This window comes from Nonlabens antarcticus (assembly GCF_015356755.1).
Lineage (GTDB): Bacteria > Bacteroidota > Bacteroidia > Flavobacteriales > Flavobacteriaceae > Nonlabens > Nonlabens antarcticus.
The window spans coordinates 288,356-346,026 of the sequence record NZ_JADFCO010000063.1; the positions used below are offsets into that span (position 1 = coordinate 288,356).

Here is a 57,671-nt window from a genome sequence, read left to right on the forward strand (position 1 = left end):
GTTTTGCGCGGACTGACAGGCTTACCGTTCTTCAACGGCACAAGCTTCTCGTCTCACTACTTCATTATTTCAGTTATCATTAAAGTAAGACCCAAAGGATTTAACTCTAATCATTTTGCGCGGACTGAGAGGCTCGAACTCCCGACAGCTGGTTTTGGAAACCAGTGCTCTACCAACTGAACTAAGTCCGCATTCCTATTTTATGCAGTTTTATCTGCTGTAAGTATGCTTTCGCGAAAGCGAAAACTTTACGTATTCCCCAACAATGGGAAAGTATCCTATCTAAAATTCATCAGATAGGATACTTACTTTAGTTGGAAATATTAATCTAATATCTCAGTCACCTGACCTGCTCCTACTGTTCTACCACCCTCACGGATTGCAAAACGAAGACCTAGGTTCAATGCGATAGGCTGGATAAGATCAACAGTAATTGTCAAGTTATCTCCAGGCATTACCATCTCAACACCATCTGGAAGCATAATGTTTCCAGTTACATCAGTGGTACGTACGTAAAACTGTGGACGGTAGTTATTATGGAATGGAGTGTGACGTCCACCTTCTTCTTTTTTCAAGATATAAACCTCAGCTTTGAATTTAGCGTGTGGAGTTACAGATCCTGGCTTAGTAATAACCATACCACGAGAGATTTGAGATTTCTCAATACCTCTCAAAAGGATACCTGCATTATCTCCAGCCTCACCTCTATCAAGAATCTGACGGAACATTTCAATACCTGTAATAGTAGAAGTCAATTTTTGAGCTCCCATACCGATGATCTCAACAGGATCTCCAGTGTTTGCCACACCAGTCTCAATACGACCAGTTGCAACAGTACCACGACCTGTAATAGAGAATACATCCTCGATAGGCATCAAGAAAGGCTTATCTACCTCACGTGTAGGCTCCTCGATCCATGTGTCAACAGATTCCATCAATTCAAGAACTGAATCCACCCATTTTTGCTCACCATTCAATGCACCTAGTGCAGATCCAGATATAACAGGACCATTGTCACCATCATATTCATAGAAATTCAATAGATCACGAACTTCCATGTCTACTAATTCAAGTAACTCCTCATCATCTACCATGTCAACCTTATTAAGGAAAACAACGATACGTGGAATACCTACCTGACGTCCTAGAAGGATGTGCTCGCGCGTTTGTGGCATTGGACCATCAGTTGCAGCAACAACAAGAATAGCACCGTCCATTTGGGCAGCACCAGTTACCATGTTCTTTACGTAATCTGCGTGACCAGGACAATCTACGTGTGCGTAGTGTCTGTTTTTAGTTTGATACTCAACGTGTGAAGAGTTGATCGTGATACCACGTTCTTTTTCTTCTGGAGCATTGTCAATTTGATCAAAACTTGTTGCCTTAGAGTAACCAGCATCTGCAAGTACTTTAGTGATTGCAGCAGTAAGAGTTGTCTTACCGTGGTCAACGTGACCAATAGTTCCTACATTAAGGTGAGGTTTCGAACGATCGTACGTTTCTTTAGCCATAATTATAATCTTAGTTTATATTAGTGTTTCAATTAAAAACTGAGACGGAAATAAAACCAAATCAGCTTATACTATCTAGGGTCTCCCGGAGAGACCTTATTCTTTATTTAGAGCCAATGATGAGATTTGAACTCATGACCTCTTCCTTACCAAGGAAACGCTCTACCCCTGAGCTACACCGGCTTATGGTGTTATCGCTTTCGCGAAAGCGAAATAGCCGAGGGCTTTTTTATCACTAAAACACACATAGCATTTAAGTGAGATTCCCGCCCTAGCGGAAAATATTTGAGCGAGAGACCGGGTTCGAACCGGCGACATTCAGCTTGGAAGGCTGACGCTCTACCAACTGAGCTACTCTCGCAATTACCATCATAATGACGGTCTTAATTAAATGTGGGGAGAGCAGGATTCGAACCTGCGAAGACGTAGTCAGCGGAGTTACAGTCCGCCCTCGTTGGCCGCTTGAGTATCTCCCCTCAATCTAATTATTTCAATTTTTCAAAAAACTTAAGAGCCGATGGAGGGACTCGAACCCACGACCTGCTGATTACAAATCAGCTGCTCTAGCCAGCTGAGCTACATCGGCTTATGTGAGATTTAAAGCGCCACACGCTCCCATTATTTCTAACGGACTGCAAATGTAAGCCTATTTTTTAATTAGCAAAAAATAATTGAAGAAAAATATTTAGCTCAAGGTTATATTTTTTTTAATCTACATGTAAAAGCCCTCCTATTTCTAGATAATGTTATATCGTTATTTATTTCTGGGATGAGCTTTACGATGAATATCCTTTAATGCTTGCATGCTAGTATGCGTATAAACCTGGGTACTTGCAAGACTCGTGTGTCCCAGCAATTCTTTCACCGCATTTAAATCTGCACCCTGATCCAGTAAATGAGTAGCAAACGTATGCCTCAATATATGTGGACTCACCTTTACTTTGAGACTGACTTGTTTAAAATAATCAGTAACGACTCTATAAATTAATGACGCATAGACTGGATTACCTGAATCGGTTATAAAAAAATGATTTTCATTATCGGTTGTTAGCGGGTTTCTTAAATTTAGGTAATCGGTTAGTATTTGAGTAGAAGATTTCAATAGTGGAACGATTCGTTCTTTATTCCGTTTTCCTAAAATCTTTACTCGATCCTGAGAAATTTGTACCGCATCAAGGGTCAGTCCCATCAATTCTGCACGGCGCATTCCTGTAACATACAATAATTCAATCATGGCTCTATTCCTAACCTCTGCAAACGAATCTTCATTATAAGGCTGATTGAACAGGTCGCTTAGTTCTTTTTGAGAAAATGGAACTTGTACTTTTTTGGCGATTTTCAAGCTTTTGTGCAATACCATCATATTAGAATCTAAGTGGTTCTGTGCTCTCAAGTATTTATAATAAGATTTGAGCGATGACATTTTGCGATTGATGGTCCTACTTGTCAGCGCTGCATCCATCAATTCTGACATCCACTGCCGCACCATGGAGTAATTAGCGTCTTTCAGATCCACTTCATGTTCCTTAATGAATTCCTGGAATTGCTCAAGATCTCTTATATAAGAACTAGAGGTATGAGCACTATAGTGCTTCTCAGATTCTAGGTATTTTTTAAATTCAGGCAGTTTCATCAAAAAAGCGCATAAAAAAAACGATCCGATAAATTTAGTGATTTATCGGATCGTCAGTATTACTATTAGGCAAAGAACTATAGGTTCTCCGCATCTCTTAAGTGCTGGATGTATTCAGCTTTAATTTTTTGTGCGCGATTTGCAACAGATGGTTTAGTGAACTGCTGTCTTCTGCGTAGTTCACGCATTTTTCCTGTACGATCAAACTTGCGTTTAAAGCGTTTCAGGGCTCTGTCGATATTTTCTCCGTCTTTAACTGGTATAATTAACATAGTATCATCACCTCCTCTCTTTGGGATGGCAAAAATACGTTATTAATTGATATCCTAAACTATTAATTGATTTTTTACTAGGGTCTTTTTAAAAGTCTGGCTCACTAAAGGTAAATGGTAAGCCAGACTTTATAAGAGTGGTTCCTCGAACTACTTAGCAGCTGGCTTATAATCCTTGCCGTCAAGTGTCATTTTTGCAATGATCTCACGCATGATTTCACTGGTTCCACCACCTATAGGACCTAATCTACTATCTCGAGACATTCTTGCTAATGGGTATTCTTCAATATATCCATAACCACCTAAAAATTGAAGACAACCGTAAATTACTTCGTCTGAAATTTTAGTAGATAGCAACTTTGCCATGCTCGCCTCTTTTACTGGGTAAAGACCTTTGTCAAGTTCCTCCGCAATAGAATAATTAAAATTCTTTGCCATTTCAACCTCGCTCATCATATCTGCAAGTTTGTGACGTAGTGCTTGAAATTTATCCAAAGACTTACCGAATGCCGTACGGTCCTTCATATATCCCACCGTATATTCTAAAGCATATTCTGCACGTGCATGACCATTTATAGCCATAATCAATCGCTCTAGTGCAAAGTGTTGCATGATATAAGGGAAGCCTTTTCCTTCTTCTCCCATCAAATTTTCTACTGGAATGCGTACATCATTAAATCCTATCTCTCCAGTATCACTAGCTCTCCATCCTAATTTATTCAATTTAGTAGCGCTTATTCCTGGAGTTTCACGATCCATAACAAATATGGAAATACCACGACCTTTAGCGTCGGGATCTGTTTTTGCAGCAATAACTAAGTAGTCAGAATAAACACCATTTGTAATAAAGGTCTTTGAACCATTGATCACATAATGATCACCATCTTTTACAGCTGTTGTTCTCATTCCAGCAACATCACTCCCACCGAATGGCTCTGTAATACACAGGCATCCTATTTTATCACCAACTAGTGTAGGCACTAGGTATTCTTGTTTTATTCTCTCATCACCTTCTTTCAATAAGTGTTGAGCTCCTAAAAATGCCTGAACCCACATTGCAGCAGCAAAGCCACCAGAATTTATACGTTGCATTTCTTCCAGAAAAATAACAGTATAGAAAAAATCAAGGTCTAATCCTCCATACTCTTCAGGATAATACAACCCGAAGTAGCCCATATCGCCCATTTTCTTAAAAATGTCACGATCTATTTGGCCAGTTTCTTCCCATCTTTCAATGTGAGGCACTGCTTCTTTTTTGAGAAATTCTCTAAAACTTTGTCGGAACGCGTTATGTTCTTCCGTGAAATATTTTGAATACATAGAAAGTACTTATAGTTTTTTTATTAATTCAATGTCAAATATAGCTGAATTAGCGATAATTTTTCCTGAGGAAACCTAGAGGTTAACAACACCTTATCCCAACTTTTAAAACCATCACGCAACGTGCGCTGCTCTATCAGCTCATCAATGAGGTAGTCGTTAAAATAAGGAATGGTTGACAACTCATCCCGAGTTGACGTATTTAATTTATGCTTTTTAAAGCCTTGTGGCGGTTTTATAAAAAAGTGTTTCTTCACTTCCAGCATTGTAGAGTCTGTGATTCCATACACATCCAGTACTTGCTCCATGGCGATAAAGCCGTTCAATTTGATGCGTTCCTCTAGAATCCTTCCAGATAATGCGGGACCTATTCCATAGACCTCTTTCAATTGTTCACGACTAGCGGTATTAATATTACTAATAACAATCTTCCGGTCTTTATAGCTTGTATAAGATTTTGATTTCGTTTTTGGGTTATTAACCCAGGCAGGAAACTTAAAATAGGGTGAGATACTATCTAGCCACTGTTTACTTACCTCAGTCACTTGCTGGAATTGTGCTGGAGAATTGATAAATGTTCCGCTTTCGCGAAAGCGGTTTAACCGTAACAACTCTTCTTCATTCAATCCTATTTGATAGGCACGATAATCATTGATATAGTTAGGATTGAAGGGATAGATCGTGTCCTTCTTGCGATAGGCAATGCGTTTGAGCGAGTCGATTTTTTCCTGATATTCAGAAACGTCAGTTAGAAGCAATCGATCATCAGGAATTGTTGAGGCATAATAACGCAATCCACAAACTATCACTAACAATAGCATTAAAAGCAAAATCCCTCTTTGTTGTCGTTTGTCGAACAAAAAGAGGGATTTTAAATTTTTCATTTGGTGATTTTAAGCATCTGTCTTGAGTCCTAGTTCACCAGCTTTTAATTTTTTCCAGTACACATTCAGATCTTCACGCACCTCTTTTGACATCAACAACAACCCTATAATATTAGGGAATGACATCGCAAGAATCATCATGTCTGAAAAGTCCAGTACCGCTCCCAATGAAACAGAGGAACCTATCACAACAAATACCAGGAATAATATTTTGTATGCCACCTCAACCGTTTTGCTTCTACCAAAAAGGTACGTCCAGGCGCGCATCCCATAATAAGACCAGCTGATCATAGTACTGAAAGCAAAAAGGAATACCGCTCCTGCAAGTACATAAGGGAACCAAGAAATAACACTACCAAAAGCATCAGAGGTTAATTGTGCACCCGCAATTCCTTCTACCTCGTGCATCCCTGTAAAGATCAAAACTAACGCTGTAAGTGTACAAACTACAACGGTGTCGATAAATGGCTCTAACAATGCAACAAAACCTTCTGATGGTGGATGGTGTGTTTTTGCAACACTGTGTGCAATAGCTGCTGATCCTACACCGGCTTCATTTGAGAAAGCTGCTCTCTGGAAACCTACAATTAGAACTCCTATAATTCCACCTTTTATAGCAGATGGGCTGAATGCACCATCGATAATGGCATTGAATGCTGGCCCGATGTTTTCAATATTAATAACAATAACGGCTAGCGCTGCAAGAACATAAACACTGGCCATAAATGGTACTACTTTTTCAGTAACCTTTGCGATACTGCGTATTCCACCTATGATAACAACTCCTACTAGAACAGCTGTCACAATCCCGAACCAGAACCCTTGTCCTTCCAAGAAGCTAAATTGTGTTTCTAAACCTGCAAAAGCTTGATTTGACTGAAACATATTTCCACCACCGAAGGAAGCTCCTATACAAAGTATAGCAAACATCACCGCTAGTACTTTTCCTAATCCTTTTTTATTTTGTTTAGCGAGACCGTATCGCAAGTAATTCATAGGACCTCCATAAACGGAACCATCTGCAGCGATAAATCTATATTTTACACCTAGCGTACATTCTACAAATTTTGAAGACATTCCTAAAAGACCTGCAAGGATCATCCAGAAGGTTGCCCCTGCACCACCCAGTGAAATAGCTACCGCGACACTGGCAATGTTTCCTAAGCCTACGGTTCCAGAAACTGCTGTTGCTAGCGCCTGAAAGTGTGTTACCTGACCTGGTGCAGATGGGTCATCAAACTTACCTTTTGCAAGGTCGATCGAGTGCTTAAATCCTCTAAAGTTGATAAAGCCCATACGGATCGTAAAGAACAATGCTCCCAATACTAACCATACCACGATAAAAGGAATTCCCTTTTGTTGTACGTCTCCATTAGGATGCAACAATGGAACTTTCTCACTGTACTCTACTCTTGCAAAAAGGTGAGCTCCAGTTTCTACTACATCTCCTCCTACTTCACCGTTATAGATAACATCACCTTCTTGTAATTCTTTACCTCTACTTTCTAAGTGAGTAAAAACTCCCGTGGATGGCGAATTAATGGTTACGTCCTGGCCTCCCGCAACAGAAATAATTGCAATAGGATCACCTACCATTACCTTTTCACCATTAGGCTTTAACCATGATTTTAAGCTATACTTATTAAGATCGCCCGCTTCCCAGCCTGGAATAGATATATTTTTACCTTCCGCATATACTACGGGATCATAAATTCCCGTGGCTGTAAAGGGATCCCAGAAAAGGATATTTCCCATTGCAGCTACTGCAGGAACTGCGGCTCCATTTAAAATTTCTGTAATGTGCTCTGCCTTAATTTTGTAAACTCCGGCTGCTGTATTGCCCTGAGAGTCTATTACTTCAACAGTGTAATCAATTCCCTCGCTTAAACCTACAGCCTTGTTTTCTGAAAGAGGCGTTGATTGATTGGACCATTTGTAAGTGTAGGGTGCAACTCCACCAGTGACCGTTACCTCAATAACACCGTCATTAATTTCTGATGTTGGATTGGAAGTTTCAGCTTGTAGTTCTAGTTCTTGTGCTTGTGTAAAATTTGCGATCAGTAGAAAGCTGAAAAATAGAAGTATTTTATTCATTTTGAATTATCAGATAGAATTAAGCCAGCAAGATGCATAAAAATCTCGCTTTATAAAAGTTTTGTTAAGAAATAGTAAAGATCCTTTCAATGTATTCTATAAGATTTTTGTAGTTGTGCTATCTGATTTGAGTTTCCAACTACAATAATCTTTGACCCGGGTACGATAGCGGTATCTGGGCTAGGGTTCACTACATATTCACCATCAGGAGACTTGTAACCTATTATGGTACAACCCGTTTCTTGTCTCAGGTTTAAATCAATCATGGAGCGATTTTCCTTATCATCAAACATCTGTTCAAAAGAAATCTGCTCTAAATTTACCCCATCTTCACCTCCATAATTTAAATTATCCCAGAATTCAATTAAATCTGGGCTAACTACTAGAGAGGCCATGTGTTGTCCACCTATTTGATCAGGTAATATGACATTGTCTGCCCCAGCGAGCTTCAGTTTTTTATAACTAGTATCCTCGCTTGCTCTAGAAATGATCTTTAATCCTTTGTTGAGTTGTCGGGCACTTAATACCACAAAGAGATTATCGGCATCATCTGGTAATGCTGTTATAAGTACAGACGCCTTTTCAATTTTTGCTCGCTGTAATATTTCATCTTCATTAGCATTCCCGTGAACAAAATATTTATGATCTAATGGACTGTTGTCAATGACTTCTTGTTGCTTTTCAATAATCACAAAATCACGCTTGAAATCCTGAAGTCTAATTACCGCCTGACGACCATTCCTCCCATAACCGCATACAATAATATGATTTTCCATAGTCTTTAAATATTTTAATTGGGCTCGCTGTCGTCGAGCTGAAACAGAGTTTTTAAAAAGAAGGTATTCTGAAATGACCGATACTGAGTAACCTAATATAATTACACTTGTAAGAAGTAAAAATATTGTAAACAGTTTTGACTCAGGGCTGGCAGTTCCTAATTCTCTAAAACCAACTGTAGTGATGGTGATCACCGTCATATACAGAGAGTCGACCCATGAAAGTTCTAAAATAAACCTATAGCCTAAACATCCTACCAATAGAATCAGTACCAATAAACTTATGGCAATTGTTATTTTATTACGCATTATGGGGCATTAAAGATCAAAAACAGAACTGCGTTTCACGTGAACGAGATCTTTCAGACGCAGCCAAAAAGCCATAACTATATATATCGCAAATCCAGCACCTAGCGTCGCAAATGTGAAATAAATAAAGGTAATTCTGACATGTTTTGCTCGCATACCTAAACGATCTGCAAGACGTGTGGATACATAGAACCCGTACTTCTCTAAATAATGTCTTAATTCGTTCACTATGCTCATGGTTCAAATTTACGTAAGTTGAATCAATCGTTAACTATGAAGGACTGCGCATCAAGTGAATTCCAATATCACAGTTCAAACAAGCGTTTTTATCGCAATAATTAGGTTTGAGCTCTAGAACCGCTTGGGATTCCAATGCGTTTTTTAACCCTATCAATTTATGAAACTGATTTGTTATCGTGTTTTTTTCCATTTTAATACCACGCATCAGCAGCAGTAACTCCTCTATATTTTGCTTGCCTTGATATTTTGCATATGCAAACCTGACTGGCACAACACAGTTAATAATCAAAAGGTCGATAAATTCGGAAGTCAAATACTTCTCTCGCTTTTCAGTGATTTTATCAAACAAGTGGCGTTCATCCCAGTAATTAGCTGCCTTTATTTGAAATAATTTCATGATTTTTTCCCTGGAGTCAGCCATTAGGATTTCCGCAAACAAAAGTGGATTTCTTTGATAGAGCATCGCTAACTGTGATAATCGTACCGTAGGATAATTTGCCGGCCGCAACCTGAAAAATTTAAGCTTGGTAAGGATAGGGTCGAGTTGGTATTTCGCTTTCGCAAAAGCGTATTCTTTTTTAAGATTCTGAAAATATCTATCTTCATGAATGGTATCTAGCAAGCCAGATTGTCCCATCAACACAGACTCTAACTGAAACGCATCATGAGCCAATTTACGCAACACAGATTGATTCATACTGGTTGCGATCTGCTCAAAAGCATCTGCATTTACCTTAGTGCCGAAACTTCTCATCAACATCTGAAAAAAGGTAGCTTCCCAATCGTTATTGTTCACATCAAGGCTCGACATTATACGGTCATAACGCTTTTCTAGCCGCTGGATAAAAACTTTTTCTAACCACATATCTCTTAGAAAAGTATCGATGTTTGCTATGCTCTTTTCGCAATTAATAAACTGATTATTCTTGTGGGCAAATAGACTGGTGTAAGAAATAATGAGCTCGTCAGACACGTATTTAGCGACCTCTAGAACCGGGATGTCAATCTCACTGCGACGCGTGATTTCTGCATCGTGTTTCCATACCACATGCAAGATGACATTATCATAGGCAGGATCGTCATCATGTCCATGACGATACCAGTCACTAGCGCGCAAGTGCATCTCTACATTTCCAGCCCAGGCTTGACCAGCAATCTCTACCCTACAATTAAAGAAGTCAGGCCCAGAGTGGTGGTTGTGTGTTCCTAAAGATTTAATCACCACCGATTGACCAGCGGTAGTTTTAAGATCCAGACCATTTAACTTCTTGAATTTCCAGAGGTAATGGATAAAATCTTCCTGCATGGTATTAAGTTACCTGCTAATGTAAGTGATTCTGGATTAGTGATTTGCTATCTGTTCTTGATCTAGTGGTTTATCCACTACTTCAATCGAAAGCGAAATCGTTAATTAATTTTTAAGATGCGAATTCTTAGGTGGTATTTGTAAAGTGGTTTTGGTTATCCTTGTAGTTAGGGGAAATTTGAACAAACAATAGATATTAAGGTTTTACAACGGACAACAATAGTAAAAACTCCCTTCCCATCACCTAAACATGTATTTGCTAAATTTCTTCCGGCTTTTCCGAGTCATTAAATATAATGGTGAAAATCACTCGCCACTTATGCTCACAGCAGGGAATATAGAATGTTATATTTTCAGGTCTACTAAATAGATAAGCAAATCACATTCAGAATACGTTGAGGGTAGGTAAAACTCCCAAATATTGCCAGTTCCATGAGATATTGAAACGAGTTCAGCATGACAAATCATTAGCAATGTTTGATACTTAGGATTTAAAACGGCAATCAGAATTTGAGCAGCAAAAGCAAAGTAAACAATCGGCAATTACTCTTCTAGCCATCCTTTTGATGCCATCCATTCATCGTTGAAGAATTTCCCAACATAACGACTCCCGTGATCGTGGTATAAAATGACAACGACATCATCTTTAGTAAATGGCTGTTCCTCATGAATTTGCAACAATCCTTTAATGGCAGCTCCAGCACTATTTCCTAGAAACATTCCTTCTTCTTTAGCAAGCCTACGCGTGTAGACTGCTGCGTCCTTATCAGTTACTTTAGTAAAGCCATCGATAACTTCAAATCTCACATTTAATGGTAGGATATCCTCACCTATTCCTTCGGTTACGTAGGGATAGATTTCCTTTTCGTCAAATATTCCGGTTTCATGGTATTTCTTGAAAACCGATCCATAGGTATCGATTCCCCATATCTTCACATCGGGATTCTTACCTTTTAGATACGTTCCTACTCCAGATATAGTACCACCGGTTCCCACTCCTACTACAAAGTGCGTCACTTTTCCATCGGTTTGCTCCCAGATTTCTGGTCCAGTACTCATATAATGTGCCTTACAATTGGAAGGGTTGTCATACTGATTTACATACCAGGAATTGGGTATTTCCTCACTCAATCGCTTGCTGGTAGAATAATAAGATTGCGGGTCGTCTGGGGCAACGTCTGTAGGACAAACATGAACCTCAGCACCCACGGCACGCAATATGTCCATTTTTTCTTTAGACTGCTTATCGCTCAATACACAAATAAGCTTGTATCCTTTGATAATGGCAGCAAGCGCAAGTCCCATTCCTGTATTTCCACTGGTTCCTTCAATGATGGTGCCGCCTGGTTTAAGACGACCATCTGCTTCTGCATCTTCAATCATCATGAGTCCCATGCGATCTTTTGTACTATTTCCCGGGTTGAAAGTCTCGTATTTGGCCAGTACCAAACAAGGCAGGTCTTCAACAAGTTTATTCATCTTAATCATAGGAGTGTTTCCTATGGTTCCCAATATATTTTCAACGTAATCCATGATCTTTTTTTGCGCTGCAAATTTAGGATTTTGCCTGAAGTATACCACGGTATTCCCATCGGTTATTTTCATGACTGGTATTGAGGGGATTCCGCTTTCGCGAAAGCGGTCTGTTCCAACTAAAAGAAATGAATTCTTAAAGCCTATTCAAAACGCATCGCTTTTACCGGAGAGATCCGGCTGACGATATAGGTAGGGATAATTAAAACGATTAAACAAATGGTAAACGTACCTAAATTGAGCAATAGAACATGCCACCAGGAAATAAAAACAGGTGCTTCACTTACATAATAAGTAGCGGGATCAAGAGTTAATGGCGCAAAGAAATATTGCAGCCCGACTAGCCCTAATCCTATCGCATTACCCCAGAACAAACCTTTTAAAATGAGACTCATCGCATTGTATAAAAAGACTTTACGCACCATCCAGTCTGTCGCACCCAGGGACTTGAGAACGCCTATCATATTAGTACGGTCTAAGATTAAAACCAGTAATGCCGTAATCATATTGATAACACCCACCAGTAATATAATACCAATAATACCATAGATATTTCCATCTAAAAGAGCCAGCCAGTCAAAAATTGTGGGATACTGCTCTTTAATAGTTCTAGCCTCCAACATTTGCGGGACATTTAGGAAAACTTCTTTTCCTACTTCATCAATCTGGGCAAAATCACCAATAAAGACCTCAAACTTCCCAACTTCATCGTCTTCCCATTTATTGATCTTCTGAATGTTGCGAATGTCTCCCAAAATGAATTTTGTATCGTATTCCTCGAGGCCGCTATCATAGATCCCGACCACGGTAAATGCCCTAGCGAGTGGTTCTTCATTTTCCTTCATGAAATAGGTGGGTGCTTTATCACCCACTTTTAAACCTAACCTGCGAGAGATATCATCAGAAATCAAAATATCCTTAGAGGTTGACTCTTGAGAAACATCAGGCAATTCACCCTCGACTAAAAACTCCTTGAAGCTTTCCCAGCGGTAATCGGTGCCCACTCCTTTTAGTATGACACCTTCAAAATCTGTTGCCGTACGGATCATAGCTCCTTTTGTAGCAACAGCTTGAACGTGAGAAACCTCTGGAACCGACTTGAAATCAGGGTAAAAATCCTGGTTTATGGAGATAGGTTTGACGGTAGTAATGGAGTTATTGCGATCAAATAGTGAAATTGTTACATCTCCATTGAATGCGCTGACCTTCTCCCTAATCTTTTTTTGTAGGCCCACGCCGGTCGCAATGGCGATGATCATTACAACCATACCTATCGCAATTGCTGCCGTGGCAATTTTTATTATCGGTGCGCTTACGCTATTTTTATAAGCCGTACTATTTTGTACGCGCTGTGCTATGAAATACTCTAGATTCAACCTTTATTCTTCTATGTTCAAATATACCATAATCCTTATGGCTTTTATGGTATCGTCCTGCGATGCCAGTGTCAATCAAAAAAATAAAATTAATTCTAAAACGGGTGAAACCACCACCATTCCTATAGCGGTTGATAGCTCTCAATTTGTGAGGCCAGTTCAAAATATGTCTACCACAGCCGCAGATCAAGTTAGCAGCTGGATAGGACAACTAAAAGGAAAGCGTGTTGCTGTAGTGGGCAATCAAACGAGTATAGTCAATTCATTAAATAAAGAGCAACGTCGCACTTGGGATCAGGCAGAAAAGATAAAATATGTACATCTAGTGGATACTTTAGTTTCATTAGGCGTTGATGTAAAAAAAGTTTTTGCTCCAGAACACGGTTTTAGAGGCAATGCAGATGCGGGTACCGCAATAGCTGATGGCACTGATAAAAGAACTGGATTGCCCATAATATCTTTATACGGAAATAACAAAAAACCCACAGCTGAACAATTAGCAGATGTCGACGTTATTCTTTTTGACATTCAGGATGTAGGTGCTCGATTCTACACCTACATATCAACACTACATTATGTAATGGAAGCCGCTGCTGATAGTAAGAAAACGGTGATCATCCTGGATAGACCTAATCCCAATGGACATTACATTGATGGACCCATACTTGATTCACAACACAAGAGTTTTGTGGGAATGCATCCAGTACCTGTCGTTCATGGGATGACAATGGGTGAATATGCACAAATGATCAATGGAGAAAAGTGGTTGCCCTATGGAAAACAAGCTAAGATAAATGTGATTAAATTGAAAAATTACACTCACGACACACCTTATACTTTACCCATCCCACCGTCTCCCAACTTGCCCAATGCGCAAGCAGTCAACCTCTATCCCAGCCTTTGCTTTTTTGAGGGCGCTGATGTGAGTGTAGGTCGCGGTACTAATATGCAGTTCCAGGTGTATGGCTCGCCATCGCTCGCAAAATATCGAGATTTCTCATTTACTCCTACTCCAGGCTATGGTTCTAAAAGACCGCCTTTTAATGGTAAGAAATGCTTTGGGGTTGATCTGCGGGAATATCCAAAATTGGATAAATTACAGTTGGATTTTTTAGTAGACGCTTACGCGAAAGCGCCTTATAAAGAAACCTTTTTCAATTCCTTTTTCACTAATCTAGCCGGCACAAAAAACCTGCAAGCTCAAATCGAAAAAGGTATGAGTGCCGCTGCAATTTCACAAACCTGGCAACAAGGTTTGAAAGAGTATGACAAAATGAGACAGCCTTATTTATTATATGAATAGTAAATCTATTGCCATGAAATCCATTTTTGAAGAACTTGAGTATCTCAAATTACGAGAACGCCTAAAAACGATTACCCCATCGAACAACGCTCAATGGGGTGTAATGAGTGCTGCTCAAATGATGAAACATTGTCAATACCCCCTCCAGGTTGCCATGGGTAAAGAGAAAATAGTAATTAAATCCAACTGGCTGGTTAAGATTCTATTCAAGAAGATGATGTATAGTTCTAAACCATACCGCAAAAATGGACCTACTCTTTCTACATTTAAAGTAGAAGATAGTCGCGATTTTGCAAGCGAAAAAGAAAAACTTGATCTATGGATTCAAGAATTGTGGTACGATCGCAATAATGAAAACCGACGCAGTCATCCTGTTTTTGGCGAGTTTACTAAGGAGCAATGGGGAGTACTTCAGTGGAAACATCTGGATCATCATTTTAAACAATTCGGAGTGTAGAAGTTCAGCTTCCTTTATTCCCGACTTATAACAATTATCAATTCCTTTCATCTACCTCTTTTATGAGATAAATAAGCGTACCCTTTGTGGTTAGTTTCAGTATCATCTGCGTTTCATTTAATTTACAAACATTGTAAATTTCAGGAGTAATTTCATCGGCACCTAATATCAGTTCAGTTCTGGTATCGTCTATACCCCAAAGTTTTACATCTTGAATTCCAAAAATATTGAAGTCCATTCTACCATCTGCCAATAAAGTAAGGACGAGTGAGCTCAACAAAGTTTCAGTAAGCTCTGGATTTTCATTGTCAGGTGAAACTTTCACTTCTCTGGCAACCCAGCGACCAAGAATCAAATCTTTTGAAAATTTAATTTTCTCACATCGATCTGTTATTAAAAACGAATACTCCTTTTGCGGACTCAGACCGTCTTGCCTTTTAAACATTAGGTCAAAATCACGAGTTGACAGGACAGCACTGCGTGTCTTCATCAACGTAAATTTGTCTTTATTGTCTAGTGTGATCGTATCGTTTTGAAAACGATAGTTTCCATCTTGAGCTACCGATAGCATAGTAGCAGAATAAGTAGAGTCTGCGCGCAGTTCTATGTAATATGATTTGAATACCTGGTTCATGGCAATCATATCATCCTCAAGCATTATTTTGGAGGCTTTTGACTTGATTACTTTTGCAAAAGACCAATTTCCTAGATAGTCCTGGGCATGAGAGCTAGCACCTATAAAAATCAACATTGCTAGGTAACAATATTGTTTCACGTATGGAAGATATTTGATGCTACTCATTCAGCATTTTCCACAACTGATCTTTGAGTTGCTGTAAGTTATATTGATTGATAGAAGAAATAAACATGTAAGGTGCACCATCAAAAGCCCCTTCATTATCTAAATGTTCTTTCAACTCAGTCATGAGTTCATCGTCCAGCATATCTGATTTAGTAATCGCGACAAATCGCTCCTTATCCAGCATTTCTGGATTGTACTTGCGCAATTCGTTCAATAGAATTTGATATTCCGCAGCAATATCTTTGGCATCTGCTGGCACCATAAAGAGCAATGTAGAATTGCGTTCAATGTGACGCAAGAATCGGTGACCTATTCCTTTGCCTTCTGCTGCACCTTCAATGATTCCAGGAATATCAGCAATTACAAAAGTTTGAAAATCACGATATTCCACAATTCCTAAATTTGGTTTTAGGGTCGTAAATTCATAGTTGGCTATTTTAGGTTTAGCCGCTGTCAAAACAGATAACAAAGTTGATTTACCAGCATTGGGAAATCCTACCAATCCTACATCGGCCAGGATTTTGAGTTCAAAAGTGACCTCTAATGCGATTCCATCCGTTCCGGGTTGAGCATAACGAGGCGTTTGCCTGGTAGAACTCTTAAAGTGCCAGTTTCCCTTTCCTCCCATTCCGCCTTCCGCAAGGATAGTTTCATCGCCATCATTTAATATTTCATGGATGATCTGGCCTGTTTCTGTATCTCTTACTACAGTTCCTAAAGGAAGTTCTAGATAAATATCCTCACCGTCTAAACCCGTACGACGTTGCTTTGCACCGTTACCACCTTGCATCGACTTAAAGTGACGCTGATATTTAAAGTGATAGAGTGTCCATAAGTTTTTATTACCACGCATTATGATGTGGCCACCACGACCACCATCACCACCGTCGGGACCACCCTTATCGATGTACTTCTCACGGTGCAAGTGGGTACTTCCCTTACCTCCACGACCGGATTCCAAGTGTACTTTAGTATAGTCTACAAAATTTCCTTCAGTCATGGTATTGTAATTAATGCCTATTGCCTATTGCCTATTGCCTATTGCCTATTGCCTATTGCCTATTGCCTATTGAAAAATAAAAATTTCAAATGGACTACCAGCTTTTCTATACGTAATTTTATGGATATAAACGCGTGACATTCAAACCTTGAAAGTCAAACTATCATCCTTTAATTATTTGCAAATCCATCTGGAAGGATGTGAATTAAAGTCTCAACGTTGAAAGTTTAACTCAAAACGATTTACAGTTTATCAAATTCTGCGCTCAATCGTTTTGTGATTTCATCAATGGATCCCTCCCCATTAACGCCGTAATATTTATCTAATTTCTGATAATAATTCTTGAGCGGTGCCGTCTGTCTGTAGTACACGCTAATGCGCCCACGTATTACTTGCTCGTTAGCATCGTCGGGACGTCCACTGCTCTTTCCTCTTTCTAATAAACGTTCTACGAGAACTTCATCATCCACCTCTAGTGCCACCATTCCACTTACTCCTGTTCCTTTACCTTCTAGTAGATTATCAAGAGCTTTAGCTTGTGCGTCAGTTCTAGGAAATCCATCAAAAATGAATCCTGCTCCATTTGGAGTTTTTTCCACTTCAGCTTTCAACATTTTGATCGTGACTTCATCTGGAACTAAATTTCCTTTATCCATGAAGGATTTGGCTAATATTCCCAGGTCAGTAGAATTCTTGATATTGTATCTAAAAACATCTCCTGTCGAGATATGAACAAGACCATATTTCTCTTTTAAACGTTCTGCCTGAGTTCCTTTTCCCGCTCCTGGAGGACCGAATAGCACTATATTTTTCATAGGGTTAGTCTGTACGTAAAGTTCGGGCAGGTTGCGCCCTAAATTGTTATAATCCATGCCGTAGCCTACGACAAATTTATTCTCAATATTTTGACCTACATAATCAATTTTCAACTGTCGGTTGTAAACTTCTGGTTTTAGAAATAAGGTCGCAATATAAAGTGCAGAAGGATTGTGGGATTTAAGCTTTCGCGAAAGCGCATCTATTGTAAGTCCCGTATCTACAATGTCTTCAACAATAATTACCGCACGATCGGTAAGATCAACATCCAGCTCCATATCCAGTCGTATCTCTCCTGTAGATGAAGTCCCTTCATAACTACTCGTGCGCAAGAATGCAACCTCACAATCACCCATGAATTTCCGGGTCAGGTCTGCCAGAACCATATAACTTCCATTCAAAACTCCCAAAAAAATAGGGTTTTTGTCCTTTAAGTCTCGATTGATTTGATAGGCAAGGTTTTCCACAGCGCCATCAATCTCTTTTACACTCAAAAAGGGCTTAAAATAAAGGTCGTGAATTTTACGCAATGCTGATAATTTTTTGCAAAGATAGTCATTTGAAAAAAGGAGGTGTTCTAATAATGAGAGTATGTAACTCTTGTTTATTTTAAAATTATTATCCTATCAGATTATGTGTTTTATCTGGGCGTTGCCTGCGGCCGGGCTTTACGTTACAATCTTTTTTATGACAATGCATTTCATGCATGAGTCATAAAAAAGGATTTTCACTTCAATCACTAACGCAAGCCTAGAGTCATCATTTAGAACCAAAATAGAACGTGTATTTTTGACACATGGAACAGACACTTTTTTCATCAGATTTTAGGTTAGGAATTCTAGGCGGTGGCCAGCTAGGAAAAATGATGTTGTACACTACCCGCAAATGGGATGTGCAGACATATGTTATGGATATGGAAGACACCGCACCTGCGTTTGAGGGCTGCACCGTTTTCTTTGAAGGTGATATTATGGATTATGAGGCTGTCATGGAATTTGGCCGTCAGGTTGATGTTCTTACTATAGAAATTGAAAACGTAAATGTGCAAGCTTTAGAAGATCTGGAAGCAGAAGGTGTTGCAGTCTCGCCTAGTGCCAAGGTTCTGAACTTAATCCGCAATAAAGCGACCCAGAAAACCTTTTATCAGGAATACCAGCTTCCAACAGCAGCCTTTGAAATCTTAGAAAAACCAGACCCAAACACAAAACGCAATTTCCCATTCATCTGGAAAAGTGCTGAAGGCGGTTACGACGGCAAAGGTGTAAAAGTAATCCGAACAGCTACTGACCTGAAGGACCTTCCTCACGAAGAATGCATTTATGAAGACCTGGTTGATTTTGAAATGGAACTTGCAGTCATCGTTGCGCGCAATTCAAATGGCAAGATAAAAACATATCCTGTGGTAGAAATGGAATTCCATCCAGAAGCAAACCAAGTAGAATATGTAATCTGTCCAGCGCGAATTTCAAATGAAGTTTCTGAAAAGGCTCGCGATCTCGCACTTAAAGTATCCCAAGCCTATGATCACGTAGGATTACTGGCCGTTGAATTATTTCTTACTAAAAATGGAGAACTCCTTATCAATGAGGTGGCACCACGACCCCACAATTCAGGTCACTACTCCATTGAGGGATCTGTGACAGACCAGTTTGAGCAGCATATACGCTGTATTTTGAACCTACCTTTAGGTTCTACCGATACTGTAAAACCAGCCGTAATGGTCAATCTTGTAGGAGAAGAAGGCTACACTGGAAACGTTATTTATGATGGTATAGAAGAAATTCTTGCCATGCCAGGCGTGACACCACACATCTATGGTAAAAAGCAAACCCGACCTTTTAGAAAAATGGGTCATGTTACTGTGGTGGCTGATGATATTGAAACAGCGAGAAGCTTAGCTGAAGAAGTGAAGCGGAAAATCAGGGTGATTAGTTCCTAGGTATGAGGTATGAGGTATGAGGTATGAGGTATGAGGAAAATAGATTTTCTAGTTTAGATTCCGGACAATTTCATTTTTTTGTACAGTTATTGCTTTGCTAAGTTAAAGTGGGAAAGCTCCTTTCCTAGAAATAGGAAATGAGGATTTTGAAGCGGCGCAGCCGCTCAGAAGACAGATAGGTTGAAATTTCGTCATAATGAATTGAATTTTAGTTTCGATACCACTGTTGTTCGATTTCTTCTTATTGCAACACTATTGATATGATGATCATTCCTAATGATTTACTTTTCAAGCTTCACTGGTAACTCTTTCCATTTCTTCTTCAATTTTCAAACCTTGACGTGATAAGTAGACTCTTAAACTTTCTTGAAATCCCATTTGTCGGCGTCTTTGATAGACATTTTTAGGATCGAACATTTTATAAAGCCTTCCATTTTTAATCTGAGTTCCATAAATTTGAGGTTGATTATTTAGCAATAAAAATCGGTCTTGAAGTAAAGCTAAAAAATTCTTTGGTAATTTTCCATTGGCAATAATAGACTTGAAATCGTCATAATAATGAGCTATCCATTTAGCATCTGAATGTTGTAATACGAGAAAGATTCCTAAATATCCGCGAAAGTCTCTTAATTGATTTTTTGGAAACCCGCATTGTTCTGTCAAGGATACAAAAAATTGCAGGTTTTCACGATCTACCGTCTGCATATCACCTATACCTTCATTTCTAACCAACTGGTCTTTTTTATAAATACTTAAAAAATCATCGTTTATATTGTTACAAGAAACCTCAACGAGTTGGACCTGGGAGATGGGATTTGAATATAATTCTAAGAGACTATCGATAATTTTCACATAAGAGTCCTCCTCCAATAACAGTATTGGTTTAATCTGTCCCTTTTCAAATTGAGGCTCAATCGCTGACTTATTTTTGTTTTGTTTTTCAGATTGCCTTTGATCCGACTGCTCTTTTTTACAACCTGAGAAAATCAGCAGCAGCATAAATCCTAATAAACGAAATCGTAGAAGGCGCTTAATTAAAGCTTGTTGAATTAAAAAGGTTGATCTAATCATGTTTTATATGACCTTGATGGATTTTAAATTTATAAGCAAAACTTGTTTAATGAGAAAAAAAAGGTGAATTCTAAAGACGGAAAGGTTGGAGTTCCGTGATAGTAAATTGAATTTTAGCTGGTGATATCAATGGTGTTTCCGTCAATTTTCTTCAATTGTAACGTATTTGAGAACGTGAACATTTTGACTTATGCACGCTCTATAAGAAAAGCTCCTCAGATGTAAAATCTTGTCGAGGAGCATTTAATTATCGGTAGATAATAATTTTACTCTCAGCGGTTTTAAATCAAAAATCTCCAATCAAAAAACCCTACGGCGTACTACTACTCACTTCAAGCGTCTTTCCATTATAGAATTTATTTCCGGTCAAGGCAAATTCCATAATATATTGAGCCATTTCTTTAGGTTGCAATGGTGCGTCGTAACCTGGAAACGCTTCAGCGAGCATTTCTGTTTGTACGGCCCCTAGTGCAAGCGTGTTGAAAGCAGGTCCGTTTTCTTTGTATTCTTCGGCGAGCAACTCAAAAAGTGTAATAACCGCGGCTTTTGCGCTGCTGTAAGCGGCTAGTCCTGGGAATTTTGAACTGCCTTGAATGCCGCCCATGGAACTTATTGCAACCACGTGGGAGTTGGAATTCATCAACGGCAATAACCCTTGGGTTAATCCAGCCACGCCATAAACATTGACTTCATAACAATTCTTAAAGTCGGCTTTTGTGAGTTCTTCAAACGGTTTATTAACTAAAAAACCCGCATTGTGAATCAAGATATCTACTTTATCAAAACGCTTTTTAATTGCTGAAACCGCACTTTCTATACTGGATTCCTGTGCTAGATCACAAGAGATAGCAGTAATTCTAGAATTGTTGAGTTCTTGAATGGGAGCACGCTTTCGCGAAAGCGCGATCACTTCATCCCCATTAGCAGCAAATAGCTGAGCCAATTCAAATCCTATACCGCGGCTGGTGCCTGTTACTACTATATTTTTACTCATTAGGAATCGGGTTCATCTTTAAGCCGTTATCGTTCGCGAGGAAGAATAATCCGGGCAATGTAGCATCAACAACTTTAGACATATGCTGTGCATTAATTCCTGAAATCTCGTCGCCCACTTTGTGATAATGGTCAAAATTTGTAAAGTCAAAAGTGCTCAAGGTTTGAGAAGGAACATTGAATTCCTGATAAAAACCATAGTTGTCTGATCGCATAAACAAATTCATTTGAGCGGCTGCTTCTAGTTTTCCCGTAACTACACGGTCCTTATTTTCTTGATTGAAAATTTCCCCCATATTTGAGGTGTCATATCCTGTTAAATAGGCAATATATGGTTTGTCCAACATAGGAGTTCCCGTCATTTCATAATTAATCATAGCAACTACATTCTCTCCAGATGCCTTCATTTGAGCAGCCAATTGTCGAGAACCGACCAACCCTTTTTCTTCTGCAGAAAACAAAGCGAAAACTACTTTGCGACGGTTGAAATCTAATTTCTTGAAAAGCTCTGCAATCGCAAGAACACTCGCCGTTCCTGTAGCATTATCATTAGCACCGTTTGCAATGCTATCGCCTGCAACGGCTTGAATGATCCCGATGTGATCGTAATGTGCACCTATAACGATAGTCTCTTTCATCAATTCCTTATCGTTACCTGGCATCACTGCCACTACGTTATTTCCAGAAATACCGTCCGTGGTAAATGGCTGCATATACTCCTCATTATAAGGTGCGATACCCAATGCTTCAAATCGATCTGCTAAATATGCGGCAGCTTTATCAATTCCTTCTGTTCCAGTTTCCCGTCCCATTAATTCATCGCTTGCCAGATATTGAACGTCAATAGCTATTTGGGTTGGGTTACTTACTGGTAAAACTATTCGGTTTTCCTTGGTCGAACCAGAACCCATCGATCCATTATCACTACGTTTAGTGGTGCCACAAGATGCCAGAGTTATAGCTGCTATTGCAACGAGAAATAAATTTTTCATAAGAAATGTTAGTTAGTGTCGTAAAAATAAGCAATCAAAAGACCGTTTGAAAAACAAAGTCCCGCAATCGCACAAAAAAGCCGATCAAATGATCGGCTTTTTGAATATGAATGGAATATTTCCTAAACGTACATGACGATAGGGTTTTCAATGTAAGCTTTAAATGTTTGAAGGAATGCTGCTCCTGTTGCTCCGTCAACGGTGCGGTGGTCACAAGCAAGAGTAATTTTCATCACATTACCTATCACGATCTGTCCATTCTTTACGACTGGTTTTTCAACAATCGCACCTACCGACATAATAGCCGAGTTAGGTTGATTGATAATTGAGGTGAATTCTGTAATACCGAACATTCCCAAGTTAGAAATGGTAAAGGTGCTTCCCTCCATCTCTTTAGGTTGTAATTTCTTATCACGAGCCTTTCCTGCGAGTTCTTTAACCTTGCTACCTATTTGTTGCATAGTCATCTGGTCTGCAAATGGCAATACTGGAACTAGTAATCCATCATCAACAGCAACTGCAACACCTATGTGTATGTGTTTTGCAATTTTAGTAGCAGCATCAGTCCAGGTAGTATTCACTCTAGGATGTTTGCGCAACGCCATTGCAGCTGCCTTGATTACCATATCGTTAAAACTGATCTTGGTATCTGGAAGTTCATTGATGGCCTTGCGACTTTCAATGGCATTATCCATATCCAGGTCAAGTCCTAAATAATAATGTGGTGCCGTGAACTTAGACTGACCCAAACGCTTTGCAATCGTCTTGCGCATTTGTGAATTAGGAACTTCTTCCCAAGTCTCTGTCCCAACAGATTCAAATGATGATTGTGAGCTTGCAACAGCTGTGCTAGGAGTATAGTTCTCAATATCTTTTTTAGTCACCCGACCATTTTCACCAGATCCTTTTACAGTACCTAAATCAATTCCTTTATCGGCCGCCATTTTCTTAGCAAGTGGTGATGCAAATATGCGACCTCCTGCGTTTGAAGATTTTGAAGTTGACTCGTTAGAACCTTCCTTAGATCCACCATCTTCTGGAGCAGATGCTTGTTTTTTGTCAGCATTAGATGCTGATTTTGATTCGGTTTTTGAATCTTGCTCGTTCTTTTTATCTTCCGTTTTTGACTCCGCTTGTTTAGAGTTGTCGTCCGTGTCTTTTTTAGCTTGCTTCTTTGAAGAACCGCTTTTTACACTAATCCCTGAAATATCTGTTCCTTTAGGACCTATAATCGCGAGTAAAGAATCGACCGGAACGGTCTCGCCTTCCTGAACGCCTATTTTCAGCAACACTCCCTTATAAAAAGATTCAAACTCCATGGTAGCTTTATCGGTCTCGATTTCAGCAAGAATGTCACCTTCAGCAACCTCATCACCTTCTTTCTTCAACCAACTTGCAACCGTACCTTCTTCCATGGTATCGCTTAAACGTGGCATATTAATAATCTCCACACCTTCAGGCAACTCGCTAGAATCGCTATCCTCATCGTTTTTATCAAAATCTTCTTCAGCAGGTTTTTTTGAATCAGAATCAGATTCATCCGAGTCGGCTTTTTGGTCATTTTCTGAATCTTCTTCAGAATCTTCTTCCTTTTCGTCCGATTTCTTGCTCTTGCCAGCACTTTTGATAAGCTCAGAAATGTCTTCACCTTCCTCACCCAGAATAGCTAACAGTTGATCCACGGGAGCCGTTTCACCTTCTTGAATTCCTATGTGGAGCAACGTTCCATTATAGAAAGACTCAAACTCCATGGTGGCCTTATCGGTTTCGATTTCGGCTATAATGTCACCTTCTTCTACTTTATCTCCTACTTTTTTCAACCACGTTGCAACAACACCTTCTTCCATAGTGTCGCTCAATCGAGGCATATTGATTACTTCTGCCATGGGTTATAATTTTGAAGGTAAAAATGGATAATCTTCCTGCTCATAAACTACATCATACATCAGGCTCTTCTCTGGATATGGGGATTCTTCAGCAAATTTCTCACATTCGGCAACGCGCTCTTTCACGCGTTTACCTATCTTTTTAATCTCTTCTTCCGTAACGCCTTCATCATCTAACAAACGTTGCTTCACTTGGGTGATAGGATCTACCTTTTGGTATTCTGCTACCTCATCCTTCGTACGGTATTTTTGAGCATCACTCATAGAATGTCCTCTATAACGGTAGGTTTTCAATTCAAGAAATGTAGGGCCTCCACCAGATCGTGCTCTTTCAATGGCTTCTGACATCGCCTCCGCAACTTTTTCTGGATCCATGGCGTCAACTGGTCCACAAGGCATTTCATAACCTAATCCTAGTTTCCAAATGTCTGTGTGATTTGCAGTTCTGGCAACGCTTGTTCCCATAGCATAACCATTATTTTCTACACAAAAAACGACGGGAAGATTCCACAACATCGCAAGGTTAAAAGTCTCATGTAACGATCCCTGACGTGCAGCTCCATCACCAAAAAACGTAAGTGTTACCGCATCGCGATCGTGAAATTTATCACCAAAAGCAATTCCTGCTCCTAGCGGGATTTGCCCACCAACGATACCGTGACCACCGAAGAACTTCTTTTCTTTAGAAAATATATGCATGGAACCACCTAGACCGTGTGAGGTTCCAGTTTCTTTTCCATACAATTCTGCCATAACACGTTTAGGATCCACACCCATTCCTATAGGCTGTACGTGGTTGCGATATGCAGTTATCATGTTATCCTTCCCTAGTTCCATAGCGTGCAATGCACCAGCAAGGATGGCTTCCTGACCGTTGTAAAGGTGTAAGAACCCGCGTACTTTTTGCTGGATATATACTTGCGCTAGCTTGTCCTCAAACTTTCTCCAGAAGAGCATCTCCTCGTACCAGTTTAATAGAACTTCTTTAGTTACTTTTTTCATGTAATGGTGTTAATTTTATTTCGCTTTCGCGAAAGCGAACTCATAACAGATACATCAACTATCATGGTCACATATTCTCAAACGTGAAACAAAAATAGACGAAAAAAGGATACCGAAAAACCAATTATAGGGTTAAATCCGCGTGATTGCTTAAAGGTAATTTCTATCAAAAATAAGCGGCAGTAAGTCACCCAAGGATTTTGAGCGCGCGACTTTTCCAGAAGTACCCATAAACAAAAGCTCGATAGGACTGGACTGTCTGGATTCATACTCTGCAATAGATTGACGGCAGGCGCCACACGGCGGTACTGGTTCCTCAAAATCTCCTTCAACTGGGCCTGCAGTGATCGCCATTTTAACAACGGACACCCCTGGATAATTTGCCCCAGCAGCAAATATTGCTACACGCTCTGCACATAATCCTGATGGATAGGCGGCATTTTCCTGATTATTCCCGTGAATTATGGTGCCATTTTCTAGTAAAAGGGCACAACCTACTAGGAAGTTTGAATAAGGAGCATAAGCATTTGAGCGTGCCTTTATAGCTGCTTGCATTAACTGCTGATCTGCTGTTTCCAGCTCTTCTTGGTTATCAAAAACATCGATAACCGTATTTATGTTTAATTGCTTGATAAATTAGTATTCTAAATATTCTTCTCCAAAATTGAAGGTCAAACCAAATCGCAATGTTCCTTCCAGCGGTGATTGCACGCGACTTGTAGAGAACAGATAAGACAAATCTACGTTGATTTCTGAAAATTTGAAACCTGCTCCCAGTGATAGAAACTTACGCCCACCTTTTTCATCTGCTTCATTGAAATATCCAGTTCTAAGCGCAAAGCTATCATCATAGGTATATTCTGCTCCCAGTGCCCAGGTAACCTCTTTTAATTCTTCAGAAGCGCCTCCTGGAGCATCACCGAAAGATTGAAAAATACCAGAGAAAAAGCTCACATCATCATCCTGACCTTCCAGTATCTCGCGACGGTCACCATCCCCATCAGTATCTTGTAAATCACGCACGGGCGGTGTAGGAACTAGTAACTTATTAAACTCTGCAGTGATTCCTATCTTACTGAACCCATCATTTAAATTCAAGTCTATTCCACCACCTATTCCTAGATTTGTGGGCTGGAAGTTCTCACGACCACCTAAATCATAAGAAAATTTAGGGCCTATGTTGGCAATATTAAAACCTCCACGGTAACGACCATACATATCTCCAATCGGCACTTCCTCGCTTTGATAATATCCTGATATACCTACACTAAATGTATTTGCAGCACTAGCATCTGCACTCTGGGATTGAATTCTTAAATCGCTGCGCAAGAACCTACCGGTAACAGCCATGGAAAATTGTTCGGAAAGTTTTAGAGAGTAGGATCCATCAAATACGAATTCATTGGGGTTTTCTTCAAACCCGTTTTCTCCATCTTCCGTAATAAAAATGGTTCCTAAACCAAAATACCTCAAGCTAGCTGCAAAAGCACTTTGCTCATTGATGCGGTTTGCATAAACTAATTGACCTATTCCTATATCGTTGACTAACTGTCCCAAATATGGCGTGTAAGCTATACCCAAAGCTTGCTCGCGTTGCATGAAAGAGTATTTTGCCGGATTCCATTGTTGACTCCAGGCATCTGGACTGGTGGCTACTCCCATGTCTGCCATTCCAGCAGAACGAGGATCCCCAGCGATTCTCAAAAAGGGAAGCCCTGTTTGTATCAACCTGGAATCTTGCGCAACGGCAGGAACCATAGCGATAAGAAAAAGAATAAAAGTTAGGGATTGTAATAAAACTCTCTTCATGAAATTGTTTTAATGGTGGCCAAATATATAGCAATCAAAAAGGATTACAGGATGACCAGTTTTTCGATTTTACTAGCTACCTCATTAGCTAACGTGCTTTTGACCGTAATCTTATAAATATAAACTCCTTTTCCTAATCTTTGACCAAAATCATCCACGCCATCCCAGGTAATCTCTCTTGAGGTAAAACCAGTGGTGGTTATGGTCCGGTTGGTCGTCCATACTACTTTTCCTGTCACGGTCATCACTTGAACTTGCACTTGTAAAGGCTCAAAAGGTCTGTTGTGGTTGAACCAGAACTCTGTATAAGTTGAAAATGGATTGGGATAATTGAGAACTCGAGTCAATTCAATCCCATCACCCGCGGCAACTACAAACTGGATTTCTTGAGTAGAACTATTGTTATAGGTATCCCAGGATTTTACCGTCAACGTGTGCAGTCCAGGCGCGATATCACGCAGTGGAAAATATACTTTCCCTTTTGTAAAGTCATCCACATCTGCCTCATAATAATCGTTGAGAATAAATGGGTTTGTTTCATCACCGTCAATAATTCCTATTATATCATGACCTATTCCACTTGCAGTATTAATACCGCTCATATCATTCAAAAATGCCAGGATAAACGGATTTGAATCGGTTATACCGCCAGATACAAAATTGCGGTCATTCAAAAAGAGCTCTATTTCTGGACCTATATCATCTGCAGGAGCATCCCGATTGATCCCACCGATTTTAATATCTTGAGAAAAACCATTTTGATCTTCTTTAGCATTGATACGTTTTGCATAAAAGGAAACTCTTCCAGCGCCTACAGGTATTTGAGTGTCACGAGGCATAACAAATGAAACGGTAAAGCGTCCATTCTCCACTGTGGCTTGTCCTCTAAATAAGACCTCCCCTTGCTGTTTAAAGTTGAGTATGGAACCATTGTCATCATTACGCAGCGTTTGTCGTTCCAGCTCTTTGTCAAAAACGGTAATGGAAATTTCACCATTGTAATCAGAGATTAAATTCCCAGAAATAGTTTGTACCTCTCCCGCAAGACTGACTTTATCCAGCGCTCGCAATGGCGGGTTGTTAACATTAACCGCTTGTTCATTTACTTGAGTCAAGACAACCTTTTTTGATGGGAAAGCAAGCTTCAACGCTGGATCTCCTATAAATGCAATCACCCTGCGTGTGCCAGTTGAAGCTAGTGAGGGATCAGTTTTGGCGAGCCTCAACGCCTCTGCCATCGATACAGGCTCTACGTTATCAAAACCGAAAAGATATTGATCCAGCGTGTTGTTAAACGTAACGCCTACACTCACAAAAATCAATCGATTTGTAGCCACTAAACCTATCGCACCCCCTTGTGGGTTCAAATAAGTTAATTCTCCACCACTAATGCGCTGCGGGTTATCATACTTGGTAAACTCACAGGTAACCACTATAAATAAAGGCAAGGTATCTGGATTGCGCAGGTTTTCTACCAGTGACTTTGTGACTACAATTTCCTGTGCCAGAACATCTTCATTCCCATGTCCAAAGTAATTAATCACCAGCGACCCTTGTTCAAAAGCATTTTTAATGTCCTCCACTGCTTCTGGGTAGCGCTCGCCGCCAGCCGTATTGGTTTGATTATAGCTATCTAACAATATTTTCCGCACGTTGTAATCGGGACGTTTATTAAAAATCTCATCCCCTAAATCGTTGACGCTTTTTTGAAGAATATCATCAGTGGGAATATCTACATCATCACCAATTAACGTGATATTATTTCTCCATTTGTCAAAAGCAGATGCTGCTGTATAGCTTTCAATTTTATCTACCATTTCCATGGCTTCTCGTTGCGTGCTAACGATCATGCGACCTACCGCTATATCCATTAAATTGTTAGTCGCCACATCTCCTTCTTCAGGATCCATATATGTGAAAAAATCATCAGTGACATAGGAGCTAGTTAGCGAAGTACTATTAGCTGATAGGAACGATGGCAAAATATTATCCTTGACCGGGATCCTATCCTTGTAATCATAACTTGTATCACCGAAAAGGTTTAGGTACTTAACCCGACTCGATGGGTCTGAGGCATTATCATAAACATACTTCACAAAATTACGGATCGCGCTTATGTCTTGTTTCCCCTCAGAAAACTCGGTATAGATTTGTTGGACATCGACCACCTTAACATTGAGATTGCTTTCTCTAACGTGGTAATTTGCGAGCCGTTGTGCTTGACTTTGTAAAAATGAAGGGGCGATGATCAGGTAGTCAATATCTTTAAAACTTCCTGTCCGATCGTTAAAAATGGTTCCTTTTAAGTTTTGGTTAGCGACTCTCGAATTAGAAACTGTAGATGGTGTGTAATAATCAGATGGATCGACTGCCACAAACTTACGTTCTATACCCAAGGCACTATTGAATCTAAAATCTGCCGTGTCGTCTGTATTTTCAATCTTACTAACATTAAATCGGTCAGTAACCTCCCAGATTTCCTGGATTCCGGCAGCATTGCTTATTTGATATTGACCTATTCCAGATGCGCTTACCGCTTCTGGAACCGTAAAAGTAAACTGCTCATTGATTCCTGCTAAAGACTCAAAAGCATCAATGCTTATATAGTCGAGAAACCCTTGTGCCCCAGGGTTACCACGATTATCATAAGTTACCGTTACTCTAGCTGTATTTCCAGAAAGGGTAACAGTATTGTTGACCAACCGTCCACGTCTAGCGATTGATGTATTATCATTAGCTAGTCCTGCAAAATTGGTGGTCCCAAGCGCTTGACCATTCATTGAGAATGTCATGGAGCTGGCAACATCACTAATAACTGCAGTAGGAATCCGTACCGTTGCGGGTCTAGAAGCAATAGGGTTTTTAAACTCAAAATCAAAAGATTGCTCTGGCTCTAGCGTGAAACGTTCCCCATACCAGATGCGACCTATCAAACCTATATTGCGTTGATCCAGTTCGTGATGTTTTGTGGTTTGATAATAGTTATAAGTAGCTGTAGGATTGCCAGCAGGGGTTATTTGAGGCAATATGCGCTTTCCGGGCGCTCCACTTACATTGATATAATAAAAAGATTCGTCTGTGTAAGGATTGATAAAACTGTCATTTTCCGCGACGTATTCTGAATCTGTCGCCACACCATAAAAAATAATCTCATCACCATTGTCAAAACTCCCATCATCTGCACCAGTTACCGTTATAGAGACTTCCGCGGGATCATAAAATTCATTCTGACTGTTAATTAATGGCAAGGAAGTGCCGCCTTGTCCGTAAATTTTAATGGCTCTAGGATCTATTGCGTTAACGTTAATCCCCATATCATTTAAAAGACCACGAGTTATGCGCTGGGCACCAGTTTTAGTGACTTTAAATTTATACCAGTCTCCACTTGCAAGTAACGAGTTGCTATAATTTGTACTCTTTGCCACTACCTCCATAGGCGCCATACTATAGGTAACATTCATGGACATTACCTTACGATACTGATTACCTTCCTTATATATAGCGTTAAATTGTAATTGAATATAATTTCGCTTTCGCGAAAGCGCATTACTCATCGTCATTTCCACACCATTAGGAATAGATGATTTATCCAAATCCCCTAAATCTGCTGAAGAGATTACAACGGTGTTCAAGTTGGTAAAACGCGCCGATAATGGATCAATTTTACCATTCGTCGATAAAGTTGTTGAAAAAATAATTCTTCCCTCATCAAACCCAAAACCCGGTGAGAAGGAAGGCAACTGCATGCTATTTCCCCCTAAAGAGTAAGGTTGAGTAGCTGTCCACTCCAGCTTAATGTTTTCAGATTGAGCGCCTGCGGAAGCCCATAAAATAAGGAAAAAGAAAAGTAGGTATTGCCTCATTAAAGACTTAACGTATTGATTGATTAGTTAGTATAACATCTAATTTGAATAAAAATAGATCAATTGCAAAATAAACAAGATATGCTTACGTTTTAGTTTTTTTAACGGCAGTTCCTCTTAATAACAGTGCGAAGATGTTTTGTAAAGAGCGAAGTTATTATATTGCACCACCATTTTCAAATCAATACAGTAAATGAAAAATTACTCTGCATTTCACATTATCGTTGCCTCAATAGCCACTGTGCTACTTGTAAGTTGTGGTGGCGGTAATGATTATAAAAACGACTCCCGTGCCACAGGATGGGACATTACCGGTAAGAACGGCTTTGAACTTAATACAGACTACAAGGATCAGGACGCCGCTCCAGGACTTGTATTTGTGGAAGGTGGAACCTTTACCATGGGTCGCGTTAAGGATGATCCTATGCACGACTGGAATAACACGCCTAACCAGCAACACATTCAGTCCTTTTATATGGATGAGACTGAGGTCACTAACGGTATGTATCTAGAAATGCTGGACTGGATTAAAGGTGTTTTTCCACCAGATGTTGAGGAATATCGCAACATTTACAACGGTGCTGTACCTGATACTCTAGTATGGAGAAATCGTCTGGGATTCAACGAGGCCATGACAAATAATTACTTGCGTTTTCCTTCCTATGCAAACTATCCAGTAGTAGGTGTTTCCTGGATTCAAGCTGTTGAATTCTGTAACTGGAGAACGGATCGTGTTAACGAGAAAATATTAGTAGATCAAGGATATACTGCAAAAGATCAATTAGGTAAAAGAGATGCCAGTGAGCTTTTTAATACAGACACATACCTCAACGCTCCTACCCTAACTTATGGAGGAAATGACTCCATAACCCGTGGAGGAAAGAGGTCTGAACAATTGGAAAAATCTAGAGGAAAGATTGCGTCTAATAGAGATACGGACACTACAGGTCTATATATTACACGTGAAAAAGGAATTCTTCTTCCAGCTGCATACCGTTTGCCTACAGAGGCAGAATGGGAATATGCTGCTTTAGGATTAGGAAGTTTGAGAGAATACAACTCTTACAGAGGGCGTAAAAAATATCCATGGGATGGTCAATATACCAGAAGTGGGAGCCGCAAGAATCGTGGTGATCATTTAGCCAACTTCAAACAAGGAGATGGGGATTACGGCGGAATCGCGGGATGGAGCGATGATGGAGCAGACATTACAGCACCTATCAAATCTTACGAGCCTAACGACTTCGGTGTGTACGACATGGCCGGGAATGTTTCTGAATGGGTAGCAGATGTTTACAGACCTATCGTTGATGACGAGTTTAATGATTTCAATTACTACCGTGGTAATGTTTATACTAAAAATGCGATAGGTGAAGATGGTAAAGTCGCTATTGTCACTACAGACGATATTAAGTTTGACACTCTAAGCAATGGAAAACTTATCGCGCGCAACATGCCGGGTGAAATACGACAAGTTCCTATAGATGATGAAGAAACTTATTTAAGAACAAATTTTGATCGTAGTGATAACCGCAATTTCCGTGATGGTGATGCACAATCATCTAAATATTATCAGCGTGCTGATGAATTAGACCCAGATCAAAGAATGTACAATTCTCCACAGCATAAAGTAACCGTAGGAGAAGATGGCGAGTTTGATAGAAAATACGATCAATCTAATTCCAGAAGCACACTTATAGATAATCAAGTGCGCGTTATCAAAGGAGGGTCGTGGAGAGATAGAGAATACTGGTTAGATCCAGCAACTCGCAGATTCTACCCGCAAGATATGGCCAAAGATGATTTGGGATTCCGTTGTGCAATGTCACGCGTGGGATCTAAATCCACAAGATCTAAGAGTCCTCGCAACTAAACGAGACAAAATCATAAATTAAAAAGCTGGACTGAAAAGTCCAGCTTTTTTTGTTCTTATCTAGTTAGATATTCTCACAAATGATACTTTAATAATTTCATAACAGCAATAAGACAAGCGGTAACTATCTTTAGGGAGAACCTAAATAAAACCACATGAAAACTAAAGCCGCAGTTGTCAATAAAAAAGAAGACAAATTTGAAATTCAAGAGCTGACGTTGGCTCCTATTCAGTCCAGAGAGATTTTAGTAAAAATCAAAGCTGTGGGATTATGCCATACAGATCTTTCTGTAAAAGCTGGTAATTTGCCTACTAATTACCCAGTGGTTTTAGGTCATGAAGGTTCAGGAGTAGTAGAAAAAGTAGGTGATAGCATCACCGCATTTAAAAAGGGAGATCATGTGGTTCTAAGCTATGGATCTTGCGGGAGCTGTCGTCCTTGTCTAGAGGGCAATCGAGGATATTGTTTAGACTTCAACCCGCTTAATTTTATGAACAAAAGGCTTTATGATGAGAAAGGTGTTTATGAAAGCAAAGTCAACGGTAGCTTTTTCCAGCAGTCTTCCTTTGCAGAATATGCTATCGTATCTGATCAGAATTTAGTCAAGATTGACAATGAGGTGCCTTTAGAACTTATGGGGCCACTAGGTTGTGGAATACAGACTGGAGCAGGAACGGTGATGAATACCCTCAACCCTAACCCGGGATCAACAATTGCCATATTCGGTGTAGGATCCGTAGGTCTTTCAGCTTTAATGGCGTCAAAAATTGCAGGTTGCAGGACTATTATCGCAGTTGATCTGAACAACGAGCGATTGAAACTGGCTGAAGAATTAGGGGCAACACACAGCGTGAATCCTAAAGATGTTGATGATGTGGTAGCAACCATTCGTGAAATCGTGGCTGGCGGTGTAGATTATGCGGTAGAATGCTCTGGCGTGAAAGAAGTAGCGACTCAAGCTTTCGACTCGCTTTATAACACAGGAACACTAGCACTCGTCGGTGCACCTCCAGGGGGCACTAAATACACTTTCGATGCTAATGACTGGATTTTAGGAGGTCGTAAAATTAGAGGCGTTGTTGAAGGTGATAGTATAATCCCGGTTTACATACCGCGATTGATAGAGCTGTACAAACAAGGACGATTCCCTTTTGACAAGCTCGTCACCTACTATGATTTCAAAGATATCAACCAGGCGGTTGAAGACATGGAAGCAGGTAAAGTGATTAAACCAGTTATTAAATTATAACTGGTTTCATAGGTATTCTTCATTAGGCTGACTTAAATTTATACCATGAATTTGGAAAAATTATACGCAGCATTCACAACAAGTACAGGTATCAGCACAGATACGCGTACACTTAAACCTGGTGAACTATTTTTTGCCTTATCCGGTGAAAATTTTGATGGTAATATTTATTTAGAATCCGCTTTCGCGAAAGGTGCTTCACACGTCGTATGCACAAATAATGACCATGCATCGTTAGATAAAGTTACTGTTGTACCTGATGCTCTGATAACACTTCAAGAACTAGCGACATTTCATAGAAACCAGTTGGATTTACCTATTGTCGCCCTTACGGGTAGCAACGGAAAAACCACAACCAAAGAGCTGATAATAAGTGTTCTTTCCCAAAAGTATAAAGTAAAAGGAACGAAAGGAAATCTTAACAATCATATAGGTGTACCCATAACCCTACTCACTTTCAATTCTGATACAGAAATAGGCATCGTGGAAATGGGAGCAAATCATATAGGAGAAATAGAAACATTAATTAATATCGCTCAACCTAATTACGGGTTGATCACAAATTTTGGAAAGGCTCACCTAGAAGGATTTGGGAGTTTGGAAGGTGTTAAAAAAGGAAAAAGCGAACTTTACGATTTCCTCAGAAAACATCATCGTAAGGCCATCGTACTCTCAACAGACGAAGAGCAAAAAAACAGAACTGTTGATTTAAAGCGTAGAATCACTCCAGATCTCGAACTCATATCATCGCAGCCTATTGAATTTATATTTGAAGGTCATCAAGTTAAAACGCAACTTACTGGAAGCTATAATTTCAACAATATGGCCTTGGCGGCTGGAGTCGGCTTAGAATTCGGGTTAACTATCTCACAAATTGGAACCGGTTTGAGTAATTACAAAGCAGATAATAATAGATCTCAATTGATTGAGAAAGGAAATACCACTGTTATTATGGACGCCTACAATGCAAACCCAACGAGTATGCGTGCAGCGTTAGAAAACCTTTCTTTACAAGATGGAACTACTACTGCAGTATTAGGAGATATGTTTGAATTGGGACAATATGCCCAGGAAGAACATCAGTTTATTGCAGATTTGACAGTAAAATTAAATATCCAAAATGTTTTTTTAGTAGGAGAAAATTTTAATCAAGTGCATACGACTGCGGCTCATTTATATAAAGATTTTGAATCTTTCAAATCAAATGCGCCTACATTCAACGACTTAGAGGGAACAATTTTGATAAAAGGATCTCGTGGTATGGCTCTAGAACGCGTACTAGATTTGATCTAAATTGAGCAGTATTAATTAGTCGAAATAAAGTTGGATTTTTTCTTTTGAAAAATAATAATTTATGTAGATTTGCCATCGCCTAAAAGCAAAAGGTACCTTAGCTCAGTTGGTAGAGCAATGGACTGAAAATCCATGTGTCCCTGGTTCGATTCCTGGAGGTACCACACCAAACCCAATCGTGTTGATTGGGTTTTTTGTTACTTGAGTTTTTGATTTATTTTAATTTCGCGAAAGCGAAAAATTAATCGTGGGATTAGCTCAGTTGGTTTAGAGCGCTGCCTTGACAGGGCAGAGGTCACTGGTTCGAATCCAGTATTCCACACCATATTCAATGTATGATTCTGGCAGTAGATATAGGTAACACAGCCATCAAACTCGCAGTAGTTGATGATGTTACCGTTTATGACCTGATCCGTACCTCACCAGGGGACTTTCTCTCACATGTTGAAAATATTATTTCCAGTTATCCAGATGTTCAATGCGCTTGTGTTTGTCAGGTAGGAAAAACGGACATTAAACTATTGCACGCTTTAGAAGGTCTATTGAAGGTAACTTATATTAACGAGGAATCTAAATTGCCATTCAACAACCTTTATCAATCTGAAACTTTAGGCAATGACCGCAAGGCTTTAGTTGCTGGCGCTCTAGCTTTAGAAAAAGAAGGGCAGGATTTGTTAATTATAGACATAGGCACTTGCGTCACATATGATTTTGTTGATGCTGAAAAGAATTATCATGGAGGAGCCATATCGCCAGGCTTGCGCCTTAGATATGAATCACTTCATAATTTTACCGCAAAGCTTCCGTTATTAAAAGCAGAGCGTGTGCGTGGTTTTATAGGAACTTCCACAGATCAATCCATTCACAGCGGCGTGGTAAATGGATTATCCCTTGAGGTCAAGGGAATGATTAAAAAATATGCCAAAAAGTATGAGAACCTTCACGTAATTATAACAGGTGGAGATTCAGATTTGTTGGTAAAGCAACTGAAAAACCGTTTCTTTGCCTCGCCTTTTTTGATGCTGTATGGCATCCATAACCTTTACAAGATTAATTCATGACAAGAAGTATTTTAACCGTGTTGTTCCTGTTTTCAATAATGGGTAGCTGGGCACAATCACGTACTTCCTCGCCCTACTCCTTTTTTGGACTAGGTCAGCAAACATTTAGAGGCACTATAGAGAACCGCAGTATGGCGGGAATCAGGACTTACTCAGACAGTATTCACTTGAATCTTCAGAATCCTGCAGGATATAGCAAATTGCGATTGACATCCTATTCTATAGGTGTGAATCATACGGAAACTTTTGCAAACTCTGATAATGGAAGTGAGGAATATGATGCAACTTCTATCGAGTATATAAGTATTGGGGTTCCCGTGAGTCCTAAAACCGCTTTTGGTTTTGGGTTGATACCGTTTCAGTCCGTGGGATATACAATAGGAAATTTTGAACCAGAACGCTACAGCCGCTTTACTGGTAATGGGTCACTTAACCGTGCTTACTTCACACTAGGACATCAATTGACTAAGAATATTAGTATAGGTGCAGAATTTAGATACAATTTTGGTGAAGAAACAAATTCTTCCAGCATCGCTTTCAGCAACATAGAATTTGGTACCAATGAGGTCAATGAAACTGACTTAAGTGGGATTTCTTTCAACCTAGCGCTGGATTACGATAAGGTTCTTGAAGATGGCCATCAAATTCACGCTTCCTTTGTCTATCAACCGGAATCAGATATCACGGCCAAGAACGTTAGTCGTTTGAGCACATTCATTTTAAGTGGAGACTTAAGTGAGAATTTATTCAATACTCGTGTAAGCGATGAAACAAGACAAAAATTAAAGCTCCCACAAGAAGCTACCATCGGGATAGGGTATGGCCTTCCTTTAAAATGGAATCTTGCGGCAGAATATTCGCTGAGAGGTTCGAGTTCTGCAGCTTCAAGGTCCTTTGCTCCAGATAATAGTGAATTTACAGATGCCGCATCATATAGGGTAGGTGGCTTTTATATACCTAATTATAATAGCGTTTCAAGCTACTGGGATAGAGTTGTTTATCGCGGTGGTGCTCGTTTTGAAGAAAGCGGTCTTAGACTCAATGGTGAAGACATTACAGAGTTTGGCATATCTTTTGGAATGGGTTTACCTGTAGGACGTGGCGGTTCATTTTCAAATGCTAACATAGGATTTGAATACGGACAAAGAGGAACTAAAAATGCAGGCTTACTTAAAGAAGACTTTATAAGCCTTTCCATAGGACTTTCATTAAATGATCGCTGGTTCCAAAAAAGACGTTACAACTAATAAAACCATTAATAAAAACTAAGACTTAAAATCATGATTATGACGAAGAATAGCCTCTTGATAGCAGTATTAGCTATGTTTAGTATCGCTTTCGCGAAAGCGCAAGATGCGGATGATTGCACAGTAATGCTTCAAATATTTGCAGAAAATGCAAAAAACAAAATGTATGACGAGGCCTACAAGCAATTGGGCCAGTTAGTACAAAATTGTCCTGATAAAAGCGCAGCAATCTATCAATACGGTGAACGCATTTATGAACACAGAATACGTGAGAATATAGGTGTGGAGTCTGAAAATATCCAAGGATTAGTACTCATGTTGCGTAAAGAAATTAGCGACTATTCTGACCTGATAGATGCTAGCAGAAAAAAGTTAGAGCTTGCACGCATCATGCATGAAAATGATTTAGGGACAGAGGCAGAACGTTTTCAAATGTTTGATGACGCTTTCAAAAATGATACTAAAAACTTCACAGATCCTAAAGCTATTATCATCTATTTCAAATTAGTAGAGCAAAGATATGAAGCTGGAACGATCAACTTACAACAGTTTTTTGACATCTATGACGAGTTGACTTTACACATAGAAAGTCTTCTAAATGAGAGAGGAGAAATTCTTACCGATCTTATGGATAAAGAAGTTACGGGAACTCTTACAGATGAAGATAAGGCTCAAATGGAAGCACAGGAAATCAACATCAAAAATTACGGAATCGTAATGGGAAGTGTGAATGCAACTCTAGGAGCTCTTGCTGATTGTGATAAATTGATTCCACTTTATGAGGCTGAGTTTGAAAACAAAAAAGGTGACGAGAGCTGGTTATCTAATGTATTGAGAAGATTACAGGTTAAAGAATGTACAGATGCTCCATTATATATTACATCTGTAAAAGCATTGCATGATTTAAATCCTAGTGGTAAAACTGCTTATGGTTTAGGAAACATTGCTACCAGTCAATCTGAGAAATTTAAGTACTGGGACCAGGCAATTGAATTAGGTGTAAGTCAAGAGCTTGTTTCACTTATCCACTACAAAAAAGGATTGGCTTATAAAAAACAAGGGCAGTACGGTAGTGCAAAAAGAGAATTCATTGCTTCTAATGCTGCAAAGCCATCCTTTGGAAATCCATTTTATCAAATTGCAACTATGATTGCAAGTAGCGCTAATAGTTGTGGGACTACAACCTTTGAAAAAAGAGCTGTTTACTGGATTGCTGCACGTTGGGCACAAAAAGCCGGCGCTGTAGACCCATCATTAAGATCTACTGCACAACAAGCTGTTGCTAACTATAATGGAACTGCTCCTCAAAAGCAAGATATATTCTTAGCTAAAGAATATGAATCTGGTCAAACTATAACCATAGGATGCTGGATAGGAGAATCTGTTAGAATCCCATAAGGAATGGCGATGCGTCACATATTTAAAATAACGATCACGGCTCTTGCCGTGATCTGTTTTTTATCATGTACCGATAACTTAAAGGAAATTGCAAAAATGAACGCGGTTTCTAACCAGCCTATTAATGAAGTAGAAAACCTGCTGCTCAAACATACCGACAGCGGTTTATTAAAAGTAACTTTAAGAGGAAAGCTTATGCTTGACTTTTCTAATGATTTTTTTCCCTACACAGAATTCCCAGAAGGGATTAAAGTGGAAGTGTATGAATCAAAAATAGACACTACCGAAAAAACGACGATCACAGCAGATTATGCAGTGATTTATTCTGAGACAGATCTTGTAGATATGAGAGGAAATGTCAAGATTGTGTCTGCAGAAGGCAGCACATTTTACGGCGATCAACTATATTGGGATCAGAAAGCAAAATGGATCTTGACTAACAAATCATTCAGATCTGAACTGACAAATAATAGCAGGACTTCTGGCGATATTCTCGATTCAAACGAGAAACTCACTAATGCAATAGTGCGCAACGCAAGCGATTCTTTCTATGTAAAACCTAAAGATGAGTAAGTTTTTTAAATATTTTGAGTACGCCTACCTCCTATTTGCAACCTTGTTTATCGCGACTGGAATTTATGAATTGGGTGAATCACCGCAACGTGCCTACTTAATGTTCGGCATGGCAGCACTTGCAATCTTCATGTTTTTCTTCAAGAGACGTTTTCGTCGTAGATTTGAAGAACGCAACAAGAACTAATGCTCGCACAAATTCTTATTATAATAGGCATGCTTATTCTGAGCGCATTTTTCTCAGGAATGGAGATTGCTTATGTGTCATCTAATAAAATCCACATTGAACTGGAGAAACGCCAGCAAGATTTTATAGGTCGAGTGTTGCGCAACCTTACGGCACAACCATCAAAATTTATCATCACCATGCTCATAGGGAACAGCATCGCGCTAGTTGTCTATGGATTTGCTATGGGAGATTTACTCACGAACCAGATCTCCTTAATCTACCCAGCTTTAATTGATAGTGGTTTTCAATTGCTCTTATTACAAACGGTAATATCAACTCTAGTCATTTTATTAACAGCAGAGTTTTTACCTAAGGTCTTTTTCCAGATTTATGCTAACGAGCTTCTCAAGTTTTTTGCCATTCCTGCATATTTATTTTACCTTCTTTTCTGGGGTGTTTCCTGGTTCTGTATCAAACTTTCTGACTTTGTATTGAAGACTTTTTTTAAGTCTAATGGCGATGAGATCCAGTTGTCCTTCTCTAAGTTAGAGCTGGGGAATTACATTACAGAGCAAATGGAAAGCGCGCAACAGCAGGAAGATGTAGATAGTGAAATTCAGATCTTCCAGAATGCACTAGATTTCGGTGGACTTAAAGCTCGCGAGGTCATGGTTCCTAGAACAGAAATGATTTCTGTTCAAGAAACTACTGACATTAAGGAACTAAACAAGAAATTTGTTTCTACTGGATTGAGCAAGATTTTGATTCACAAAGAAACTATTGACGATATCACTGGCTATTTACACAGTTTTGATTTGTTCAAATCACCGCAAACAATTAGCGATATTAGACGTGATGTTCTCAATGTCCCAGAAACAATGCTGGTAAAAGATGTTTTGAAATTATTGATCAAGCGTCATAAAAGCGTGGCAATTGTTCTGGATGAATATGGCGGTACTTCTGGATTGATTACTGTGGAGGATATTGTGGAAGAATTATTTGGTGAGATTGAGGATGAGCATGATTCTGATCAGTTGATAGAAACCCAACTGACTGATAAATCTTTTAAACTGAGCGCTAGACTAGAAGTAGACTACATCAATGAACGTTATAAACTAGATCTTCCTGAGAGTGAGCAGTATGAAACTTTAGGAGGTCTGATCGTTCACGAGACTGAGAACATCCCAAATGAATTGGATGAAGTGACCATAGATATTTACTGCTTCAAAATTCTTGAAAAGTCCAATAATAAGATTGATCTTGTAGAACTTACCATCGTCGATGAAGAGTAATTGTACTGTATTTTCTACTCTGTTGTTTGAAGCGGTATAGAGATGGATAAGAATTTCGCTTTCGCGAAAGCGAAACTCTCCCATCACTCACAGCAACAAAGAGTTACTTCACAATTCTATTAGTGTCAATTAGCGCTGTCCTTGCTTCCTTTATTAAGCGGAAAACACTATTTTCGCCACCGTAAATTTAAAAAAAAGAGAATGGCCATTTTAGGTAAAATTAGGTCTCAGGGTTTATTCCTGATTATCATTATTGCACTAGCACTTTTTGCGTTTATCGTGGGTGATTTGATCCGTCAGGGAAGTTTTTCCAGTGATGATCAAAATGTAGTAGGTTATGTAGGCGATACAGAGTTGAGCCGCCAGGAATTCAGCGATCAGGTGGAAGCCACCATGAGCCAACGCAGCGGTATGTCTAATGTACAAGCATCAAATATTGTATGGGACCAGCAAGTGCGAGATGCTGTATTGCGAGAGCAGATCAATGCTGCAGGAATTAAGGTTACAGATGCACAGGTTGCTGATTACATGAAGGCTGCGTATTCAAGATTTCCACAGTTTCAAGATGAAAACGGTCAGTTCTCTGAAGCCCTTTTTGCTCAATACGTAAATCAAACTTCCGCTCAAGATCCGCAAGCATGGCAACGAGCTCTAGATAATGCGGCAAACCAGGTACGTCAACAACGTCTTTTTTCTTTATTGAAAAGTGGCGTGATAGGAACAACTGCAGATGGTGAGTTTGCCTACAGAATTGAGAACGACAAACGTGATTTTCAGTTTGTAAATATTCCCTATTCTTCCATTCCTGATGCTGATGTTGAGATTTCAAAATCAGATATTAAATCTTACTTAGGCGATCATAAAAAGCAGTACCAAGTTGAAGCTAATAGAGACATTCAGTTTGTACTTTTTGCAGACGTAGCTTCTGATGAGGATACTAAAGCACTACAAGTTGAAATGAACGAATTTATTGATGGTAAGGACAATCAATATAATGAAGAAACAAAACAGACAGAAACGACTCCAGGCTTAAGAACAGCTTCTGACGCGGGAACTTTTGTGAATGCCTATAGTGACCTTCCTTACACTGATCGATTCACTATGGTTTCCCAACTTTCTCCAGCAGAGCGTTCACTTGCCTCTATGGAAGTAGGATCCATTGCTGGTCCTTACAAGGATGGTGAGTTCTCTAAGGTTACAAAAATTGAAGCGAAGAAGACGTTGAATGACAGTGTGAAAAACAGACACATTCTTGTCCCATATTCTGGTGCTAATAGAGCTGGTAGTGATGTAACAATGAATAAGGAAGCAGCAAAAAAACTGGCGGACAGCATTGCATCTTCTATAGGACAGAGTAAAGATAATTATGATACGAGCTACGGTTATTACACAGACAATGAACCTACCATCCTTGCCCAAGATATAGGATGGGTTGTATATTCAGGCAACGCTGCGCAATTTGCTCCCGGTTTTACTAAGTTCCTTTATGACAACAACTCTGGTACCGTAGGAGTTACAGAAAGTTCTTTTGGTTACCATGTAATCCGTATTGATGAAACCGGCGGTTCAGGTGAAGCTATTAAATTAGCAACTGTAGCTAAGCGAATTATTTCCTCTAAAGCAACTACCAAAGATTTATATACTCAAACCCAGAAGTTTCAACAAGCAGCTGGCAAAGGTGATTTTGATGCTTTGGCTAAAGAATACAAAGTGGAGGTGATGCCAGTAAGAAATTTAAAAGCTCTTGATGAAAATTTACCTAATATAAGTCGCAATCGCGCTATTGTCCAGTGGGCATTTGACAACGATCGCGAGATAGGTGATGTAGATCGATTTGAAACTACAGAAGGTTATGTTGTAGCACAATTGACTAAAATTAGCGATGAAGGTTTGATGAGTGTTGAAGAAGCTAGCTCTAAAGTAACGCCTATTTTGAGAAATAAGAAGAAGGCAGAAATGATCATGGCAAAGATCAAGTCGGCAGACATCAATACCATTGCAACAGAACAGAAACAACAAGTTGAAACGGCAAATGCCATAAGCCGTCAATCTCCTATTCTTGCGGGAATAGGCCAAGAAACGAAAGTTGTAGGAACGGCTTTCGGCTTAAAAGAAGGACAGACTTCAAAAGCTATCGCTGGTCAAAAAGGTGTGTTTGTAGTTAAGCTAACTGGAATAGATAATGCTCCAAAGCTTGAAAGCTACAGCAATGATGCTAAACTTGTAGCTCAAAGGACTGCAAACCAGTCAACTTCTGCCCTTGTGGAAGCTCTGAAAAAAGCAACAAAAATCGAAGATAAAAGAGCTCTTTTCTACTAGTAGAAATCTCTAAGAATTCAAAAAGCCTTTCTATTAATTTAGGAAGGCTTTTTTGTTTTCTGAGTACGGAACTATAACTAGCGGGAATTTACTATATTCTGCGGAGCAAGTCGCATTGCCTTCCACATTTCCCCAATGGGGAAATCAACATATTTTTAGGATTCAAAAGACGCGTGAGAAGGCTCCGCATTTCACACGGAGATTAAGTTATTGAATAAATTTTTGAGTGAAATATTTTTAATGATTCGTGCGTTTCTCCGTTGCCATCAGCATATCCACAAAGAGGAACCTAGATGTTATAAGATTCAAAGGATGTACGAGGAAACTCAACGTCTGGCGCGGAAAGTAAGTTATAATCTATTTGATTTTTCAAAATATTCTAATTGTCTCACGATTGGAATACTATTAAACCTAAATCCTGTAAATGAATTAAGAACGGGATCTCAAAGTCTAGTTGTAGACTCAACTTAAACAATATTTATCGTCATCCACCTGAGGAAACAAAATAGACGGGTATTCATTTTTAATTTTAGAAGATTCAATTAAACAGGAATTGTCTCACTCTTACGTGACCTCATTTTATACTTTAGACTGCGCTGTAGTTGTGCAATCAGAATATTAAAGAAATAGCACTTCCTAAAATTAGTTTCCTAGCACTACCTCATCCCATCGATAGATCTGATGGTAACCTTTACTCTTAAAATATTCCATGCTACTTTCTGTCCCGGTCACTAGAATGTAATCACCACCCCAACCGCCTAAAGACTTTACAGCTCCGGAGTAGTCGGCAAATAGCCGTTCTTTTACCGGCTTCACCCCTATCAGTTCTCCTATGATTTGTTCGTGTTCTACGATAATTTCTTTAAATGCTTCCAAGTCATCCTCGCTTTCGAGAAACCTTTTGGGCATCTCATTCAGGGTAATCCGAATTTCATCGGTTAATAATTCCGGATTGAAGCTAGCAATAGATTTCCGACTGTCTTGCTTTTGATTCAAATAAATAAAGTACAGTTGATCTTTGAAACTTGGTTCATAGCTAATCACATGAACACGTGGATCTGCATCATTATAATTGTAAACAATGGCCGAGTCGGCTTTTGCACAAGCAATGTCATATCCACTACCTCCAAAACATTCAAATTGTAATTTGTAGGGATCACAGCCTATCCATTCTGACACCATTGAAATTAAGGTAGAACTGGTTCCCATTCCTGAATTGCGATCAAAATCTAATTTAGTTATGGCGTTAAACCCGCTGGTAAAATTACTTTTATCAACCAGCTTCAAGGCTGTTTTCAAAATTGTAACTAACTTTTTGGCTATATCGCTATCACCTTTGAATCTTGTATCAATAAGATTTTCAAGTAATATAGAATCTTCAAACCATATCGTTCCATCAGCATTATAACTGGTCCATTGAATCAGAGAGTCCTCACGAGATTCAATATTTAATCGCTGGTCTAGTTTTAATGGAATAGCCAGAGCATCTACATTATCGAGCACTGCATATTCTCCCGTCAATAGGAATTTCCCATGAGCAGAGAAACTTGCTTTTTTAACCTGGAACAAATCGGCAGTATTCATTATCGCAGGTTTTGAAGGGATGTTCTCAATGCAGAAAAGCTGGGTGTTGTATCGGCAAATTCTATTCTTAAGGTTTTCTTTTCTTCTGGCGTTGCTCCTATTTGCTCCAGCATATTAGTCAAGTGCATTTTCATATGACCGGCCTGTATTCCGGTAGTTACCAGCGAGTGAAGCGCTGCAAAATTCTGAGCGAGTCCACAAACCGCCGTCACAGACATTAATTCTCTAGCATCAGGATTACCCATAATTTGCAAGGATAATTTTGCCAGTGGATGTAATGATGTCAACCCACCCACAGTTCCTAGAGCGAGAGGAAAGTCTGCTTCAAAAGTGAAAATTTCATTTTCTACTCGCGCTCTGGTTAAGCTTCTATATTGCCCATCGCGAGCGGCATAAGCATGAACTCCAGCTTCCACTGCTCTAAAGTCATTTCCAGTGGCGAGAACTACTGCATCAATACCATTCATAATTCCTTTATTATGAGTCACGGCGCGGTATGGCTCTACGGTCGCAATCTGAACAGCCTGCACAAACTTTCGGGCAAACTCAACTCCTGAGACTCCGTTGATAGTTCCTATCTCAGACACTGGGCAGGAAACCGACACGTTGACCACACATTCTGGGACGTAATTGCTCAGGATGGATAGGATTACTTCTGGTGGGGCGATGGAGAACCCTTGGAATTGGGTCGCTTTTTCTCTAAAGGTATTCGCGATCTGTTCCAGCATAGTATTTATAAAGTTGGCTCCCATAGCATCGCGTGTTTCAAATGTCGCGTGCAATTGGTAGTAGCCTCGCAATGCTTCGGTTTTATCTACCAACTCTAATTCCATCAAGCCACCACCGCGGGATTTCATGCTGGCATTTATTTGTTGCGTGGATTGTAGAAGGTCCGCTTTCGCGAAAGCGTAAAACGCCTCCATCTCACTGCGCAATCCCTCGTATTTAATATGAACCTGGCCTGATTTAGTCGTTCCTTTAATGGTCGTCTTGAAACCACCGCGATCCAGCCAAAACTTAGCCGCTTTACTAGCTGCTGCCACCACACTGCTCTCCTCAATCACCATCGGGATGGTTTTGAGTGCTCCATCAATCAAAAAATTAGGTGCCAGACCTAAAGGCAGGTAAAAGTTTGTGATCGTATTTTCACTAAATCCATCGTGCAATTCTTGTAACTTTTCGTCGCTATTCCAGTACTGGAGCAGTGTTTGTCGTGCCTCCTGTACATTGTCGAAATGACTGGAAATCAGCCAATCAATTTTCTGTGATTTGGAAAGTTTAGAAAAACCTTTCAAGGGTTGATTCATAATAAAGTATTGAGCGCGTAAAGATACGATGCATAATAGGAAGGTTATGCGAGCGATAATCGCTCAAAACACGCATTAATTGGGATATTTTTAGTAAAATTGAAGTCGATTCTCGATTCTTCGGGATTTTTACAAAATTCACATGATTTCATGATCAAATATTGTCTTTATATTATGGCATTTGTTGCTGTCAGCAGCACGGCCATCGCACAAAAAAATATTAGTGTTGAGGATTTATTCTCCGGTTCTTTTTCTACGGAGGGCTTGCAATCGCTTAACTCTCTTAATAATGGCACGGAATATTTAGTACTCAATTACAATGCAGACCGCACGCAAAGTGTGGATAAATATAGTTACCTCACTGGAGAAAAGGTAGCCACACTCGTTTCTAGCAGCGATATCAATCTTCCCATTCGCAGTTATGTATTGAGCGATGACGAGCAACAAATGATGATCGTTTCCCAACGCATTCCCATATTTAGAAGATCTGCTAATAGTAAAGTGCACGTTTATGATCTAAAAACTAAAGAACTGACGTCTGTTAGTGATAAATTAGTACGCAGCGCTTCTTTCTCACCAGACGGTAAAAAGGTAGGTTACGTTTTTGAAAATAATATCTATTATAAAAACTTGGAGTCAGGATCAACCGTTCAGGTTACTGATGATGGAGAAGTCAATAAGCAGATTAACGGCGTTACAGACTGGGTTTATGAAGAGGAATTTGCCCTAGTTCAAGCTTATCAATGGAGTCCTAATAGCGAGCAGATCGCATTTATTTCTTTCAATGAAACAGAAGTTCCAGAATTTTCAATGGACGTTTATGGAACCGAACTGTATCAAAAACCTTACGTTTTTAAATATCCTAAAGCTGGAGAAAAAAACAGTGTTGTTGCTTTAAATCTATACGATTTGAAAGCTAAATCCCGCAAGGAAGTTGACCTCAATAGAGATGAGGAGTTCTACATTGCACGTATTAATTACTCACCTAACGGCAAACTATCTGCGCAGGTATTGAACCGCCATCAAAACGTTCTAGACTTTTATTATGTGAATCCTGACGGCAGCGCCTCGATTGCTTTTACTGAAAAGGATGATGCTTATGTTGATGTGACGGATGACCTTACTTTTCTTGAAGATGGAAGTTTTTTATGGACCAGTGAAAAAGACAATTGGAGACATATTTATCTGTACGATGCTGATGGAAAAGAAAAAAACCAGATCACTACGGGCAAATGGGATGTTACCTCCTATTATGGGTACGATCCTAAATCTAAACGCATCTATTTCCAAAGCACGGAAGAAGGTAGCATCAACCGCAGCATATATTCTATTAATCTTAATGGAAAGAATAAGAAAAAGCTATCGGCAAAAATAGGATCTAATCGAGCCGATTTCAGTAAAAATTTCACCTACTTTATCAATACCTATTCTAGTGCGACGACGCCTCCAGTGTACACGTTAAACCGTGCCAAAGACGGCAAGCAAGTACGTGAAATCGTCAATAATAATAAATTAACGGAGCGCTTAAAGGACTTCAAGGTTTCCCCCAAGGAATTTTCCACCATCAATGTAAATGGCAATGATCTGAACATGTATATGATCAAACCATTAGACTTTGATCAAAGCAAAGAATATCCCGTTTTAATGTTTCAATATAGCGGTCCAGGATCACAACAAGTGTCCAACTCCTGGTACGGCCGCAACGATTACTGGCATAGCATGCTGGCAAACGATGGCTACATCATTGTTTGTGTGGATCCACGAGGAACAGGGTTCAAAGGCGCGGACTTTAAAAAAGTGACCCAAAACGAACTAGGTAAATATGAAGTGGAAGATCAAATCCAGGCAGCGCGCCAGTTGGGTGCTATGCCCTATGTGGACGCTTCCCGCATAGGTATCTGGGGCTGGAGTTATGGAGGATTCATGAGCTCTAACTGTCTTCTAAAAGGAAATGAAGTTTTCAGTACCGCGATCGCGGTAGCACCGGTAACAAACTGGAGATTCTACGATTCCATTTATACAGAACGTTATATGACCACACCGCAAGAAAATGCGAGTGGATATGATGAGAACAGTCCTATCAATTTTGTAGATCAATTGAAGGGAAAATATTTATTGATCCATGGTAGCGCTGATGATAATGTACACGTGCAAAACACGATGCGCATGATTGAAGCACTTGTGCAAGCTAATAAGCAATTTGACTGGGCTATTTATCCAGACAAAAACCATGGAATCAATGGTGGAAACACCAGCACTCATTTATATACTAAGATGACCAACTTCATCAAAGAAAACCTCTAATAAAACAATCAACTGAATATGGAATTTAAATTCAACGGTGCTGCGGCAAACCAAAAAACCATTCTGGATCATCCGGCTGGTTTATTCGTTCTATTCTTTACAGAAATGTGGGAACGCTTTTCCTACTATGGAATGCGCGCCTTATTGGTACTATTTCTTATTGCATCCATTCTAGATGAAGGATGGGGCTGGGAACGTGCAGATGCGTTAACTCTTTATGCTTTCTACACGGGTCTGGTTTATTTGACTCCCATCATAGGTGGTTTTCTGGCAGATAAGTTTTTCGGTTACCGTAAAGCGGTAGTTCTTGGGGCGTTAATTATGACCTTAGGGCATGCTGCCATGGCATTTGAGTCGGTTAGCTTTACTTATTTAGGACTGGCATTATTGATAGCGGGTAATGGGCTTTTCAAGCCTAATATTTCTTCCATCGTTGGTAATCTTTACAAATCACAAGGAAAAGAAAAGGACGCTGGTTACACCATTTTTTACATGGGAATCAACGCCGGTGCATTTTTAGGTATTCTTCTTTGTGGATATCTGGGAGAAAAATTTGGATGGCACTATGGATTTGGACTAGCAGGTATTTTCATGTTCTTAGGAATGTTGCAGTTCTATTTTGCACAAAGTATTTTTGGGAGAATCGGACTTTCTCCAGCGGCAACTCAAGATTTTGATGATGCGTTAGAAAAATCTGTTGATGATACTGAAGTTGTTATTGAAGAAGTGGTGGATGAAGCTCAGAAAAGCAAAGTCACACGAGATAGAATTATCGTGATCTCTGTGCTGGCATTCTTTACCATATTCTTCTGGATGGCCTTTGAACAGGCAGGTGGATCGATGACGATTTTTGCGGCAGATTATACAGACAGAGTTCTGACTGGAGGTTATGCTACGGCATTTACCATAATTAATACAATCCTTGTCATAGTGCCACTGCTCATTATTACATGGGTTTTAGGAATGCTTTGCAAACAAATTTTCAAACATTACCCACTGTCAAACCTGATGTTAATCATCAGTTTTGCAACCATTTGGGCAATAGCAATTTTTGTAATTAAAAATGATTTTGACACGAAATCCTATGAAATAGCTTACACAGATGCTAATGGAAGCGACAGGGTTACTAAAATACTTACAACAGAAGATTTTGAGATCGGTTCTAAAACAGGTATTAGCGTGGGTAGTGGTCTTAGTATGTATTTTGAGGGTGACGATAAAAACGCAGCAAATACTGTTGCGGGTAATTACATTGTCAATGCAAAAAATGACAGTATAGGAATGATCAGAAAAGGGATCCTCACAGGTTTTGTGTCCCGTTCAAAACATGGCCTTTTCTGGAAAGATGCAGACTATGCCATTGTAGAGTACACAGATGCTAATGGCGAAAAACAACAGACAGATATCTTTTTAGGTGAATCTTACTTAAAACAAGAAGAGTTCAACGAACTGGATGATGAGGAAAAAGCAGAGAACAAACTCATGGCGGTAGGAAATTCCTATGATTTACTATTAGCTCAAGGTGTTGGTTTCAGTGAAGAAAGCGTTACTCAGGGAACTTTAGTAAAAATCAATGAAAATGAAGTCGAGATAGGCGCCAGCTGGTTTGGAATCCTGAATTCGTTCTTTATCATTGCATTTGCACCCTTTTTCTCTAAGATATGGGAAAGTAAATACAACCCTTCTGGACCTGTGAAATTTGCGGTTGGATTAATGCTATTAGGTATCGGTTTTGGAGCGCTTGCTTATGGATCACTGGACATTCCAGATGGTGCAAGAACAGCGTCTGTAAGTATTGTGTTCTTGATAGTCGCCTACTTATGTCATACGCTGGGAGAACTGTGCGTGTCACCCGTGGGACTTTCTTATGTGAGTAAGTTGGCTCCCGTAAAACTGATCGGATTAATGTTTGGGATCTGGTTTGTGGCAAACTTTATTGCAAACCTACTCGCGGGATTATCGGGAAGTTTGATCGACTCGATTTCAGACCAGTATGGATTATCGACCTTCTTCTTTATATTCACGCTTCTGCCTATAGGTGCGGGAATCGTGATGCTCTTGATCAAACCTATATTGATCAAAAAGATGCACGGTATACGATAAATATCAATTATAAAAGTATTCTCAAAACGCACGACAATGGTGCGTTTTTTGATTTTATAGCCATTAAATTTGCACCATGAAACAATTTCTTTTTCTACTCTGTTTAATGAGCATGACCTTAGCTAGCGCACAGGTCAAGTGGATGACGATGAATGATGCGCTGGCAGCACAGAAAAAAGAGCCTCGCAAGATCCTGTTCAAGACCTACACTAAGAGTTGCCCTAATTGTAAATGGATGGACAAGCACGCTTTCGCGAAAGCGGACATCGCACAATTCATCAACACTACCTATTATCCGGTATCTTTTGACGCAGAAGGCAAGGAATCCATCACGTACAAAAGCAAAACCTATGGAAACAAACAGTATCAGAAATTTCCAGGAGCCCAGCATGACTTTGCCGAAGCCATGCAGATTTTTGAATATCCCACGATTATTTTCTTTGACCAAAAAGGAAATGTAATCCAGCCCATACCAGGAAAATTAGATGCTAAAAAATTAGAGATCTACATCACCATGCTTTCTGACGATACCTATAAATCGATCAGAACTGGTAAGGATTGGGCAGATTATCAGGCCAGCTTCAATTACCAACTTCAAGACTAATAGTCCAGAATATTTACTGCACCGTGATCATAGGTGTTGATGAATTCTATCTTTCTAGTGGCACAAGTTTTCTTCCAGCGGTTGACTACATTGCGATAATTGGAACCATCTGATATAATGAGTTTAGGCTTCAATCTTGTGATCATCTGATCTAGATTAATTTTAGGAGAATGGGAAAGTAGCACGATAGGATTCGGCTTTTTTGAATCTGCGTAAATTCCAGATTCATCGATGACTACAATTTCGTGATTTGCATAATCCACTAAAGCTGTCAGACTATCCACTACAATTTTCTGATTTAAGAACGGCGTTATATTCTTCAACCGGCGAATGCTCTGTTGCCTTCTGGCTGATTTCATTTCTGGTAGATGTGTCAGCAACTTGGATTGGGTTCCATTGGAAATTGAGATGGCAGTACCTCTAGATTGATGGAGGATCAGGAAAGAATTTTGTGGTGTTAGAGACTTTATTAAACCAAATGTGACAAATAGAATTCCTGCGGCTATTCCAAAATGCAAAAAATTATTGGGCTTAAGAATGCGCAAACGTTCTCGTTTACTTTTGAGAATTTGCGGACGCAAATACAGTGCGCAACCTAGCAACGCAACATAACCTAATAAAACCTCTACTGGATCCAGATAAAGGTTTTTCAAAATTAAAGCATCAAAACTGCTGATCCACGCTACCAGAGCAATTATGGAATTGAAGATGAAGTTAAGAACCGTTCCCAACCAGTCTGCAGGAAATCCTATTTGTAGCATTACAATAAACAATATCGCAGCACCTAAAATAAATGGTAGCAATCCCAACAGCATCAAATTACCAACCAGAAATGACAGTGGAAATTGATGAAAATAAAAAATACTAAGGGGCGCTACACCTATCTGGGCAGCAAGAGTCACCGTAGAGATCTGCCATAATTTTCTGGGAAGCCACAATTTTATCCTGGGTAAAATACGTTCAAAAATAGGCTGCAACATTACAATAGCAAGAACTGCCGTATAGCTAAGCTGGAAACCTACATTGAATAATAACCTGCTATCAATAAAAAGCAGCACCATAGCAGATATCGTCAAACTATGAAACACAGATCGCTTTTTATTCATGCTCATACCTATTGCCACAAAAGAGAACATGGTCACCGCACGCATAATAGAAGGAGACATTCCTGTGAGCAATGCAAAACTCCATAGCAGCAGGATGATGAGAATGGTTTGATAAATGATCCCGTTTTTGATGCGTAACAACCATTTCAAACAAAATTGAAGAATCAGTAAAATAATACCCACGTGCAACCCACTCAATGCAAGGATGTGAATCACTCCCGCATCCCTGAAATTCTGACTGATCGTAGGATCAATGTTCTGACGCTGACCCAACACCAGTGCCTCAATCATAGCACGCGGCTGACTCTGCAGGTTGGAACTTTCAAGATCAGTTAAAATTTTATTTCTAGTCTCTACGTACCATGGCAAATCTGCCTGATCGCGGTTGACCTTTATAATTCCTACCTTATCAATGTAAACTTGACCGTACACATCAATTCCTTTCAAGTATTCCTTATAATCAAAATCTCCTGGATTGCGGGCATTGCTCGCTTCATTGATATCATCAAAAACAGTAAGTTGATCACCTACTTTAAAGTCTAAGGAATCTATACGCTTAAAAAGCACCAGTACTTTTCCTGAAACCTGTTCATTTTCAACTTGAACCACGTTTGCATAAAACCTATTATTGTACGTATTTGAGCTTAATTGAGAAGAGAGCTCGAGTGTTAGGATCTTATTTTCACCTTTTACATCAAGGAGTTCATAGTGATTTGAAGGTAAGTGATGGGATTGAATTTGAAAAACAACAGCTCCCAACCCTAAGAAAAATACAGAGCTTGCTACCGTAAAAATAGTTTTGGTCACTGTCTTATAAGGACTGACGGCATAAACAATTATGGGAATGACAAGCGCCACGATTGCGATCCACAAGGAAATTGAAAACGAGACCTCAACAAATCTAGCACAAAGAATCCCGACAACAAAAGCAGCAAGGATACGGTAGAATGGATAGTCTAACCAGCGAATTCTTAAATATACTCTAAAAAAGCCTGCCGGCGCTGCGGTACTTAGATAGCCAGTAAGCCTCATTAAATGAACTTACTTTAACACCCTCAGAAACCGTAGCGTGCACAAAACGTATTTCGGCAGGAGTAACTTCTACTACTAGAGCAACGTGGTTTATTCTTTTACGATCTCTTCCTGTTGCAAAAAACATCAAATCTCCACGTCTTACCTCTTTTACATCAATGGGATCTGCTTTATCAAAGAAACTCCTACTATTGCGAGGTACTTGTTTCCCTGCTTCAGAAAAAGATATGTTAAGCAACCCACTGCAGTCCATTCCATTTTCTGTTGAACCACCGTACCTGTATCTCACACCTTCATATTGCATCGCTTTATCTATGGCAACATCATAAATAGTAGGTTCTACAAGAGCTTCTTCCACCTCAACTTCTTCATATTCTTGCTCTGTAACCGGTCGTTCCGTTGTATTTTTAGATATGGTTCGCTGGGTCCTTTTAGGTACAGCAGCAACCTCGTTTTGCTGTTGAAACTCCCTAGCTTCAGCTTTTGTAGTTATTACCCTGGGCTTTGAAGATCCACAAGACATAAGTAGCAGTGAAATGGAAATTGCTACTAAAACTAATTTTATTTCTCTTGTGCTGTATGTATTGCGCTTTCGCGAAAGCGGACTATAATTCATCATGCTTACTTTCAATAGATTTATAAATGAGCTGGGCAGTTTTCTCACTAGCACCTACACCTCCCAGTTTTTTTTCTAGACTGTAATAATCGGCAAATATTTTATTTCTGTGACTGGGATCTAAAATATGCTGGAGTTCTTTCTTAACATTCTGAGTTTTAAACTCGTTTTGAATAAGCTCTGTCACCACCGGACGGTCCATAATTAGATTCACTAACGAGATATAATCCAGTTTAATAATACGCTTTGCAATGTGATAGGAAATCTTGCTTCCCTTATAACATACCACCTGAGGCACTTTAAAGAGTGCCGTTTCTAATGTTGCAGTTCCTGATGTCACTAACGCTGCATGGGAAAGGCTGAGTAAGTCGTAGGTTCTGTTCATAATCAGATGAACGTCGTACTTCTCTAAAAAAGTATTGTAAAATTCTTTTTCTTGCCCTGGCGCACCCGCAATCACAAATTGATAACCAGGATAGCTTTGAATTACTTGAAGCATAATGCCCAGCATGCTCCTGATTTCCTGCTTTCTACTACCTGGTAAAAGCGCAATTAAAGGCCTGTCATCAAGCTGATATTTTTTCAGGAATTTCTCATGATCTACTTGTTCCCTTTGGCTGATCGCGTCGATTAACGGGTGGCCCACGAAATGAACTGGAAATTGATGCTTCTGCTCGTAGAATTCTTTTTCAAAAGGCAGAATTACATACATTTCATCTACGTCACGTTTGATAGCTTTTATTCTGTTTTCTTTCCACGCCCATATTTGTGGCGAAATGTAGTAATGGTTGCGATATCCATGAGTCCTCGCCCATTTCATAATCCGGAAATTAAATCCCGGATAATCGATGTAGATAATTACATCTGGTGCAAATTGCTCAATATCTTTTTTACAGTCTGTAATGTTTTTAAAGATCGTGCGTAGATTCCCTAAGACCTCTACAAATCCCATGAAGGCGAGGTCTCGATAATGTTTTACAAGAGTACCGCCCTCTTGTTGCATGAGATCGCCACCCCAAAACCGGAATTGAGCATCAGCATCAGCGTTTTCAAGCTCTTTCATTAGTAAAGATCCATGCAAATCACCACTTGCCTCTCCTGCTATTAGATAATATTTCATGCGTTAAAATTCAAAGTAAACAATGGCAAAGGCTGCTAATAAAGTGGATAATATTACACCTCTTGCTTCATAAACTTGAATAGGTTTTTGAAACTTGCCTATGCGCTTAGTCAAAAAGAAGAAGAATAATAATAAATTTAATATGGCTCCCAACCCGATCAATCCTCCTAAAAATCCCTGCTCTAATCCTTTTTCAATTACATATTCAAAGTTGTGATCGCTAAAAAAATAAATGTACAAAAAGGTTCCAATGGCATTAGCAAGAATACCCAGTAAGAAACCTTTAAGTATTTTAGCTTTCAAAATCCCATGTATTTAATTCTTGAATGTAATGATGCGCGGTCAGATCAAACTGCGTGGGAACCACAGAGATATAGTTATGTTCTAATGCCCACTCGTCAGTGTCCTCACCTTTATCGTCATTCACAAATTTACCGCTGAGCCAGTAATAATCCTTCCCGCTAGGGTTAGTTCGTTTATCAAAATCTTCCACCCAGTATGCGTTTGCCTGACGGCAAATCTTGATTCCTTTAAGCTGCTTTGCAGTAGCTTTAGGAATGTTGACGTTAAGCAAAACACCCTTTGCCATTCCATTTTTAAGTACTTGCTTAATAATAGTTTCAATATAGGGTCTTGCAGGATCAAAATCAGCATCTGCATCATAATCGCATAAGGAGAAACCTATAGCCGGTATTCCCTCGATTCCTGCTTCCATAGCGGCACTCATCGTACCACTGTAAATGACATTGATAGCACTATTACTACCGTGATTAATCCCGCTTATACACAAATCTGGCTTTTTATCGAGAATTTCATGGCTCGCCATTTTTACACAATCTACAGGAGTACCACTAGTTGTGTATTCTTTATGATCATAATCATGCATGGTAAACTCTTTTACATAAAGAGTGTCATTAATGGTAATTGCATGACCCATGGCGCTTTGCGGTTTATCTGGAGCAACAACTACCACTTCTCCTATTTTTGATGCGATATCAATTAATGTTCTAATTCCTTTTGCTGTAATGCCGTCATCATTAGTTACTAGTATCAACGGACGTTTTTTCTCTTTCATAGCTTTCTTAAGGTGGTTAAAATTAAGTAAATTAGACGTGATATGTTCAGATAGCAGACTACTTTCAACGCTTAGAATGTGGCACGATTTTTACAATTGAAGAAAGAGAAAAATGAATAACCTATGAAGTTCCTAAAAAACAACATTGCAATTGCCATAATTACATTAATGGCAGCTACCGCAAGCTGTAGTTTTATAAATGGTACTATTGATCCCGGTGATAAGGAAAAAGAACAATTACTTATTGAGTTGATTAGTCATGTGCTTGAGAGAAACCATTATGCTCCCGCAGATTTAACAGATCAGTTTTCGCAGGACGTATTTAATAACTTCATCTATGAAATGGATCCTGCTAAAAGATATTTTCTAGCAAAAGATATAGAGGAATTCAAGACTTTTGAGTATTTAATCGATGATCAGATACGTGACAGTCGTGTTGATTTGTTCAATATCGTCTATGACCGCCTATTGAAGCGAGAAAAAGAATCTCAGGAGATTTTCAACGAGGTCATCAACAAGCCGTTTGATTTTGATGAATCAGAAGAAATCGACACGGATTATGAGAATATTCCTTATGCTAAAAATAAAAAGGAACTAAAAGATCACTGGAGAAAATTATTGAAATTATCTGCCATAAGTATCTATAACGGTAAGTTAGAAGCGCAAAATGATACCTCTTCTGAGGATTCTGACGGGATTAAAGTTGAAGCTAATAGTTCAAAAGAGAAAAAAACACCCAAGGAGCTTGAGATAGAATCCCGCATGGAATTGAAAAAATCTATGGAGGAGAATTTTGATTTAAGCAAGGATGCAGATCGCCTAGACTATTTTTCTCTTTTCTTAAATAATATTACAACTCATTTTGATCCACACACAAACTACTTTGCTCCACAAAGCAAAGATAGATTTGACACCTCATTAAGTGGTACACTTGAAGGAATAGGTGCGCGTCTACAAAAGAAGATGGACAACATTGAGATCATGGAAATTATTTCAGGTGGTCCAGCCTGGACGAGCGGAGAGTTAGAAAAAGGAGACAAGATTATACGTGTAGCTCAAGAAAAAGACTCCGTTGCCACTAGCATCGTAGGAATGAGAATAAGCGATGCCGTTGATTTAATCAAAGGTCCAAAAGGTACTATCGTTATTCTGACTTTG

At 39.4% G+C, this 57,671-nt stretch carries 46 protein-coding genes and 7 tRNA genes (1 of these 53 cut by a window edge); 19 read left to right on the top strand and 34 right to left on the bottom strand.

All coding sequences use genetic code 11. The features are described 5' to 3' along the window. Window positions 1-118 precede the first annotated feature (118 nt). The 16 genes from IQ282_RS05705 to IQ282_RS05780 all read right to left on the bottom strand — a co-directional run bounded on the left by IQ282_RS05705 (window position 119) and on the right by IQ282_RS05780 (window position 13,254). Window positions 119-191, bottom strand: a tRNA-Trp gene (locus IQ282_RS05705). Between the two features lie 132 nt (window positions 192-323). Then, window positions 324-1,511 carry an elongation factor Tu gene (tuf, locus tag IQ282_RS05710; RefSeq protein WP_194850884.1) on the bottom strand — a complete coding sequence of 396 codons (1,188 nt, stop codon included), beginning with the start codon at window positions 1,509-1,511 and terminating at the stop codon, window positions 324-326. A gap of 111 nt (window positions 1,512-1,622) precedes the next feature. Beyond that, window positions 1,623-1,694: transfer RNA gene (locus tag IQ282_RS05715), tRNA-Thr, on the bottom strand. A 105-nt stretch (window positions 1,695-1,799) separates the two neighbouring features. Beyond that, window positions 1,800-1,872: transfer RNA gene (locus IQ282_RS05720), tRNA-Gly, on the bottom strand. Window positions 1,873-1,905: 33 nt separating this feature from the next. Continuing rightward, window positions 1,906-1,987 (bottom strand) — tRNA-Tyr (locus IQ282_RS05725). 36 nt (window positions 1,988-2,023) lie between these two features. Next, window positions 2,024-2,097, bottom strand: a tRNA-Thr gene (locus IQ282_RS05730). A gap of 168 nt (window positions 2,098-2,265) precedes the next feature. Next, window positions 2,266-3,144 (bottom strand): tyrosine-type recombinase/integrase, encoded by an 879-nt coding sequence (locus IQ282_RS05735; RefSeq protein ID WP_194850885.1) that lies wholly within the window; start codon window positions 3,142-3,144, stop codon window positions 2,266-2,268. 77 nt (window positions 3,145-3,221) lie between these two features. Next, on the bottom strand, window positions 3,222-3,416 hold the full coding sequence (gene rpsU, locus IQ282_RS05740) for a 30S ribosomal protein S21 (protein WP_194850886.1): 195 nt from the start codon (window positions 3,414-3,416) through the stop codon (window positions 3,222-3,224). A 150-nt stretch (window positions 3,417-3,566) separates the two neighbouring features. Beyond that, on the bottom strand, window positions 3,567-4,736 hold the full coding sequence (locus IQ282_RS05745) for an acyl-CoA dehydrogenase family protein (protein ID WP_194850887.1): 1,170 nt from the start codon (window positions 4,734-4,736) through the stop codon (window positions 3,567-3,569). A gap of 23 nt (window positions 4,737-4,759) precedes the next feature. After that, window positions 4,760-5,620: a helix-hairpin-helix domain-containing protein gene (locus IQ282_RS05750; protein WP_194850888.1), complete on the bottom strand. Its 861-nt coding sequence runs from the start codon at window positions 5,618-5,620 to the stop codon at window positions 4,760-4,762. Between the two features lie 9 nt (window positions 5,621-5,629). Further along, window positions 5,630-7,714, bottom strand: a complete 2,085-nt coding sequence (locus tag IQ282_RS05755; protein ID WP_194850889.1) for an amino acid carrier protein — start codon at window positions 7,712-7,714, stop codon at window positions 5,630-5,632. A gap of 86 nt (window positions 7,715-7,800) precedes the next feature. Next, window positions 7,801-8,799: a potassium channel family protein gene (locus tag IQ282_RS05760; RefSeq protein ID WP_194850890.1), complete on the bottom strand. Its 999-nt coding sequence runs from the start codon at window positions 8,797-8,799 to the stop codon at window positions 7,801-7,803. A 9-nt stretch (window positions 8,800-8,808) separates the two neighbouring features. After that, on the bottom strand, window positions 8,809-9,036 hold the full coding sequence (locus IQ282_RS05765) for a PspC domain-containing protein (RefSeq protein ID WP_194850891.1): 228 nt from the start codon (window positions 9,034-9,036) through the stop codon (window positions 8,809-8,811). A 34-nt stretch (window positions 9,037-9,070) separates the two neighbouring features. Further along, window positions 9,071-10,345: a DUF2851 family protein gene (locus IQ282_RS05770; RefSeq protein ID WP_194850892.1), complete on the bottom strand. Its 1,275-nt coding sequence runs from the start codon at window positions 10,343-10,345 to the stop codon at window positions 9,071-9,073. Window positions 10,346-10,888: 543 nt separating this feature from the next. Further along, entirely contained in the window at window positions 10,889-11,878 is a 990-nt protein-coding gene (locus IQ282_RS05775; protein ID WP_194850953.1) for a PLP-dependent cysteine synthase family protein, read from the bottom strand. A gap of 143 nt (window positions 11,879-12,021) precedes the next feature. Then, window positions 12,022-13,254 (bottom strand): ABC transporter permease, encoded by a 1,233-nt coding sequence (locus IQ282_RS05780; protein WP_194850893.1) that lies wholly within the window; start codon window positions 13,252-13,254, stop codon window positions 12,022-12,024. 13 nt (window positions 13,255-13,267) lie between these two features. Here IQ282_RS05780 and IQ282_RS05785 point away from each other — a divergent pair, with 13 nt between their 5' ends. Further along, window positions 13,268-14,557 (top strand): exo-beta-N-acetylmuramidase NamZ family protein, encoded by a 1,290-nt coding sequence (locus IQ282_RS05785; RefSeq protein ID WP_228547233.1) that lies wholly within the window; start codon window positions 13,268-13,270, stop codon window positions 14,555-14,557. 13 nt (window positions 14,558-14,570) lie between these two features. Continuing rightward, a complete protein-coding gene (locus IQ282_RS05790) occupies window positions 14,571-15,014 on the top strand; it encodes a DUF1569 domain-containing protein (RefSeq protein ID WP_194850894.1) in 444 nt (147 codons plus the stop codon). A 37-nt stretch (window positions 15,015-15,051) separates the two neighbouring features. Here the strand turns inward: IQ282_RS05790 and IQ282_RS05795 are convergent, their stop codons facing one another. The 3 genes from IQ282_RS05795 to IQ282_RS05805 all read right to left on the bottom strand — a co-directional run bounded on the left by IQ282_RS05795 (window position 15,052) and on the right by IQ282_RS05805 (window position 18,162). Continuing rightward, a complete protein-coding gene (locus tag IQ282_RS05795) occupies window positions 15,052-15,816 on the bottom strand; it encodes a hypothetical protein (protein ID WP_194850895.1) in 765 nt (254 codons plus the stop codon). Further along, on the bottom strand, window positions 15,809-16,816 hold the full coding sequence (obgE, locus tag IQ282_RS05800) for a GTPase ObgE (protein ID WP_194850896.1): 1,008 nt from the start codon (window positions 16,814-16,816) through the stop codon (window positions 15,809-15,811). Before obgE ends, IQ282_RS05795 begins: the two co-directional genes overlap by 8 nt. A 242-nt stretch (window positions 16,817-17,058) precedes the next feature. Next, window positions 17,059-18,162, bottom strand: coding sequence for an adenylate kinase (locus tag IQ282_RS05805; RefSeq protein ID WP_194850897.1), 1,104 nt, complete (start codon window positions 18,160-18,162; stop codon window positions 17,059-17,061). A gap of 266 nt (window positions 18,163-18,428) precedes the next feature. Between IQ282_RS05805 and IQ282_RS05810 the strand changes: the two genes are divergently transcribed. Then, the gene (locus tag IQ282_RS05810) at window positions 18,429-19,571 is read left to right on the top strand and encodes a 5-(carboxyamino)imidazole ribonucleotide synthase (protein WP_194850898.1); all 1,143 of its coding nucleotides are present in this window, start codon (window positions 18,429-18,431) and stop codon (window positions 19,569-19,571) included. 288 nt (window positions 19,572-19,859) lie between these two features. Here the strand turns inward: IQ282_RS05810 and IQ282_RS05815 are convergent, their stop codons facing one another. From IQ282_RS05815 to porU, 8 genes are all read right to left on the bottom strand, one after another. Further along, window positions 19,860-20,642 carry a hypothetical protein gene (locus IQ282_RS05815; protein ID WP_194850899.1) on the bottom strand — a complete coding sequence of 261 codons (783 nt, stop codon included), beginning with the start codon at window positions 20,640-20,642 and terminating at the stop codon, window positions 19,860-19,862. 310 nt (window positions 20,643-20,952) lie between these two features. Next, the gene (locus tag IQ282_RS05820) at window positions 20,953-21,636 is read right to left on the bottom strand and encodes an SDR family NAD(P)-dependent oxidoreductase (protein WP_194850900.1); all 684 of its coding nucleotides are present in this window, start codon (window positions 21,634-21,636) and stop codon (window positions 20,953-20,955) included. After that, the gene (locus IQ282_RS05825) at window positions 21,629-22,627 is read right to left on the bottom strand and encodes a M28 family peptidase (RefSeq protein ID WP_194850901.1); all 999 of its coding nucleotides are present in this window, start codon (window positions 22,625-22,627) and stop codon (window positions 21,629-21,631) included. Before IQ282_RS05825 ends, IQ282_RS05820 begins: the two co-directional genes overlap by 8 nt. Before the next feature lie 122 nt (window positions 22,628-22,749). Next, on the bottom strand, window positions 22,750-24,513 hold the full coding sequence (locus tag IQ282_RS05830) for a pyruvate dehydrogenase complex dihydrolipoamide acetyltransferase (protein ID WP_194850902.1): 1,764 nt from the start codon (window positions 24,511-24,513) through the stop codon (window positions 22,750-22,752). A 3-nt stretch (window positions 24,514-24,516) separates the two neighbouring features. Next, a complete protein-coding gene (gene pdhA, locus IQ282_RS05835) occupies window positions 24,517-25,515 on the bottom strand; it encodes a pyruvate dehydrogenase (acetyl-transferring) E1 component subunit alpha (RefSeq protein WP_194850903.1) in 999 nt (332 codons plus the stop codon). 150 nt (window positions 25,516-25,665) lie between these two features. After that, window positions 25,666-26,148 (bottom strand): cytidine deaminase, encoded by a 483-nt coding sequence (locus IQ282_RS05840; RefSeq protein WP_194850955.1) that lies wholly within the window; start codon window positions 26,146-26,148, stop codon window positions 25,666-25,668. Between the two features lie 3 nt (window positions 26,149-26,151). Then, window positions 26,152-27,324 carry a type IX secretion system outer membrane channel protein PorV gene (porV, locus tag IQ282_RS05845; protein WP_194850904.1) on the bottom strand — a complete coding sequence of 391 codons (1,173 nt, stop codon included), beginning with the start codon at window positions 27,322-27,324 and terminating at the stop codon, window positions 26,152-26,154. Between the two features lie 44 nt (window positions 27,325-27,368). Then, complete coding sequence (gene porU, locus IQ282_RS05850) at window positions 27,369-31,187, bottom strand: type IX secretion system sortase PorU (protein ID WP_194850905.1); 3,819 nt, start codon at window positions 31,185-31,187, stop codon at window positions 27,369-27,371. A gap of 193 nt (window positions 31,188-31,380) precedes the next feature. Between porU and gldJ the strand changes: the two genes are divergently transcribed. The 12 genes from gldJ to IQ282_RS05910 all read left to right on the top strand — a co-directional run bounded on the left by gldJ (window position 31,381) and on the right by IQ282_RS05910 (window position 43,662). Continuing rightward, on the top strand, window positions 31,381-33,060 hold the full coding sequence (gene gldJ, locus IQ282_RS05855) for a gliding motility lipoprotein GldJ (protein ID WP_194850906.1): 1,680 nt from the start codon (window positions 31,381-31,383) through the stop codon (window positions 33,058-33,060). A gap of 155 nt (window positions 33,061-33,215) precedes the next feature. Next, window positions 33,216-34,310 carry an NAD(P)-dependent alcohol dehydrogenase gene (locus tag IQ282_RS05860; protein ID WP_194850907.1) on the top strand — a complete coding sequence of 365 codons (1,095 nt, stop codon included), beginning with the start codon at window positions 33,216-33,218 and terminating at the stop codon, window positions 34,308-34,310. Window positions 34,311-34,355: 45 nt separating this feature from the next. Further along, window positions 34,356-35,603 carry a UDP-N-acetylmuramoyl-tripeptide--D-alanyl-D-alanine ligase gene (locus IQ282_RS05865; RefSeq protein ID WP_194850908.1) on the top strand — a complete coding sequence of 416 codons (1,248 nt, stop codon included), beginning with the start codon at window positions 34,356-34,358 and terminating at the stop codon, window positions 35,601-35,603. Between the two features lie 91 nt (window positions 35,604-35,694). Next, a tRNA-Phe gene (locus IQ282_RS05870) sits at window positions 35,695-35,767 on the top strand. 83 nt (window positions 35,768-35,850) lie between these two features. After that, a tRNA-Val gene (locus IQ282_RS05875) sits at window positions 35,851-35,928 on the top strand. 10 nt (window positions 35,929-35,938) lie between these two features. Next, window positions 35,939-36,664 carry a type III pantothenate kinase gene (locus IQ282_RS05880; protein WP_194850909.1) on the top strand — a complete coding sequence of 242 codons (726 nt, stop codon included), beginning with the start codon at window positions 35,939-35,941 and terminating at the stop codon, window positions 36,662-36,664. Further along, on the top strand, window positions 36,661-37,911 hold the full coding sequence (locus IQ282_RS05885; RefSeq protein ID WP_194850910.1) for a hypothetical protein: 1,251 nt from the start codon (window positions 36,661-36,663) through the stop codon (window positions 37,909-37,911). The genes IQ282_RS05880 and IQ282_RS05885 overlap by 4 nt, the downstream gene beginning before the upstream one ends. Window positions 37,912-37,950: 39 nt before the next feature. Beyond that, complete coding sequence (locus IQ282_RS05890) at window positions 37,951-39,309, top strand: hypothetical protein (protein ID WP_228547234.1); 1,359 nt, start codon at window positions 37,951-37,953, stop codon at window positions 39,307-39,309. Between the two features lie 9 nt (window positions 39,310-39,318). Continuing rightward, the gene (gene lptC / locus IQ282_RS05895) at window positions 39,319-39,882 is read left to right on the top strand and encodes an LPS export ABC transporter periplasmic protein LptC (protein ID WP_228547235.1); all 564 of its coding nucleotides are present in this window, start codon (window positions 39,319-39,321) and stop codon (window positions 39,880-39,882) included. Beyond that, the gene (locus tag IQ282_RS05900) at window positions 39,875-40,069 is read left to right on the top strand and encodes an LPXTG cell wall anchor domain-containing protein (protein ID WP_194850913.1); all 195 of its coding nucleotides are present in this window, start codon (window positions 39,875-39,877) and stop codon (window positions 40,067-40,069) included. Before lptC ends, IQ282_RS05900 begins: the two co-directional genes overlap by 8 nt. Beyond that, entirely contained in the window at window positions 40,069-41,343 is a 1,275-nt protein-coding gene (locus IQ282_RS05905; RefSeq protein ID WP_194850914.1) for a hemolysin family protein, read from the top strand. The genes IQ282_RS05900 and IQ282_RS05905 overlap by 1 nt, the downstream gene beginning before the upstream one ends. Before the next feature lie 201 nt (window positions 41,344-41,544). Next, on the top strand, window positions 41,545-43,662 hold the full coding sequence (locus IQ282_RS05910; RefSeq protein ID WP_194850915.1) for a peptidylprolyl isomerase: 2,118 nt from the start codon (window positions 41,545-41,547) through the stop codon (window positions 43,660-43,662). A 642-nt stretch (window positions 43,663-44,304) separates the two neighbouring features. Here IQ282_RS05910 and IQ282_RS05915 read toward each other — a convergent pair. Further along, window positions 44,305-45,246 carry a GYDIA family GHMP kinase gene (locus tag IQ282_RS05915; protein ID WP_194850916.1) on the bottom strand — a complete coding sequence of 314 codons (942 nt, stop codon included), beginning with the start codon at window positions 45,244-45,246 and terminating at the stop codon, window positions 44,305-44,307. Beyond that, a complete protein-coding gene (locus IQ282_RS05920) occupies window positions 45,246-46,553 on the bottom strand; it encodes a hydroxymethylglutaryl-CoA reductase, degradative (RefSeq protein WP_194850917.1) in 1,308 nt (435 codons plus the stop codon). Before IQ282_RS05920 ends, IQ282_RS05915 begins: the two co-directional genes overlap by 1 nt. Window positions 46,554-46,703: 150 nt before the next feature. Between IQ282_RS05920 and IQ282_RS05925 the strand changes: the two genes are divergently transcribed. The 3 genes from IQ282_RS05925 to IQ282_RS05935 all read left to right on the top strand — a co-directional run bounded on the left by IQ282_RS05925 (window position 46,704) and on the right by IQ282_RS05935 (window position 51,564). Beyond that, window positions 46,704-48,857, top strand: a complete 2,154-nt coding sequence (locus IQ282_RS05925) for a S9 family peptidase (RefSeq protein WP_194850918.1) — start codon at window positions 46,704-46,706, stop codon at window positions 48,855-48,857. 18 nt (window positions 48,858-48,875) lie between these two features. Beyond that, window positions 48,876-50,960 carry a peptide MFS transporter gene (locus IQ282_RS05930; protein WP_194850919.1) on the top strand — a complete coding sequence of 695 codons (2,085 nt, stop codon included), beginning with the start codon at window positions 48,876-48,878 and terminating at the stop codon, window positions 50,958-50,960. Between the two features lie 76 nt (window positions 50,961-51,036). After that, window positions 51,037-51,564, top strand: a complete 528-nt coding sequence (locus IQ282_RS05935) for a thioredoxin family protein (protein ID WP_194850920.1) — start codon at window positions 51,037-51,039, stop codon at window positions 51,562-51,564. On the opposite strand, the gene IQ282_RS05940 is transcribed toward IQ282_RS05935, so the two are convergent. From IQ282_RS05940 to surE, 5 genes are read right to left on the bottom strand one after another with little or no spacing between them, the layout of a single operon-like run. After that, on the bottom strand, window positions 51,561-53,702 hold the full coding sequence (locus IQ282_RS05940; protein ID WP_228547236.1) for a ComEC/Rec2 family competence protein: 2,142 nt from the start codon (window positions 53,700-53,702) through the stop codon (window positions 51,561-51,563). The genes IQ282_RS05935 and IQ282_RS05940 overlap by 4 nt on opposite strands. Next, on the bottom strand, window positions 53,653-54,321 hold the full coding sequence (locus IQ282_RS05945) for a C40 family peptidase (RefSeq protein ID WP_194850921.1): 669 nt from the start codon (window positions 54,319-54,321) through the stop codon (window positions 53,653-53,655). Before IQ282_RS05945 ends, IQ282_RS05940 begins: the two co-directional genes overlap by 50 nt. Beyond that, on the bottom strand, window positions 54,308-55,438 hold the full coding sequence (gene lpxB, locus IQ282_RS05950; RefSeq protein WP_194850922.1) for a lipid-A-disaccharide synthase: 1,131 nt from the start codon (window positions 55,436-55,438) through the stop codon (window positions 54,308-54,310). Before lpxB ends, IQ282_RS05945 begins: the two co-directional genes overlap by 14 nt. A 3-nt stretch (window positions 55,439-55,441) precedes the next feature. Further along, window positions 55,442-55,741 carry a hypothetical protein gene (locus IQ282_RS05955; RefSeq protein ID WP_228547237.1) on the bottom strand — a complete coding sequence of 100 codons (300 nt, stop codon included), beginning with the start codon at window positions 55,739-55,741 and terminating at the stop codon, window positions 55,442-55,444. After that, on the bottom strand, window positions 55,731-56,513 hold the full coding sequence (surE, locus tag IQ282_RS05960) for a 5'/3'-nucleotidase SurE (protein ID WP_194850923.1): 783 nt from the start codon (window positions 56,511-56,513) through the stop codon (window positions 55,731-55,733). The genes IQ282_RS05955 and surE overlap by 11 nt, the downstream gene beginning before the upstream one ends. A 123-nt stretch (window positions 56,514-56,636) precedes the next feature. Here surE and IQ282_RS05965 point away from each other — a divergent pair, with 123 nt between their 5' ends. Continuing rightward, on the top strand, window positions 56,637-57,671 hold the 5' portion of the coding sequence (locus tag IQ282_RS05965; protein ID WP_194850924.1) for a carboxy terminal-processing peptidase. The gene runs 1,143 nt beyond the window's last position; only the first 1,035 of its 2,178 coding nucleotides appear in the window; it begins with the start codon at window positions 56,637-56,639; its stop codon lies beyond the right edge, outside the window.

What these genes read in the sequence shown, in the direction of transcription:
- tuf (WP_194850884.1), bottom strand. Translation starts at nt 1,511, where the DNA reads ATGGCTAAAGAAACGTACGATCGTTCGAAACCTCACCTTAATGTAGGA.
- IQ282_RS05735 (WP_194850885.1), bottom strand. Translation starts at nt 3,144, where the DNA reads ATGAAACTGCCTGAATTTAAAAAATACCTAGAATCTGAGAAGCACTAT.
- rpsU (WP_194850886.1), bottom strand. Translation starts at nt 3,416, where the DNA reads ATGTTAATTATACCAGTTAAAGACGGAGAAAATATCGACAGAGCCCTG.
- IQ282_RS05745 (WP_194850887.1), bottom strand. Translation starts at nt 4,736, where the DNA reads ATGTATTCAAAATATTTCACGGAAGAACATAACGCGTTCCGACAAAGT.
- IQ282_RS05750 (WP_194850888.1), bottom strand. Translation starts at nt 5,620, where the DNA reads ATGAAAAATTTAAAATCCCTCTTTTTGTTCGACAAACGACAACAAAGA.
- IQ282_RS05755 (WP_194850889.1), bottom strand. Translation starts at nt 7,714, where the DNA reads ATGAATAAAATACTTCTATTTTTCAGCTTTCTACTGATCGCAAATTTT.
- IQ282_RS05760 (WP_194850890.1), bottom strand. Translation starts at nt 8,799, where the DNA reads ATGCGTAATAAAATAACAATTGCCATAAGTTTATTGGTACTGATTCTA.
- IQ282_RS05765 (WP_194850891.1), bottom strand. Translation starts at nt 9,036, where the DNA reads ATGAGCATAGTGAACGAATTAAGACATTATTTAGAGAAGTACGGGTTC.
- IQ282_RS05770 (WP_194850892.1), bottom strand. Translation starts at nt 10,345, where the DNA reads ATGCAGGAAGATTTTATCCATTACCTCTGGAAATTCAAGAAGTTAAAT.
- IQ282_RS05775 (WP_194850953.1), bottom strand. Translation starts at nt 11,878, where the DNA reads ATGGATTACGTTGAAAATATATTGGGAACCATAGGAAACACTCCTATG.
- IQ282_RS05785 (WP_228547233.1), top strand. Translation starts at nt 13,268, where the DNA reads ATGTTCAAATATACCATAATCCTTATGGCTTTTATGGTATCGTCCTGC.
- IQ282_RS05790 (WP_194850894.1), top strand. Translation starts at nt 14,571, where the DNA reads ATGAAATCCATTTTTGAAGAACTTGAGTATCTCAAATTACGAGAACGC.
- IQ282_RS05795 (WP_194850895.1), bottom strand. Translation starts at nt 15,816, where the DNA reads ATGAGTAGCATCAAATATCTTCCATACGTGAAACAATATTGTTACCTA.
- obgE (WP_194850896.1), bottom strand. Translation starts at nt 16,816, where the DNA reads ATGACTGAAGGAAATTTTGTAGACTATACTAAAGTACACTTGGAATCC.
- IQ282_RS05810 (WP_194850898.1), top strand. Translation starts at nt 18,429, where the DNA reads ATGGAACAGACACTTTTTTCATCAGATTTTAGGTTAGGAATTCTAGGC.
- IQ282_RS05815 (WP_194850899.1), bottom strand. Translation starts at nt 20,642, where the DNA reads ATGATTAGATCAACCTTTTTAATTCAACAAGCTTTAATTAAGCGCCTT.
- IQ282_RS05820 (WP_194850900.1), bottom strand. Translation starts at nt 21,636, where the DNA reads ATGAGTAAAAATATAGTAGTAACAGGCACCAGCCGCGGTATAGGATTT.
- IQ282_RS05825 (WP_194850901.1), bottom strand. Translation starts at nt 22,627, where the DNA reads ATGAAAAATTTATTTCTCGTTGCAATAGCAGCTATAACTCTGGCATCT.
- IQ282_RS05830 (WP_194850902.1), bottom strand. Translation starts at nt 24,513, where the DNA reads ATGGCAGAAGTAATCAATATGCCTCGATTGAGCGACACTATGGAAGAA.
- pdhA (WP_194850903.1), bottom strand. Translation starts at nt 25,515, where the DNA reads ATGAAAAAAGTAACTAAAGAAGTTCTATTAAACTGGTACGAGGAGATG.
- porV (WP_194850904.1), bottom strand. Translation starts at nt 27,324, where the DNA reads ATGAAGAGAGTTTTATTACAATCCCTAACTTTTATTCTTTTTCTTATC.
- porU (WP_194850905.1), bottom strand. Translation starts at nt 31,187, where the DNA reads ATGAGGCAATACCTACTTTTCTTTTTCCTTATTTTATGGGCTTCCGCA.
- gldJ (WP_194850906.1), top strand. Translation starts at nt 31,381, where the DNA reads ATGAAAAATTACTCTGCATTTCACATTATCGTTGCCTCAATAGCCACT.
- IQ282_RS05860 (WP_194850907.1), top strand. Translation starts at nt 33,216, where the DNA reads ATGAAAACTAAAGCCGCAGTTGTCAATAAAAAAGAAGACAAATTTGAA.
- IQ282_RS05865 (WP_194850908.1), top strand. Translation starts at nt 34,356, where the DNA reads ATGAATTTGGAAAAATTATACGCAGCATTCACAACAAGTACAGGTATC.
- IQ282_RS05880 (WP_194850909.1), top strand. Translation starts at nt 35,939, where the DNA reads ATGATTCTGGCAGTAGATATAGGTAACACAGCCATCAAACTCGCAGTA.
- IQ282_RS05885 (WP_194850910.1), top strand. Translation starts at nt 36,661, where the DNA reads ATGACAAGAAGTATTTTAACCGTGTTGTTCCTGTTTTCAATAATGGGT.
- IQ282_RS05890 (WP_228547234.1), top strand. Translation starts at nt 37,951, where the DNA reads ATGACGAAGAATAGCCTCTTGATAGCAGTATTAGCTATGTTTAGTATC.
- lptC (WP_228547235.1), top strand. Translation starts at nt 39,319, where the DNA reads ATGCGTCACATATTTAAAATAACGATCACGGCTCTTGCCGTGATCTGT.
- IQ282_RS05900 (WP_194850913.1), top strand. Translation starts at nt 39,875, where the DNA reads ATGAGTAAGTTTTTTAAATATTTTGAGTACGCCTACCTCCTATTTGCA.
- IQ282_RS05905 (WP_194850914.1), top strand. Translation starts at nt 40,069, where the DNA reads ATGCTCGCACAAATTCTTATTATAATAGGCATGCTTATTCTGAGCGCA.
- IQ282_RS05910 (WP_194850915.1), top strand. Translation starts at nt 41,545, where the DNA reads ATGGCCATTTTAGGTAAAATTAGGTCTCAGGGTTTATTCCTGATTATC.
- IQ282_RS05915 (WP_194850916.1), bottom strand. Translation starts at nt 45,246, where the DNA reads ATGAATACTGCCGATTTGTTCCAGGTTAAAAAAGCAAGTTTCTCTGCT.
- IQ282_RS05920 (WP_194850917.1), bottom strand. Translation starts at nt 46,553, where the DNA reads ATGAATCAACCCTTGAAAGGTTTTTCTAAACTTTCCAAATCACAGAAA.
- IQ282_RS05925 (WP_194850918.1), top strand. Translation starts at nt 46,704, where the DNA reads ATGATCAAATATTGTCTTTATATTATGGCATTTGTTGCTGTCAGCAGC.
- IQ282_RS05930 (WP_194850919.1), top strand. Translation starts at nt 48,876, where the DNA reads ATGGAATTTAAATTCAACGGTGCTGCGGCAAACCAAAAAACCATTCTG.
- IQ282_RS05935 (WP_194850920.1), top strand. Translation starts at nt 51,037, where the DNA reads ATGAAACAATTTCTTTTTCTACTCTGTTTAATGAGCATGACCTTAGCT.
- IQ282_RS05940 (WP_228547236.1), bottom strand. Translation starts at nt 53,702, where the DNA reads ATGAGGCTTACTGGCTATCTAAGTACCGCAGCGCCGGCAGGCTTTTTT.
- IQ282_RS05945 (WP_194850921.1), bottom strand. Translation starts at nt 54,321, where the DNA reads ATGATGAATTATAGTCCGCTTTCGCGAAAGCGCAATACATACAGCACA.
- lpxB (WP_194850922.1), bottom strand. Translation starts at nt 55,438, where the DNA reads ATGAAATATTATCTAATAGCAGGAGAGGCAAGTGGTGATTTGCATGGA.
- surE (WP_194850923.1), bottom strand. Translation starts at nt 56,513, where the DNA reads ATGAAAGAGAAAAAACGTCCGTTGATACTAGTAACTAATGATGACGGC.